The organism is Hyphomonas oceanitis SCH89 (genome assembly GCF_000685295.1).
In the GTDB taxonomy this organism is placed as follows: Bacteria; Pseudomonadota; Alphaproteobacteria; order Caulobacterales; family Hyphomonadaceae; genus Hyphomonas; species Hyphomonas oceanitis.
In genome coordinates this window covers 55,332-109,808 of sequence record NZ_ARYL01000006.1, presented here as the reverse complement: position 1 = coordinate 109,808, position 54,477 = coordinate 55,332, and the positions used below count along the sequence as shown (strand labels likewise).

General features: G+C 61.8%; 63 protein-coding genes (1 of these 63 cut by a window edge). 27 read left to right on the top strand and 36 right to left on the bottom strand.

Annotated features, from left to right (window positions below):
- Positions 1-30 precede the first annotated feature (30 nt).
- The 15 genes from HOC_RS05995 to ftsE all read right to left on the bottom strand — a co-directional run bounded on the left by HOC_RS05995 (position 31) and on the right by ftsE (position 12,821).
- On the bottom strand, positions 31-564 hold the full coding sequence (locus HOC_RS05995) for a CarD family transcriptional regulator (RefSeq protein WP_035536694.1): 534 nt from the start codon (positions 562-564) through the stop codon (positions 31-33).
- A 247-nt stretch (positions 565-811) separates the two neighbouring features.
- On the bottom strand, positions 812-1,153 hold the full coding sequence (gene fdxA, locus HOC_RS05990) for a ferredoxin FdxA (RefSeq protein WP_034736510.1): 342 nt from the start codon (positions 1,151-1,153) through the stop codon (positions 812-814).
- 97 nt (positions 1,154-1,250) lie between these two features.
- Positions 1,251-1,697: a tellurite resistance TerB family protein gene (locus HOC_RS05985; RefSeq protein ID WP_035536692.1), complete on the bottom strand. Its 447-nt coding sequence runs from the start codon at positions 1,695-1,697 to the stop codon at positions 1,251-1,253.
- On the bottom strand, positions 1,694-1,981 hold the full coding sequence (locus tag HOC_RS05980; protein WP_035536691.1) for an RNA-binding S4 domain-containing protein: 288 nt from the start codon (positions 1,979-1,981) through the stop codon (positions 1,694-1,696). Before HOC_RS05980 ends, HOC_RS05985 begins: the two co-directional genes overlap by 4 nt.
- On the bottom strand, positions 1,978-4,689 hold the full coding sequence (locus tag HOC_RS05975) for a helicase-related protein (RefSeq protein WP_035536690.1): 2,712 nt from the start codon (positions 4,687-4,689) through the stop codon (positions 1,978-1,980). The genes HOC_RS05980 and HOC_RS05975 overlap by 4 nt, the downstream gene beginning before the upstream one ends.
- Before the next feature lie 85 nt (positions 4,690-4,774).
- Positions 4,775-5,500: a hypothetical protein gene (locus HOC_RS05970; protein ID WP_035536689.1), complete on the bottom strand. Its 726-nt coding sequence runs from the start codon at positions 5,498-5,500 to the stop codon at positions 4,775-4,777.
- 431 nt (positions 5,501-5,931) lie between these two features.
- Positions 5,932-6,492, bottom strand: coding sequence for a DUF1993 domain-containing protein (locus HOC_RS05965; RefSeq protein WP_035536688.1), 561 nt, complete (start codon positions 6,490-6,492; stop codon positions 5,932-5,934).
- 68 nt (positions 6,493-6,560) lie between these two features.
- Entirely contained in the window at positions 6,561-7,376 is an 816-nt protein-coding gene (locus HOC_RS05960; RefSeq protein ID WP_035536687.1) for a UDP-2,3-diacylglucosamine diphosphatase, read from the bottom strand.
- Positions 7,377-7,450: 74 nt separating this feature from the next.
- Positions 7,451-8,014 (bottom strand): HNH endonuclease, encoded by a 564-nt coding sequence (locus HOC_RS05955; RefSeq protein WP_034736881.1) that lies wholly within the window; start codon positions 8,012-8,014, stop codon positions 7,451-7,453.
- 134 nt (positions 8,015-8,148) lie between these two features.
- Entirely contained in the window at positions 8,149-8,784 is a 636-nt protein-coding gene (locus HOC_RS05950; RefSeq protein ID WP_035536686.1) for a DNA-3-methyladenine glycosylase family protein, read from the bottom strand.
- Entirely contained in the window at positions 8,781-9,827 is a 1,047-nt protein-coding gene (locus HOC_RS05945; protein WP_035536685.1) for a DUF2125 domain-containing protein, read from the bottom strand. The genes HOC_RS05950 and HOC_RS05945 overlap by 4 nt, the downstream gene beginning before the upstream one ends.
- Positions 9,824-10,591 carry a lysophospholipid acyltransferase family protein gene (locus HOC_RS05940; RefSeq protein ID WP_035536684.1) on the bottom strand — a complete coding sequence of 256 codons (768 nt, stop codon included), beginning with the start codon at positions 10,589-10,591 and terminating at the stop codon, positions 9,824-9,826. The genes HOC_RS05945 and HOC_RS05940 overlap by 4 nt, the downstream gene beginning before the upstream one ends.
- A 20-nt stretch (positions 10,592-10,611) precedes the next feature.
- A complete protein-coding gene (locus HOC_RS05935; protein WP_051624569.1) occupies positions 10,612-11,196 on the bottom strand; it encodes a YdcF family protein in 585 nt (194 codons plus the stop codon).
- Positions 11,193-12,068: a cell division protein FtsX gene (locus HOC_RS05930; RefSeq protein ID WP_035536683.1), complete on the bottom strand. Its 876-nt coding sequence runs from the start codon at positions 12,066-12,068 to the stop codon at positions 11,193-11,195. The genes HOC_RS05935 and HOC_RS05930 overlap by 4 nt, the downstream gene beginning before the upstream one ends.
- 3 nt (positions 12,069-12,071) lie before the next feature.
- Positions 12,072-12,821 (bottom strand): cell division ATP-binding protein FtsE, encoded by a 750-nt coding sequence (gene ftsE / locus HOC_RS05925; RefSeq protein WP_034736529.1) that lies wholly within the window; start codon positions 12,819-12,821, stop codon positions 12,072-12,074.
- Positions 12,822-12,885: 64 nt separating this feature from the next.
- On the opposite strand from ftsE, the gene HOC_RS05920 reads away from it, so the two are divergent.
- Both HOC_RS05920 and HOC_RS05915 read left to right on the top strand, forming a co-directional pair.
- Positions 12,886-13,626, top strand: coding sequence for an MJ0042-type zinc finger domain-containing protein (locus HOC_RS05920; protein ID WP_035536682.1), 741 nt, complete (start codon positions 12,886-12,888; stop codon positions 13,624-13,626).
- On the top strand, positions 13,623-14,153 hold the full coding sequence (locus HOC_RS05915; RefSeq protein ID WP_035536681.1) for a phosphoribosyltransferase: 531 nt from the start codon (positions 13,623-13,625) through the stop codon (positions 14,151-14,153). Before HOC_RS05920 ends, HOC_RS05915 begins: the two co-directional genes overlap by 4 nt.
- Here HOC_RS05915 and HOC_RS05910 read toward each other — a convergent pair.
- The gene (locus tag HOC_RS05910; protein ID WP_035536679.1) at positions 14,150-14,542 is read right to left on the bottom strand and encodes an MAPEG family protein; all 393 of its coding nucleotides are present in this window, start codon (positions 14,540-14,542) and stop codon (positions 14,150-14,152) included. The two genes, HOC_RS05915 and HOC_RS05910, sit on opposite strands and share 4 nt — an antisense overlap.
- 106 nt (positions 14,543-14,648) lie before the next feature.
- Here HOC_RS05910 and HOC_RS05905 point away from each other — a divergent pair, with 106 nt between their 5' ends.
- A complete protein-coding gene (locus HOC_RS05905) occupies positions 14,649-15,536 on the top strand; it encodes a hypothetical protein (RefSeq protein ID WP_035536678.1) in 888 nt (295 codons plus the stop codon).
- A gap of 13 nt (positions 15,537-15,549) precedes the next feature.
- Here HOC_RS05905 and HOC_RS05900 read toward each other — a convergent pair whose 3' ends face one another.
- The 3 genes from HOC_RS05900 to HOC_RS05890 are packed head-to-tail and all read right to left on the bottom strand — an operon-like array spanning position 15,550 to position 17,418.
- Entirely contained in the window at positions 15,550-16,017 is a 468-nt protein-coding gene (locus tag HOC_RS05900) for a VOC family protein (RefSeq protein WP_035536742.1), read from the bottom strand.
- A gap of 2 nt (positions 16,018-16,019) precedes the next feature.
- The gene (locus HOC_RS05895; protein ID WP_156950394.1) at positions 16,020-16,478 is read right to left on the bottom strand and encodes a hypothetical protein; all 459 of its coding nucleotides are present in this window, start codon (positions 16,476-16,478) and stop codon (positions 16,020-16,022) included.
- Positions 16,479-16,533: 55 nt separating this feature from the next.
- A complete protein-coding gene (locus HOC_RS05890) occupies positions 16,534-17,418 on the bottom strand; it encodes a bifunctional helix-turn-helix domain-containing protein/methylated-DNA--[protein]-cysteine S-methyltransferase (RefSeq protein WP_035536676.1) in 885 nt (294 codons plus the stop codon).
- A gap of 146 nt (positions 17,419-17,564) precedes the next feature.
- On the opposite strand from HOC_RS05890, the gene HOC_RS05885 reads away from it, so the two are divergent.
- On the top strand, positions 17,565-18,875 hold the full coding sequence (locus tag HOC_RS05885; RefSeq protein ID WP_035536741.1) for an O-acetylhomoserine aminocarboxypropyltransferase: 1,311 nt from the start codon (positions 17,565-17,567) through the stop codon (positions 18,873-18,875).
- Positions 18,876-18,953: 78 nt separating this feature from the next.
- Positions 18,954-19,901, top strand: a complete 948-nt coding sequence (locus HOC_RS05880; RefSeq protein WP_035536674.1) for a glutathione S-transferase — start codon at positions 18,954-18,956, stop codon at positions 19,899-19,901.
- 78 nt (positions 19,902-19,979) lie between these two features.
- Here HOC_RS05880 and HOC_RS05875 read toward each other — a convergent pair whose 3' ends face one another.
- Complete coding sequence (locus HOC_RS05875; protein WP_084146153.1) at positions 19,980-22,547, bottom strand: TonB-dependent receptor plug domain-containing protein; 2,568 nt, start codon at positions 22,545-22,547, stop codon at positions 19,980-19,982.
- A 187-nt stretch (positions 22,548-22,734) separates the two neighbouring features.
- Here HOC_RS05875 and HOC_RS05870 point away from each other — a divergent pair, with 187 nt between their 5' ends.
- The 3 genes from HOC_RS05870 to HOC_RS05860 all read left to right on the top strand — a co-directional run bounded on the left by HOC_RS05870 (position 22,735) and on the right by HOC_RS05860 (position 26,700).
- Positions 22,735-23,547, top strand: coding sequence for an SDR family NAD(P)-dependent oxidoreductase (locus tag HOC_RS05870; RefSeq protein ID WP_035536672.1), 813 nt, complete (start codon positions 22,735-22,737; stop codon positions 23,545-23,547).
- A 95-nt stretch (positions 23,548-23,642) separates the two neighbouring features.
- Positions 23,643-25,343 carry an acyl-CoA dehydrogenase family protein gene (locus tag HOC_RS05865; protein ID WP_035536669.1) on the top strand — a complete coding sequence of 567 codons (1,701 nt, stop codon included), beginning with the start codon at positions 23,643-23,645 and terminating at the stop codon, positions 25,341-25,343.
- 103 nt (positions 25,344-25,446) lie between these two features.
- Complete coding sequence (locus tag HOC_RS05860) at positions 25,447-26,700, top strand: NAD(P)/FAD-dependent oxidoreductase (RefSeq protein WP_035536667.1); 1,254 nt, start codon at positions 25,447-25,449, stop codon at positions 26,698-26,700.
- 4 nt (positions 26,701-26,704) lie between these two features.
- Here the strand turns inward: HOC_RS05860 and HOC_RS05855 are convergent, their stop codons facing one another.
- Positions 26,705-27,601, bottom strand: a complete 897-nt coding sequence (locus tag HOC_RS05855; protein WP_035536666.1) for an N-acyl homoserine lactonase family protein — start codon at positions 27,599-27,601, stop codon at positions 26,705-26,707.
- Between the two features lie 31 nt (positions 27,602-27,632).
- Complete coding sequence (gene hisI / locus HOC_RS05850) at positions 27,633-28,034, bottom strand: phosphoribosyl-AMP cyclohydrolase (RefSeq protein ID WP_035536665.1); 402 nt, start codon at positions 28,032-28,034, stop codon at positions 27,633-27,635.
- A 90-nt stretch (positions 28,035-28,124) separates the two neighbouring features.
- On the opposite strand from hisI, the gene HOC_RS05845 reads away from it, so the two are divergent.
- The 3 genes from HOC_RS05845 (at position 28,125) to HOC_RS05835 (ending at position 30,498) form a co-directional block, all read left to right on the top strand.
- Positions 28,125-28,679 (top strand): DUF421 domain-containing protein, encoded by a 555-nt coding sequence (locus tag HOC_RS05845; protein ID WP_035536664.1) that lies wholly within the window; start codon positions 28,125-28,127, stop codon positions 28,677-28,679.
- A gap of 63 nt (positions 28,680-28,742) precedes the next feature.
- Positions 28,743-29,573: an enoyl-CoA hydratase gene (locus tag HOC_RS05840; protein WP_035536663.1), complete on the top strand. Its 831-nt coding sequence runs from the start codon at positions 28,743-28,745 to the stop codon at positions 29,571-29,573.
- Between the two features lie 13 nt (positions 29,574-29,586).
- Positions 29,587-30,498 (top strand): hydroxymethylglutaryl-CoA lyase, encoded by a 912-nt coding sequence (locus tag HOC_RS05835; RefSeq protein ID WP_035536662.1) that lies wholly within the window; start codon positions 29,587-29,589, stop codon positions 30,496-30,498.
- Between the two features lie 4 nt (positions 30,499-30,502).
- On the opposite strand, the gene HOC_RS05830 is transcribed toward HOC_RS05835, so the two are convergent.
- Positions 30,503-31,261 carry a YebC/PmpR family DNA-binding transcriptional regulator gene (locus tag HOC_RS05830; protein WP_035536660.1) on the bottom strand — a complete coding sequence of 253 codons (759 nt, stop codon included), beginning with the start codon at positions 31,259-31,261 and terminating at the stop codon, positions 30,503-30,505.
- A 141-nt stretch (positions 31,262-31,402) separates the two neighbouring features.
- Between HOC_RS05830 and HOC_RS05825 the strand changes: the two genes are divergently transcribed.
- Entirely contained in the window at positions 31,403-33,415 is a 2,013-nt protein-coding gene (locus HOC_RS05825; protein ID WP_084146152.1) for an alkyl/aryl-sulfatase, read from the top strand.
- Positions 33,416-33,455: 40 nt separating this feature from the next.
- On the opposite strand, the gene HOC_RS22930 is transcribed toward HOC_RS05825, so the two are convergent.
- The gene (locus tag HOC_RS22930; protein ID WP_206741543.1) at positions 33,456-33,575 is read right to left on the bottom strand and encodes a tautomerase family protein; all 120 of its coding nucleotides are present in this window, start codon (positions 33,573-33,575) and stop codon (positions 33,456-33,458) included.
- Between the two features lie 109 nt (positions 33,576-33,684).
- On the opposite strand from HOC_RS22930, the gene HOC_RS05820 reads away from it, so the two are divergent.
- The gene (locus HOC_RS05820) at positions 33,685-34,131 is read left to right on the top strand and encodes a MarR family winged helix-turn-helix transcriptional regulator (protein WP_156950393.1); all 447 of its coding nucleotides are present in this window, start codon (positions 33,685-33,687) and stop codon (positions 34,129-34,131) included.
- Positions 34,132-34,205: 74 nt separating this feature from the next.
- Here HOC_RS05820 and HOC_RS05815 read toward each other — a convergent pair whose 3' ends face one another.
- The 5 genes from HOC_RS05815 to HOC_RS05800 all read right to left on the bottom strand — a co-directional run bounded on the left by HOC_RS05815 (position 34,206) and on the right by HOC_RS05800 (position 38,527).
- Positions 34,206-34,802, bottom strand: a complete 597-nt coding sequence (locus tag HOC_RS05815) for a hypothetical protein (protein ID WP_035536659.1) — start codon at positions 34,800-34,802, stop codon at positions 34,206-34,208.
- A gap of 105 nt (positions 34,803-34,907) precedes the next feature.
- Complete coding sequence (locus tag HOC_RS22925) at positions 34,908-35,015, bottom strand: hypothetical protein (protein ID WP_422120039.1); 108 nt, start codon at positions 35,013-35,015, stop codon at positions 34,908-34,910.
- Between the two features lie 132 nt (positions 35,016-35,147).
- Positions 35,148-35,516 (bottom strand): hypothetical protein, encoded by a 369-nt coding sequence (locus HOC_RS05810; protein ID WP_035536657.1) that lies wholly within the window; start codon positions 35,514-35,516, stop codon positions 35,148-35,150.
- A gap of 449 nt (positions 35,517-35,965) precedes the next feature.
- Positions 35,966-36,787, bottom strand: a complete 822-nt coding sequence (locus HOC_RS05805) for a TIGR00282 family metallophosphoesterase (protein ID WP_035536656.1) — start codon at positions 36,785-36,787, stop codon at positions 35,966-35,968.
- A gap of 90 nt (positions 36,788-36,877) precedes the next feature.
- Positions 36,878-38,527, bottom strand: a complete 1,650-nt coding sequence (locus HOC_RS05800) for a hypothetical protein (protein WP_035536655.1) — start codon at positions 38,525-38,527, stop codon at positions 36,878-36,880.
- Between the two features lie 63 nt (positions 38,528-38,590).
- Between HOC_RS05800 and HOC_RS05795 the strand changes: the two genes are divergently transcribed.
- On the top strand, positions 38,591-39,310 hold the full coding sequence (locus HOC_RS05795) for a M48 family metallopeptidase (RefSeq protein ID WP_035536654.1): 720 nt from the start codon (positions 38,591-38,593) through the stop codon (positions 39,308-39,310).
- 171 nt (positions 39,311-39,481) lie between these two features.
- Here HOC_RS05795 and HOC_RS05790 read toward each other — a convergent pair whose 3' ends face one another.
- The 5 genes from HOC_RS05790 to HOC_RS05770 all read right to left on the bottom strand — a co-directional run bounded on the left by HOC_RS05790 (position 39,482) and on the right by HOC_RS05770 (position 44,457).
- The gene (locus tag HOC_RS05790; protein ID WP_051624566.1) at positions 39,482-41,398 is read right to left on the bottom strand and encodes a cation:proton antiporter; all 1,917 of its coding nucleotides are present in this window, start codon (positions 41,396-41,398) and stop codon (positions 39,482-39,484) included.
- A gap of 43 nt (positions 41,399-41,441) precedes the next feature.
- A complete protein-coding gene (locus HOC_RS05785) occupies positions 41,442-41,966 on the bottom strand; it encodes a hypothetical protein (protein WP_035536653.1) in 525 nt (174 codons plus the stop codon).
- 45 nt (positions 41,967-42,011) lie between these two features.
- A complete protein-coding gene (locus HOC_RS05780) occupies positions 42,012-43,022 on the bottom strand; it encodes an endonuclease/exonuclease/phosphatase family protein (RefSeq protein ID WP_035536652.1) in 1,011 nt (336 codons plus the stop codon).
- A 71-nt stretch (positions 43,023-43,093) separates the two neighbouring features.
- Entirely contained in the window at positions 43,094-43,495 is a 402-nt protein-coding gene (locus tag HOC_RS05775; protein WP_035536651.1) for a hypothetical protein, read from the bottom strand.
- Between the two features lie 80 nt (positions 43,496-43,575).
- The gene (locus HOC_RS05770) at positions 43,576-44,457 is read right to left on the bottom strand and encodes a motility-associated protein (RefSeq protein WP_035536650.1); all 882 of its coding nucleotides are present in this window, start codon (positions 44,455-44,457) and stop codon (positions 43,576-43,578) included.
- A 176-nt stretch (positions 44,458-44,633) separates the two neighbouring features.
- On the opposite strand from HOC_RS05770, the gene HOC_RS05765 reads away from it, so the two are divergent.
- Both HOC_RS05765 and HOC_RS05760 read left to right on the top strand, forming a co-directional pair.
- Positions 44,634-45,116 carry a hypothetical protein gene (locus tag HOC_RS05765; RefSeq protein ID WP_035536649.1) on the top strand — a complete coding sequence of 161 codons (483 nt, stop codon included), beginning with the start codon at positions 44,634-44,636 and terminating at the stop codon, positions 45,114-45,116.
- A gap of 46 nt (positions 45,117-45,162) precedes the next feature.
- On the top strand, positions 45,163-46,428 hold the full coding sequence (locus HOC_RS05760; protein ID WP_035536648.1) for an MFS transporter: 1,266 nt from the start codon (positions 45,163-45,165) through the stop codon (positions 46,426-46,428).
- Here HOC_RS05760 and HOC_RS05755 read toward each other — a convergent pair whose 3' ends face one another.
- Positions 46,429-47,790 carry a lytic murein transglycosylase gene (locus HOC_RS05755; protein WP_051624565.1) on the bottom strand — a complete coding sequence of 454 codons (1,362 nt, stop codon included), beginning with the start codon at positions 47,788-47,790 and terminating at the stop codon, positions 46,429-46,431. It lies immediately after the preceding gene.
- A 112-nt stretch (positions 47,791-47,902) separates the two neighbouring features.
- Between HOC_RS05755 and ykgO the strand changes: the two genes are divergently transcribed.
- The 8 genes from ykgO (at position 47,903) to HOC_RS05715 (ending at position 52,920) form a co-directional block, all read left to right on the top strand.
- Positions 47,903-48,028 carry a type B 50S ribosomal protein L36 gene (gene ykgO, locus HOC_RS05750; RefSeq protein WP_034736570.1) on the top strand — a complete coding sequence of 42 codons (126 nt, stop codon included), beginning with the start codon at positions 47,903-47,905 and terminating at the stop codon, positions 48,026-48,028.
- 31 nt (positions 48,029-48,059) lie between these two features.
- A complete protein-coding gene (locus HOC_RS05745; RefSeq protein WP_035536647.1) occupies positions 48,060-48,668 on the top strand; it encodes an HAD family hydrolase in 609 nt (202 codons plus the stop codon).
- Positions 48,668-49,246 (top strand): tetratricopeptide repeat protein, encoded by a 579-nt coding sequence (locus HOC_RS05740; RefSeq protein WP_241766914.1) that lies wholly within the window; start codon positions 48,668-48,670, stop codon positions 49,244-49,246. The genes HOC_RS05745 and HOC_RS05740 overlap by 1 nt, the downstream gene beginning before the upstream one ends.
- A 5-nt stretch (positions 49,247-49,251) precedes the next feature.
- Positions 49,252-50,196: an alpha/beta fold hydrolase gene (locus HOC_RS05735; protein ID WP_035536646.1), complete on the top strand. Its 945-nt coding sequence runs from the start codon at positions 49,252-49,254 to the stop codon at positions 50,194-50,196.
- Between the two features lie 45 nt (positions 50,197-50,241).
- Positions 50,242-50,502 (top strand): DUF2312 domain-containing protein, encoded by a 261-nt coding sequence (locus HOC_RS05730; RefSeq protein WP_035536645.1) that lies wholly within the window; start codon positions 50,242-50,244, stop codon positions 50,500-50,502.
- A 41-nt stretch (positions 50,503-50,543) separates the two neighbouring features.
- Entirely contained in the window at positions 50,544-51,047 is a 504-nt protein-coding gene (locus tag HOC_RS05725; protein WP_035536644.1) for a hypothetical protein, read from the top strand.
- A 25-nt stretch (positions 51,048-51,072) separates the two neighbouring features.
- Positions 51,073-51,957, top strand: coding sequence for an SDR family oxidoreductase (locus HOC_RS05720; RefSeq protein WP_035536643.1), 885 nt, complete (start codon positions 51,073-51,075; stop codon positions 51,955-51,957).
- A gap of 81 nt (positions 51,958-52,038) precedes the next feature.
- Entirely contained in the window at positions 52,039-52,920 is an 882-nt protein-coding gene (locus HOC_RS05715; protein ID WP_035536642.1) for an SDR family NAD(P)-dependent oxidoreductase, read from the top strand.
- Here HOC_RS05715 and HOC_RS05710 read toward each other — a convergent pair.
- Complete coding sequence (locus tag HOC_RS05710; RefSeq protein WP_035536641.1) at positions 52,911-53,195, bottom strand: hypothetical protein; 285 nt, start codon at positions 53,193-53,195, stop codon at positions 52,911-52,913. The two genes, HOC_RS05715 and HOC_RS05710, sit on opposite strands and share 10 nt — an antisense overlap.
- Between HOC_RS05710 and HOC_RS05705 the strand changes: the two genes are divergently transcribed.
- The 3 genes in view from HOC_RS05705 to HOC_RS05700 are tightly spaced (at most 46 nt apart) and all read left to right on the top strand, a layout consistent with a single transcriptional unit that may run on beyond the window.
- Positions 53,194-54,132, top strand: a complete 939-nt coding sequence (locus HOC_RS05705; RefSeq protein WP_051624564.1) for a DMT family transporter — start codon at positions 53,194-53,196, stop codon at positions 54,130-54,132. The two genes, HOC_RS05710 and HOC_RS05705, sit on opposite strands and share 2 nt — an antisense overlap.
- Positions 54,133-54,178: 46 nt before the next feature.
- Complete coding sequence (locus HOC_RS22805; protein ID WP_277813039.1) at positions 54,179-54,466, top strand: NAD-dependent epimerase/dehydratase family protein; 288 nt, start codon at positions 54,179-54,181, stop codon at positions 54,464-54,466.
- Positions 54,442-54,477, top strand: the beginning of a protein-coding gene (locus tag HOC_RS05700) for an NAD-dependent epimerase/dehydratase family protein (protein ID WP_277813038.1). It continues 723 nt past the right edge of the window; 36 of the gene's 759 nt are visible here — the first part of the coding sequence; the start codon lies at positions 54,442-54,444; its stop codon lies off the right edge, out of view. The genes HOC_RS22805 and HOC_RS05700 overlap by 25 nt, the downstream gene beginning before the upstream one ends.

Here is a 54,477-nt window from a genome sequence, read left to right as displayed (position 1 = left end):
GGGGTTTTTCATTGCTTCAGGTCGGAAAGATCAGGCGGCTGCAGCCACTTTCTTCTTGGCGGCGAGGCCCTTGGCCAGTTTTTCCATGGCGGTTGCCTTGTCGATGCTTTCGACGGCAGCCAGTTCACGGGCCATCCGGTCCAGCGCGCTTTCGTACAGCTGGCGCTCGGAATAGGACTGCTCGGGCTGGTCGTCACCGCGGTGAAGGTCGCGCACGACTTCCGCGATCGAGATCAGGTCGCCGGAATTGATCTTGGCTTCGTATTCCTGGGCGCGGCGCGACCACATGGTGCGCTTGACGCGGGCACGACCGCCAAGGGTTTTCATGGCATCATCAACCAGTTTGGAGCCGGCCAGGGCGCGCATGCCGGAGGCTTCGGCGCGATTGGTTGGCACGCGCAGGATCATCTTGTCCTGATCGAAGGCAACCACGTAAACTTCAAGTTCCATGCCGGCGACGGTTTGTTTTTCGACGCTGGTAATCTTTCCTACACCATGCGCAGGATATACGACGCTCTGACCGACTTCGAATGCAAGTGCTGCGGTGTCTGCTTTTTTAGCCATGAAGTATCGCCCTTTTCTACGCATTCAGAGCCAAACAAGCTTTGCCCAGTCCGTTGTTTACGGTCTGAGGTTAGACTTTTCAGCTCTGGTTCAATTATTGCTCAAGTCGTAAGACTATCACAATCGTGCAAGTTTTACAACAGGGTACGGCATAGTGCCCGGGCAGGTCCGGCCAATAAAATCAAGAACTTCGTTAACCTTTGGGCCTGTCTGCAGTCATTGCAGCAGCGCGGGCGGCAGGACGGGATCAGTCACCCTCGCCCGGTGCGGGGTTGAAATATTTTTCCAGCTTACCGGTTTCCTGCGCAAATTTTTCGCGATCTGCTGGCGGCTCTTTCATGCGGGTAATGTTGGGCCAGGTCTTGGCAAAGTCGCTGTTGAGCTTCAGCCACTTGCCGTCCGGATCGTCTTCCGTGTCGGGCTTGATCGCCTCGACGGGGCATTCCGGCTCGCATACGCCGCAATCGATGCACTCGTCCGGGTGGATGACGAGCATGTTTTCGCCTTCGTAGAAGCAGTCCACCGGGCAGACTTCCACACAATCCATGTATTTGCAGCGGATGCAGGCATCGACGACGATATAGGTCATGAGCGGGAGGGCCTCTTGAACAGGTGTGCAGCGGGCGAAATGGCCTTAGCATGCCCCTCTGTCAATGAGACAAGCTGGCCTGAGTGTTTAGCGAAGGTCAGGCTGCGCCATCTGTGCGCGCTTCTGCGCGTTGGCGGGCGCCGGCGCGGGAGACGTCGTCGACATAGAGGAGCGAGGCGACCTGGCGGATATAGGCCTCTTCGATGGGGCTTTTTTCGCCATCGGACAGCGCGACACGGTAAAGCCCTTCGATGATCGAGACGCGTTCGGCCATGGCGAGCTTCTTCACGTGCCTAGTAAACTGATAAGAATCAACGGCTTCTTCGGCCAGAGCTTCCCCTTCTGCCAGGACGGCATCGGCCTTGTCGGCGTCAAAACCGAAGGCTTCGAGCAGGATTTCGGCGATCATGTCGCTCTCGATATTGACGTAAACACCGTCAATGAGGGCGGCTTCGACCATGAGGGCGGCGGCGGCGACCTGTGGGTCCATGGCCTTGAGGGCGGGTGTCTTGGGGGCGAACATACGCCTTAGAGCCTTGATCATAAATCATTTTCCACAAGTTTGTAGAGCGCCTGCGCCTCTTCTGCCGGACCGCGTCTTTCGCCGAGGGCCAGGATTTCGATGGTTTTTATATGCTCCCCCCGGCCGAAAGTGACAACATCACCGACTGACATGGCAAGGCCCGGCTTGTCGGAACGACGTGTCTGACCCCCACGGGAGATGCGGATACCTTTGCGCTTCACATGATCGGTGGCGAGCCCACGGGTCTTGAAGAAGCGCGCGCGCCAGAGCCAGATATCGAGTCTGACACTGGCGGTCTCGTTCACTGGAAAGGCGTGTAGGCAAAAGCAGGAGACGCAGCAGGCTTTGCGCCCTTCGGCTTGCGTTTCCGCTTGGCCTTGTCCCGTGCTGGGGGGGTAGGCGGCAGCAGCGCAGCGAGGGCCGCAAAGGGACTGTCAGGGTCCATCTTGCGTTCAGGAGGGGCACTTCGCGGACCGTTCCGGGGACTTCCCGGACCATTCCGTGACCGCTCATTGCCCTTTGGCCGTCCGCCGGGCGCCCCCTGGCGGCCCTGAGGGCGTTCGCCGCGTGGTTTTGGAGCAGGCCTATCGTCCGGACGGGCGCGGGCAGCATAGCGCCAGAGGAGGACCGCTTCGGTCTCCTTATCCTTTTCGGCGGGCGCGAGGCCGAAGCCTTTCAGCACGGCGGGCCAGTCATCGGACGGGCAGGAAACGACGGAGGCAAGATCAATCGGGATGGCGAAAGCGTTCTTGTCGGCCTCCTTACGGCGCTTGGCGATTTCCCAGCCGAGACGTTCGGCGAGGTCTGCGCGCACGGCGCGGCGACCGAAGCGGAGATAGCCATTGGCGGCGAGTGCTTCTTCCGGCCATGTGCCATCGAGCGGGAAGGAACCGGCGCCTTCGGGGGCGAGCGGGAAAGGCGAGCCAGCCTGCACGGCGCGCAGAATGGCGATGAGGCGCTGGGCGGCAGGCTTCTGGGCATCCGGCGCATGGGCAGCGACGCGGCCGGCGCGCAGGCCGAGGGCCTTGAGGGCTTCGCGCTGTTCCCCGGTGAGGCGGGCGGAGGGATCGTCCTGGCGCAGGTCCACCGAGGCGCCGCTTTCGAGGATGCGGAAGGCGAGGCCGCGCGCGAGGCCTTCGAGCGCGTCGCCGGCCTTCTCGTGGCGCAGCTTCCAGTGCGTCGGCAGGACGCGGGACATTTCATGCTTCAGCCAGTCAGAGGCGCGCATCAGGGCGGCAGCGCGCTCGCCGGGCTCAACCTCGGAGGCGCCGATCAGTTCGACGCCGGGGCTCATCCAGTCGCCGCCCTTGGTAAGGCGGGCAATGGGGTGGCCACCGAATTCGATATTGCCTTCATCGTTCAGGCTGAACGCGCCGACGGGCGCACCGGCAATCTGGCCGAGGCGTTCGACCAGCATCGGGCGGATGGCCGCGAGGGCCGCGCCGCGAACGGCCTTGCCTTCCAGCGTGCGGGCATCGAGCACGGGCTCGAATGTCAGGCCCTTGAGGCGGCCGACGAGGTGGCCTTCTACGGTCACGTCGCCATCCGGCGTCAGGTCAGTCACGAGGGCATCTTCCTTCTTAAGGCTGGCCAAGAGGGCCGTCGTTCGTCGATCCACAAACCGTGCGGTCAGGGCTGTGTGTAGCGCATCAGACAGGGTGTCTTCAATCTCGCGCGTTCTATCCTGCCATCTGGCTGGGTTTTCCAGCCAGTCAGGCCGGTGCGCCGCATAGGTCCAAGTGCGGATATTGGCAAGCTGTTGCTGCAATTTTGCGATCCCGCCGCTGGTGCCGCTGAGGTCGTCGAGGCGGCGTTCGAGGCCCGCGTCGGAGAGGCGCGCATCAGGATCGGCCAGCGTTTCGGCGAGGCCGAGCACGAGGCGGGCGTGGCCTTCAGGGCCGGCTTTCCTAAAGTCAGGAAGCCGGGCGAGATCCCACAGGCGGCGCACGCGTGCCTGGCCGGAGACGTTGGGGCCGATGGCGCCATCTTCGGCCATACGGCGCAGCACCCATTCATCGAGCGCGTTCGGATTGTGGATCAGGACCGGATTGCCGGAGGGCCGCTCAAGGCTGCGGATGAGGGATTTCAGCGAGGCATAGTCGAGCGCGGAATTGCGCCACTGGATATGGTCGACCGGATCGAAGCGGTGTTGCTCAATCCGCTTCCATGTCTCTTCCTCGAAGGGCGGGCAGTCGCCTGTCTCGCCGAATTCGCCATCGGTGCGGAAGCGCCCTGCCCGGCCTGCGATCTGGCCACACTCGGCAGCGGTCAGCGCGCGGTGGCGGCGGCCGTCAAACTTGGTGCGCGAGGCAAAGACGACGCGGTCGACATCGAGGTTCAGGCCCATGCCGATGGCGTCGGTGGCGACGATGTAATCGACCTCGCCGGACTGGTACATGGCGACCTGCGCATTGCGCGTGCGCGGGCTGAGCGCGCCCATGACCACGGCGGCGCCACCCTTCTGCCGACGGAGCAATTCGGCAATGGCGTAAACCTCCTCGGCGCTGAAGGCGACAATGGCCGTGCGCTTGGGCAGCTTGGTGATCTTGGTCTTGCCTGTGTAGGTGAGTTCCGAGAAACGCTCGCGCGCCTCGGACTCGACGCCGAGGTTCAGCGTGCGCAGCAGGCCGCGCATCGTGTCTGCGCCGAGCAGCAGGGTTTCCGACTGGCCCCGCATGTGGAGGATGCGATCCGTGAAGACATGGCCGCGGTCTTCGTCTTCGGCGAGCTGGATTTCGTCGATGGCGACAAAGTCTGCGCGCGTGTCGGTGGGCATGGATTCCACGGTGCAGATGAAATAGCGCGCGTTCGGCGGGACGATGCGTTCTTCGCCCGTGATGAGGGCGACATGGGCCGCACCCTTGCGCTCGACAACGCGGTCATAGACCTCGCGCGCAAGCAGGCGCAGCGGCAGGCCAATCATGCCCGTGCCGTGGCCCAGCATGCGCTCGATGGCGTAATGCGTCTTGCCGGTATTGGTGGGCCCGAGAATGGCCTTGAGGGAGGAACTCATGGCGCGAGGTGGTGCGGGGGATGCGGGGAGGAGTCAAGCGGGGGAGAAAGTGGACCTGTTATTGACAGTTACCGACGGGGTCCGCTCAATCAGAAAAAAGTGATTCAAATGAGCGAATTATACTCTCAGTGAGCCCGATCATCTCTTCAAGTGAGGGAATGACCTCGCAATTGCCAGCCGGACCGGCTTCCGGAAAGATAAGGCGCATCTTAGGTTTTGTCGCTTCGACGTGCGTGATTACTGCACGGCCATCAATAACTGCGGCCTTGACTTCAGGCGTAGTGATATTTCCCCCCGCTGGTATCAGTGCTCGATGCTTGTCTTGAATGTCCAAGTCGTGAAGCGCTCGGAGAACCGAATTGCCTTCTGGATAGGGTCGCAGTTTCCTCAGCAACTCGATCGCTTCATCGGATGCTCGATTGAAGTGCTTGTCGACGATCATTCTCTCGAAATGGTGCGCACTACTTCCGAAGGGAAAATGAACTCCTTTATCATTTCCGCCACTGAGACGAACTACTAGGCTAGCTAGAATATCGAGACTCGCGCGACAGTTATGAACAGTATCGCCGATTACAGCTCCATACTCGGGGCCCGGCAATTGAACGACAACATCCAATTTTGCTCTGTCGGCCGAGGTAGCCGGGCGAAATTCGAACGCGTACCAGTCGGTGCAGAAATGATCTTCTTCGAGGACGCGCAAGCGGTTCAGGTGTCGCCTAGCCTGCTTGGTCTTCAGTCGCGGCTCATCAAAAGGAACGCGCACTGGGCCGACACCAGCCATCGTGAGTTCGATATCTGCTGAGTACTCCATGCCGTAGTCCCGTTCGGAATTGACTCAGAATGAGTCTGATAGACAAGGATTGTAGACACTTCTTAGGTCGATTGAAGCCTTCCCTCTCCATCACCCTCCCTGTCTCAACGGCATTAAGCCCTACCAAATAAAGCCGCCCCTGCCTGCGCAGGGGACACGGGAATTTGGGTTGGCGGGGTTGGCAGACCCCCACCCCTGCAAGGGGGAGGTTAGGTGGGGGTCTGCTGGCGGTGCAGCAGGGAGATCATTTGAGGTCTGAGAAGCCCCCTCCGTCTGGCCGCTTTGCGGCCAGCCACCTCCCCCGCAGGCGGGGGAGGATAAGGGGGCGGTTTTCCTCCCCTGTTTACGGGGGAGGTGCCCCGAAGGGGTGGAGGGGGCTTTTGAGGCTGCGAGATAAATATTGAAGGTTCGGTTCGGAAGCGGGGGCGTCCTCAGCCCGCCGGGGCTGTGCCGGGGCGGAGGAAGGCGAACATGTGCTGGACGTAGTCGGCCTTGCCGAGGTCGACGCGCTGGTTTCGCAGGATCGCGTAGGCTGTCATCAGGTGGAAGTAGAATTGCGACAGGGCCCAGTCGCGGGCGTAGCCTTCGCCTTCAAGGTCGAACGTGAGACCCATGGGCAGTTCCAGCTCAAGCGGCTGGCCGGCGCCTGCGTCCAGTGCATCGGGCGCGAGCGTGTCCAGGAAGACGAGCGCCTCGTCGACGCGGGCCAGCGCTTCGGCCATCGTGCCGGGATGGTCGCCGGCATTGCGGCCTTCGTCGAGCAGGACGTCGATGGCGGCGGGAAACGGCTCATGCCGGAGGCGGTAGACACCTTCATAGGCCTGGCGGCAGGCAAAGCGGACCTGGGTCGACAGGGGGAACATGTCGGGCGCGAGGCGCGCGGACAGCAGCGCGTCGGAATCTTCGACCTGCGCCTCGGCCTTGCGGAGCCAGAGGGCGAGCGCCTGAAGCATCTGCTTGTAGGTGGGGATCAATAGCGCGGTGGGCGTCATGGGAGTGCCTTGTTCTGGTGGCCGATGGGCGCTGTGCTAGCAACGCAGGCAACGCTCGCCAAGGGGTCTCAGGCCAGTTCCAGCTCGCCGACGGGCGCGGCTTTGACCACGGGCACGGATGTGCGCACCGAGTCCGGGCGGCAGTCGAGCAGTTCCCAGCGGCCGTCATGGTGTTCGACGAGGGCGGTGCAGCTTTCGACCCAGTCGCCATCATTCATGTAGGTGATGCCGTCAATGTCGCGCATCTCGGCGACATGGATGTGGCCGCAGATGGCGCCGTCATAGCCCTTGCGGCGGCAATAGGCGGCGACGTGGTCTTCGAAATTGTGGATATAGTTGAGGGCACGCTTGGTGCGCTTTTTCAGGGCCGCCGACAGCGACCAGTAAGGCAGGCCGAACATGCGGCGCACGCTGTTCAGGTTTGTGTTGACCCAGAGCAGGGCATTATAGGCGTGGTCGCCGAGGTGCATGATCCATTTGCGGTCGGCACGCATCATGCCGTCGAACATGTCGCCATGGACGACGAGATAGCGCTTGCCGTCCTCGCCCTGGTGGACGGCGCGGTTCTTCACGTGGATGTCGCCGAAGTTCAGCCGGAAATGCATGAAGGCGCGCAGGAACTCGTCATGGTTGCCGATGATGTAGGTGACGTCTGTGCCGCGCTTGGCCGCCGTCAGGATACGGCGGATGGCGTTGGTGTGGGCCTGCGGCCAGTACCATTTCTTCTTGAGGCGCCAGCCATCGATGATGTCGCCGACGAGATAGAGATGCTCGCTGGTGTTCAGCTTGAGGAAGGCACAGAGGGCCTCAGCCTGGCTGCCGCGCGAGCCAAGGTGGACATCGGAGATGAAAATCGCGCGGTATTTGGGCGTGGCCTGGGTCATTACAATTTGCCCATACGCTGATTTGAAAAGGCTTTTGTGACGGAAAGGCTGCAGTTTTGTGACGGCGGCAGCGCCTAGCTTTCCAGTTCGACGTCCCAGTAGAGATAGTCCATCCACGTATCATGCAGGTGGTGGGGCGGGAATTTGCGGCCGATTTCCTGCAGCTGGTAATTGTTCGGGCGGAAGGGCTTGTGCTGCAGGTGGACGTCGCAGTCGCGCAGCAGCTTGCCGCCCTTGCGCAAGTTGCACGGGCTGCAGGCGGCGACGATGTTCTCCCATGTCGTGCGGCCACCCTTGGAGCGCGGGACGACGTGATCGAAGGTGAGGTTCTCGTGCGTGCCGCAATAGGCGCAAGCGAAACCGTCGCGCAGGAACACGTTGAAGCGCGTGAAGGCGGGCGGCCTATCCTGTCGCACAAAGTCGCGCAGGGCGATGACGCTAGGCAGGCGGAACTCGGTTGAGGGGCTGCGCACGACATAATCGTATTCGGCAATGATATCGACGCGGTCGAGGAAGACGGCTTTGACCACTTCCTGCCAGGGCCATAGCGATAGCGGGTAATAGGACAGGGGCCTGAAGTCGGCATTCAGAACAAGGGCAGGCCGGCCATGGGGCGGCGCAGAAATGATCTCAGCCATGGTGACCCCCATGCGGCACGAGAAGACTGGTAACCTGTTTGAACCCGCTGAAGGCAGCACTCCTTTGCACGCTCGCCCGTCTGATAGGCGATTCATGTCATGAGATTATGACAGTCAGGGATGATTGCAACCGGTCACGGACGGGCCTGTTTCGCGCGGTGTGCGTGCAGCCAGGCCCAGAGCAGGTGCGCGGCGACGCCGCGATAGGGCCGCCAATCCTCCGCATGGGCCGTGAAGGCCTTGATATCCATGCGGGTTTCATGGGCAGAGAGCAGCTTGTGCGCCTCCATCAGGCCAACATCGCCAACCGGGAAAGCGTCCATCGCGCCAGTGGCATAAAGCAGGAACAATTCCGCCGTCCATGGGCCGATGCCCCGCACAGCGAGGAGTTCGCGGCGTGCTTCGTCCAGGGGCGCGGCGCAGACGCGGGTGAGGTTAAGCTGGCCGGTGACGAGCGATTCGGCAATCGAAGTGAGGTGGGCGACCTTGGGGCGCGACTGGCCGCAGGCGCGCAGGGCTTCCGGATCAGCGGCGAGGACGGCTTCGGCGGTGACGTCGCCGAACAGCGTTTCGGTGCGGGCCCAGATGGCACCCGCTGCGCTGAGCGAGATTTGCTGGTGCGAGATCATGCGGGCGAGCGTCGCATAGGTAGGCGCAGCCTCCCGCCAGACCGGCAGGCCGGTTTCGGCATAGGCGCGCGCGAGGGCGGGGTCGGCGCGCGACAGCGTCTCGCAGGCGGCGGTTAGCCTTGCCTGCGACGGGCCTGTCATGGGGCGGGGACTGGTATCTGGCCGACCACGATTGCGCCAATCTTGACCTGATTGTTCTCGACCGTGAACATCAGGAAGCCGTCATTGGCCGAGGCCGTTTCCAGCGTCGCGACGGTGGCCTGTTCCTGAAGACGCCAGCGATTGGCGGCCTTGAGCGCAGCCTTAAGGCCCTCCGGATCGTCGATACGAATACCGAACGATCCGTTCACCAGCTCATTTTCCACGGTCAGCGTGCCCTTGGCGCCGAAATGCAGCGGACCCCAGTTCAGCAATAACTGCCCCAATTCCACGCCGCCCCCAAGCTCAAGGTACGCATCGTACAGCTTGTCGAGCTTGCCGCCGCTGCTCACCCAGGCCGGATAGAAGTTGTGAATCTCGGCGATGACGCGACTTGCCTGCAGATCGGTGCCGAGCCATGGCGCCTGCACAGGCGCGGCATCAATTGTGAGCGCGTCCCACTGCAGGGCGACCAGAAGATCGTCGGCATTTTCCGGGCGCGGGGCGAGATTCAGCGAGAAGGCCTTGGCCGTGTAGGCGTGACCGTCGATGAGGGCTGACACATCGTTGAGGGACAGCGCCGCGCGGTGCAGGCCGGCCTCTGTCCATGAAAGGCTGGCGGCCGATTTGCCGTCAATGTCGAACGTGTGACGAATGCCGAGCACATCCGTCACCAAATTGCGGCCCGGCGAGCGGGCGATGAGGTGGTGCCAGTCCCAGGGCTGCATGACGACCTGCAACTGCTCACCCTGCCAGCTGGCCATGTTGGGCGGCTGGTAGTGCGGCTTGCTGAATTCAAGCGCGAAGCGGAACGGATAACCGCCAATCTCGCGCGATTCGTAATCAACGATGGCGCCGCGCGCCCGCTCGGCCGCGACCCATTCGTCGACGCCGTGCTCGATTTCGCCGCGCGCATAGACCCAATAGGCCGAATAGGCGCCGATCAGCGCGAAGAGCAGCAGGAAGGGGAAGAACAGCCAGAAGCGCGAGCGGCGGCGTTCTTCGACAGGCTGCACGAGGCCCGGGTCATTCCAGTAATTGCTCATGTGGGCTGCATATCCTCGTCCAGTCGCGTGCGGCCCTGAATGGCGAGCCCCTCGGTCAAAAGTCTATCCGTGGCGGTTTCTATGTCGCTTTCAAGGCGCTTCATCAACGTCTTCCGGTCCAACCCCGCCGGGATGACAGGCAGGAATTCGTAGACGATACGGCCCGGGCGGCGCCGCGTTCCGTGGGCGGGCCAGCAAAGCCCGGCATTGGTGGCCACCGGCAGCACAGGCACGTCCAGCGCCTTGTAGAGCGCAACGACGCCAGCGGCATGATAATGCGGCGGCGCACCGGGCGCGCTGCGTGTGCCTTCCGGGAAGATGACGACCTGACGCCCCTGCCCCGTTGGGACTTTCGCCTTGGCCTGCTTCACCATGGAGCGCAGCGTTTTGGTGCTGCCTGCCCGGTCGATCGGGATCATGTCGCTTTTGAGGGCATACCAGCCGAGGAAGGGATACCAGAGCAGCTCCCGCTTCATGATGATCAGGCTGTCGCGCACCACGATGAAGGGCACGAAGATGTCAAACATGCACTGGTGCTTGCCGGCATACATGAACGGGCCATCGGGGATGTTTTCGAGGCCGCGGAATTCGGTCTCGATACCGCAGATCACTTTCATGCCCCAGCGCAGCGACTGCGCGTAAATCCGGATGCCCCGCATGATGACAACACGCGGCAGGAAGAGCGCGATGATGAACACCGTGCCCATCAGGGCCATCATGCCATAGAGATAGGCGACAAAGAGAAGGGAGCGCAGCTGCATCATGGACGGGGAGGTTTAGACCCTCAGCCGAGTGCCGTCACCCGCCACTTTGCCCATTCTGTCAGTACGCCGCGAAACGACTTGGGATCGCGCAGGACCGCAGACGGATCCACCACGGTCCTGACAGGATATGGCTCCAGCTCGAGATCGGGCATAGCGCGGTGCAGCAGCAGCAGGCTGCGCTGCATATGATAGTCGGATGTTACGATAATCAGGCGCGTATAGCCGTGTTCATAAGCCCAGGCGGCGGTTTCCTCGGCATTGCCGATGGTCGTTTCAGCCTGATAGCCAATATCGACGCAGCAGGCATAGGTTTCAGGCGCGCCGCCGGCCAGCGTGATCAGATCGTCCATGCCGACATCAGGATTGACGCCAGAAATGAGCAGGCGCTCACCGCGACCGGCTGTGACGAGGTCCACGCCCGCTGCGATCCGCATGCCGGACCCGCCCGTGAGGGCGACAACGCCATCTGCTTCATGCGCAATGGCCGGGACCGATTCGGCCGCGCGATTGGCGAAGGCGAAGAAATCGAACGTGATTCCGGCCAGCGCGACAAAGAAGAGGGCGGGCAGGATTCCGAGGGAGCGAGAGGTGGAGCTGCGTTTCACATGACGCCTTTCAGCGCGCGGATCACGGTTATGCGGGCCGCAAGGCGGGCAGCAAAGCCAGCAATGACGGGCGTGATCACGAGAATGACGAGGTCGAAGAAGTCGAGGCTGAGCTCTGGCAGAAGACCGGACCGACCGCCATGCGCCTGTACAGTAAAGATCATCAGCGCGGCCGCACCGAGCGCCATGAGCGCGCCGACTGATCCCGCCCGAAGGCCGAGCACCCAGAAGCGCCGCTCGAACAGGCCTGCAATGAACCGGTCGCGGGCACCTGCAAGGTGGAGCACATCGACGATATCACGCCGCGCCAGAAGCGCCGCGTGGGTGGCAAAGGCAATGACGGCGACAGCTGTGGAGACGAGGAGCGCAACCGCGATCATGGCCGTCATGCGGGCAATGGCCAGCACGCGGCGGACATCGCCGGCCCAGTCGGCATGTTCATCCACGGCGCTGGCAATACCGGCCTCTGTGAGTTTGCGGGCAATCGTGGGGCCCATGTCGGGTGCATTCGGGTCTGCCTTGACGGCGACGAGCTGGGGCAGCGGCAGGCTGTCAGGCAGGCCGCGACTGCCGAAATTGGGCTCCAGCAGGGCGTCGATCTCTTCTTTGGAGAAGACGCGCACTTCCCGCACGCCCTCGATCTCGCGGATGATCTTGGCGGCGTCATCAGCGCCGCGCCTGTCGGCATCCGGCAGGCTGACGGTGAGCTCGCCCTGCACTTCGGCCGTCCAGCTCTTTGCCGCGCCATAGGTCGACTTGGCCGAGAGAGCCGCCAGCGCCGCCAGGAAGCAGAGGGCGCCAACGACAAAGAACAGCGCGGCTTCGCGCACATCCTCGACCGGCAGGAGCGGTGTTTCCTTCACGCGTGGCATGGGTCAGCCTCCCAATCCGGGATCTGTGCGCCGCCGCGCCGCCTGCCCGCCGAACTCGACATCCTGTACGAGAAGGCGATTGGTCAGCCGGTAGACGGGGGCTTCGACCTGGCGAACGAGGCCGAGATCGTGCGTGGCGATGATCACCGTGGTCTGGCGCCGTTTGTTCAGTTCCAGAAAGAGGCGCATCAGGCGCGTGCCCATTTCCGGGTCAACGTTGCCCGTTGGCTCGTCAGCGATGAGGATATCAGGCTGCGTCACGACGGCGCGGGCAATGGCGACGCGCTGCTGTTCGCCGCCCGAAAGTGTCGGCGGCTTGGCGTGGAGACGCTGGCCGAGGCCCACCCAGGCGAGCAATTCCTCAACATCGGCGCGGTAATCTGCCTCGCGGCGGCCCAGCACGCGCAAGGGGAGCGCCACATTCTCATAGGCCGAGAGATGCTCCAGAAGCCGGAATTCCTGGAAAACCACGCCGACCCTGCGGCGCAGGGCCGAGAGCTGGTCGCGCGTGAGATTGCTGGTGGGACGGCCAAACAGGCTGACCTCACCCTTGCTGGGTTTCAGGGCGAGATACAGAAGTTTCAGAAGACTTGTCTTGCCAGCGCCCGAGGCACCCGTCAGGAAGCTGAACGAGCCGGGTTTCAGGACGAGATCAATATCGCTAAGTATGTCTTCGGAAGTGTCATAGCGGAGCGATACCGAATCTAATCGAACGGCGACATCTTCAAAGAGGTCGTGTCGTGGATGGGTCATGGGCTCCTGCCTGTCAGCTCAGGCTATTGGTTTTAATGGGGCGAATTGCGGGAAAGACCAAGTCATGATCCTCACCTGTCCCTCGTGTGAGACCCAGTATTTCGCCGATGACTCAACAATCGGTGAAAGCGGGCGAACCGTAACCTGCGCAACCTGCGGCCATAGCTGGTTCGTGAACCCGCAAGGCTTGCCCGGGCATGAGCCTGCAGCCGCCGCACCGGCAGCGCATGAAGTGTACCGGGAACGGGTGCGCGAGCAACGCCGCCGCAAGAGCCGATTTGCCGCGCTTGTGTCGTGGATCGTAACAGCGGCGGTGTTTTTCACGCTTGGACTGGCCGCCATCATTTTCCGGAATGACGTGGTCAAGGTGTGGCCGGAATCGGCGACGGCCTACAAACGGGTTGGCTTCTCGGTGAACCGTTTCGGGCTGGAATTCAGCGATATCGAGCGCAGCCGGACCTTCAATGACACGATCCCGGTCGTGACCGTATCCGGCAAAGTGATAAATGTGGCGCGCAGCACGGTGGAAACGCCGGCGGTGCGCGTTGGCCTGATGGACGAGCGCGGCAAGGAAGTCGCCCTGAAATATGGTAGCGTGACGCCGGCTGAGCTGAACGCCGGGGCCACTGGCGAATTCAAGATCGTGCTCGAGCAGGCACCGATGGAGAGCTTCGAGATCGAGCTGTCCTTCGTTGACCGCGCCGATGTACCGCCTGAACCCGAGCCCACGCCGGAGACAGCTTCCCCAACCGACGAAACTGCCCCCGATCTGGCAGCGTCCGATGCCGAAAGCCCGACGGAATGACTGAAATGCCCCCGATTGAAGTCCTCGTCACCGAGGATGAGCTGATGGCCCGCATTGAAGAGCTGGCCGATGCGCTTGCGCCCAGCCTGCAGGGCGACTGGTCGGCCGTGTCCATCCTGATCGGGGCAACCCCGTTTACGTCAGACCTGATGAAGGCGCTGGCACGGCGGGACATTCACCCGGTTCTGGATGTGATCTGGCTGGAGAGCTATCGCGATGCCCGCGAAAGCTCGGGCCGTGTCGTCGTGCGCGCCGATCTTGGCCGATCGGTCGAGGGGCGTGGCGTGCTGTTGCTGGATGATGTGTTTGACACGGGCCGCACGCTGGCCTTTGCCAAGGCACACCTGCTGGCCAAGGGCGCACGCCAGGTGATCACGTGCGCACTGACGCAGAAGCCATGGGCCCCCCGCGGCGAGGACGGCGTTGACTTCTGCGCCTTCGATTCCCCGGGGCGTTACCTTGTCGGCTATGGCATGGACGATGCGGGCAAGTATCGCGGCCTGCCCTATATCGGCGCGCTGGACTAGGTCAGCGCGTACCAGATACAGGCACCAGCCGTTACCAGCATGACGATCACGCTGAGCAGCGTACCGACCATACGGCCGAAGCTGCTGCCTGACGAGCCACCGAGACCGATGGCGTGCAAGACGCGGCCGAGCAGGAAAGTGGCGCCGAGTACGTGGATCAGCAGCGTTGGCGCGGCAAGCCCAGCCAGTCCCAGCAGCCCCAACAGGACGACCGGCACATCTTCGACAGCGTTGCCCTGAACCCGGATCGCGCGCTGGAGTGCCTCATTGGCGCCGTCGCCAAAGCCGACTTTCTCGGACGTACGCACGCGCCCGACATTCATCTTCAAAGCAAGCATGAGCAGGCCAAAAAGCCCGATATAGAGTGTTGCAGCGGCAAATGCGGTCATGGATAGTTCTCCCTTTATGAGATGGCTTATCGTCAGTTGCAGGAACTGCGAAACATTCCGTTCGGAAATTAACGACGGCCACAGACCTAAGCGGTAATCTGGGCGCATGAAACGTGTCCTGCTATCGGCCCTCATCCTCAGTCTTTACGGCAGGGCCGCCGCCGATACGTTCTGCAATCATGAAATTGGCATGATCGGCACTAAGGCCATCGGTTACGTGATCCCGTATGGCCCGATGATGTCTGAAGATACCGATCTGTCTGCGGCTTCGCATGACCAAGACATCTGCCGGATAATCAGTTTTGATGGCCCGATCCCCGTCGGGCCCACCCGGCTGGACGACTGCCAGAACTTCCAGCATGTGCGCAGCGACAACGTCATCGAAACCGGACACATTTTCACCGATGAAGAGGCCAAGATCGGCCATCCCGTCTCCGAATACTTCTCGCCGCTCGTCTTTGCTGTTGAAGGCCAGATGGCGGCGCTAGAGCTCAAGACAGGAGAGACCCGATGGGTCCAGTCCGACCATTTGGCGCGTGGCGTTCCGACCTCTTTTGAACCTTCAGTATATGATGGGAAATCAGCGGTCGGTTATGAGGGAGGCATATCGTCCGATGTCCTTTATGCGCAGGCCGCAGCGGGTGCCGAGACTCAGCCGCCATCCAATCGCGGACCTGCTCAGGATGCTTTCCGCGACAAAGTTCTGGCGGGCCACCCGCATGACGAAGCGGCACTGCTTCAGATGGAGGTGCATTCCGGGTTCATATATCGTGTGACGGATGTGGTCACCGTGGCGGACGGAAGTGTCTGGTTCGAACTGGAAGAAAAGGCCGCTCTGTCCTCGTGGAACTGGCCGGCCGAAGTCCTTGCTATCTATGGCAATGATGCGAACAGGCTGACAAGCGACCCGATCCGAACGGTCTACATGCCCTTCAGAAAGCCAGACGGAACCGTGGTGGCGGTGCTTACGTCAGGCTTCGACTGCGGCTGCTGACCCAGCACACATCCTACCAGACGCCGATATTCTCTGCGCTGGCCCACGGCTCCTTGGGCGCCTTGCGTTCGCCCTTCTGTAGCAGCTCGACCGAGATGCCGTCCGGTGACCGGATGAAAGCCATGTGGCCGTCGCGGGGCGGACGGTTGATCGTTACGCCCTGCGCGGCGAGGCGTTCGACGGCTTCATAGATATCATCGACCATATAGGCGAGGTGGCCGAAATTACGGCCGCCCTGATAGGCTTCCGGATCCCAATTATAGGTCAGCTCCACCATCGGGATATTGACCTGCGTGGGGTTGGCATCCGGCGCGATGCCACCGAGGCGTTTCACGTCCGCGGGCGAGGCAAGGAAGACCAGCGTGAAGCGGCCCTGCTCGCTGTCGACACGACGCACCTGTTCGAGGCCGAGGCCGTCGCAGTAGAATTTGAGCGCCGCATCGATATCCGCGACGCGCACCATCGTGTGCAGGTATTCAATGCTCAAGTGAGGCCTCCATTCAGGTCGCGCACGACCTGTTTCAGATTGGGCGGCATCAGGGCGTAATAGCGCCGCATCGCGACCGCGAGCAGCACGATCATGAAGGCCATGATGCCGAGGAAAACGGAAAATGTGTGGATCAGCGTGCCGGTCTCGAAAACGGGCGAGCCGCCGGACGCCTGCCAAAGCAGGCCCCAGACCATGTTGAACGCCGCCACGAAGGGCGCGATCAGGACCGACACGATTGTCGCGCAGACAAAGAAATAGGTCGCCGATCGCGGGCCTTCACTGCGCAAGTAAAGGTCTGTGAATTCGGCGTCAGTGACATCAGCGGGGATTTCGCCGGCTTCCTTGCGGGCCGCGAGCACTTCAGGGGCGAAATCGCGCGCGGATTTCCAGCGCCAAGCAAGGTGAAGCCCCCAAGCAAGAAGCGCGACGAAGAGCAGTGTCATAGGCAACATGGAAAGACTGGCAGGCCCGGGTCATGCGGCATGGCGCCGTCTACCCAATCGCCTGTCAGGCGGCATGGGCGCGTTCATAGGTAAGCATGGCACGTTTGCGCGCCACACCCCAATGATAGTTATGGAGACGGCCGTCAGCTGCAAGGGCCCGGTGACAGGGAATGAACCAGCTGATCGGGTTTGCCCCCACTGCGGCGCCGACAGCGCGGGCGGCTTTCGGGCTGCCCGTCGCGCAGGCGAGCTGGCCATAGGTCTGCGTTGTGCCGGCCGGGATTTCCAGCAGCGCGCGCCAGACCTGACGCCGGAAAGGCGTACCATACAGCGCGACAGGCAGCGGTTCACCGGACTCGAACACACGGCGCGCGAACCTGGCGGCTTCAGCGTCATCACGGCGTATATCGGCGCCGGGATAGCGGGATGTGAGATCGGTGAAGGCCTGTTTTTCGCCGACACCCTGATGTTCAAAGCCTGTGCGTGTGGGCGCGCCTTCGTCGATGAAGCCAAGGGCAACAAGTCCCCGCGCACCGATCAGCCAGGCCCCCTCGCCAAAGGGCGTCGGCGCCCTTCCGATGATGAGATCAGCCCCTGCCCCGCCGGACTTTGCCTCGCCGGGCGTGAGGCCTTCATGGGCGATAAAAAGATCGTGAAGACGTCCCGGTCCCGAGAGGCCCGTCTCGAACGCCGCGTCCAGTACGCTGGCGCCCTCGCGCAACAAGTCGCCCGCCGCGCCATGAGCGAGGGCGGCCTGGAACTGTTTCGGGCTGACGCCCGCCCAGCGGGTGAATTCGCGCTGGAAATGGCTGGGCGAGAGATTCATGGCTGCCGCGACGCTGGCAAGGTCAGGCCAGTCGCGCCAGGTGTCGCCGAGGTGGTCAAGCGCGTGGGCCATCCGCTCATAGGCGATGGCGCGTTCATCAAGGGGGGTGCATGTCGTTGTCATGAGACCAATGTGCCTTGCGCGAACCGGGGCTGCCACCCGTTTCTTGCGCCGGGGGCGGCTGAACCGAGCTTTTAGCTTCTATGCCTGTGCAGACGCCGCCAAAGCGCTACAAGACACGCAAACACTATCCAGACAGGGAGAAACAGATGACCCAGGGCTTTTCAACACGCGCCATCCATGCCGGAGCGGCGCCGGATCCGGTTTCAGGATCGCGCGCGCAGCCGATCCACCAGACAACCAGCTTTGTCTTCCGCGATGCCGAGCACGCCGCGAACCTCTTCGCGCTGCAGGAGTTCGGCAACATCTATACCCGTCTCGGCAATCCGACGACCGGCGCGCTGGAAGCCCGTATCGCCGACCTTGAAGGCGGCACGATGGGCGTGGCGACGGCATCGGGCCACGCGGCCCAGCTGCTGGCCTTCCATGTGCTGATGGAGCCCGGCACGAACATCGTCGCGGCGCGCCAGCTTTATGGCGGCTCGATCAACCAGCTCTCGCATGCGTTCAAGAAGTTCGGCTGGGGCGTGAAGTTCGTCGATATTGACGATGTCGCGGCGTTTGAGGCGGCTATCGACGACAAGACGCGCGTGATTTTCACCGAGAGCCTCGCCAATCCGGGCGGTCTCGTCACCGACATGAAGGCAATTGCCGATATCGCGCAGCGCCATGGTCTGCCCTACATGGTCGATAATACGATGGCCTCGCCTTATCTGTGCCGACCGCTGGAGCATGGCGCCAATATCATCGTGGAGAGCCTGACCAAGTTCATCGGCGGGCATGGCAACTCGATTGGCGGCATGGTGATCGATGGCGGCAATTTCGACTGGCTGGCCCACAAGGACAAGTTCCCGACCATGGCCAGCCCGCAATCCTACTACAATGACATGGTGTTCGGTGAGGCCTTCGGCGCCCTGCCGCTGGGCCCGGATGGCGCCAATGTGAATATTGCCTTTGCCATTGCGGCGCGGGCTTTCTCGCTGCGCGACCTTGGCCCGGCCATGTCACCGATGAATGCCTTCCTGATCATGACGGGCTGCGAAACCCTGCCGCTGCGCATGGAGCGCCATTGCGCCAACGCGCTGAAAGTGGCGACTCATCTGCAAGGCCACGAAAAGGTGAGCTGGGTGCGCTATGCAGGCCTCGCCGGAGACCCGCATAATGACCTCGCCAAAACCTACCTGCCCAAGGGCGCAGGCGCTGTGTTCACCTTCGGCCTGAAGGGCGGACATGCGGCAGGCGTGAAGCTGGTCGAAGGCGTGAAACTGTTCAGCCACCTCGCCAATATCGGCGACACGCGCTCGCTGATCATTCACCCTGCGTCAACCACGCACAGCCAGCTGACCGATGCCCAGAAAACCGCTGCGGGCGCCGCGCCAGACACGGTTCGCCTGTCGGTCGGTATCGAGGATGCTGCCGATATCATTGCAGATCTCGACCAGGCGCTGGCGGCCCTGTAGCGGCCAAGAAAAGCCTTCCCTGTTTGCCTGAACGCCTGCAATGTAGCCGTTTGGTCAAACTGGGAAGGCAACCAGCCCATGGCAGACGCCCGCAGCATTATCCTGCATGAATATCCAACCTCTCCCTTCGCGGAGAAGGTTCGCCTGACGCTGAAACTGAAGAACCTCGCCTATTCGCGCGTGGAGATTCCGGTGATCATGCCGCGGCCCGACCTGATGCCGCTGACGGGTGGCTATCGCCGCACGCCGGTGATGCAGATCGGCGCAGACATTTATTGCGACACGGCGATTATCCTGCGCGAACTGGAGTCGCGGTTCGCGACGGTTTCGCTGCGCACACCGGGCCATGAGGGCCTTGGCCAGATGGTCGCGGGCTGGGCGGATTCGCGCTGGTTCCAGTCATCGGTGGCAATCATCTTTGGCGAGCGGGCAGACACGGTGCCCGAAGCCTTCAAGAAAGACCGCGAAGCGCTGTCAGGCCGACCGTTCGATACTGAAGGCATGAAACAGGTAGCGCCGATGATGCGCGACCAGTGGCGCGCGCGGCTTATGCTGATTGAAGAGCGCCTGCAGGCCGGCAAGGGCGCAGGGGCCGGCATTTACCTGATCGGCGCCAAGCCCGGTTTTGTCGACGTCCATGCCTACATGAATGTCTGGTTCATGATGAATACGGTGCCGGACTTTGCCAATGAATGCCTCGAGAACGCGCCGCTGACACGGGCCTGGTATGACCGGCTTACCGAGACAGAAGGCCAGGAACCGGAAACGATCACGTCGGCTGAAGCGCTGGCCATCGGCAAGGCCGCCGCGCCAAGGCTTGTCTCCGCAACGACGAAGAGTGAGCCTCAGGGCTTTTCACCGGGAGACCCGGTCGCCGTTGCGCCCGACGATTATGGTCAGGTCTGGGTGGAAGGCGAACTCGTCCATGCGGACGCCCAGCGCATCATCTTGCAGCGGACATCACCGGAAGCCGAGACGATCCATGTCCACTTCCCGCGCGCCGGATTCCTCGTGCGCCGGATCTGAGCAATTACAATATAGCGAAAAAGAAAAACGCCGCCCTCTTTCGGGGGCGGCGTTTGATTGTGGACGGATTGTCCGGGACTAGAACTTCACGCCAGCCTTGACGTACACGAAGCGGCCCGAGCTGCCGTATGGAATGTAACCGGAGAACGGCGTGTTGCCGGTGGTGTTGGACGGCGATGGCTGGCCATACTCGTCGAACAGGTTGTCTGCACCGAGCGAGAGCGTGACCCTCTCATTCCAGGTGTAGCGACCCTCAAGATCGACAATGATGGCCGGGTCGATCGTGTAGTCGTCCTCAGCAGAAGAACCCGGCACCAGCACCTCGCCATAACGGACGGCTCTAAACGTCACGCCAAATGCGTCTTTTTCCCAATCAAGCGAACCCGTGAATTTGTCCGAAGGCGTACCTTCCTCAAACGTTTTCACGTTCACGCGTCCAAACAGCGTTGGAGCTGGGCTAAGAGCAGAAAGCGTTGGCACTTCAGGCACGGCTGTAACGTCGGTCGAGTTGAAGTTCGCCCCGAGGGTGGCAGTGAAGCGGCCTACTTCAGTTTCGCCAAAAGCGTAGCTAGACACGATGTCGACACCCGTCGTCTCTGTATCGACCCCGTTCAGGAAGAATCGTCCAGCAGCGCCTGCGAAGCCCTGCGACTGCAGGTAGTCGTTGACAGCGACCGATGCTGCGCTGCCGTCAGTTCCGAGGTTTTCAGACAGGACAATCCGGTCGTTCACATCTATCCGATAGGCGTCAACGGTCAGATTAAACCCGCCCGAGCGGAACACTGCACCAACCGAATAGTTGACGGACTCTTCTGCTTTGAGGTCCTGAGCACCCAATGCGCGTGCGACAGGATCTGTAACCGGGAATGTCGTTACATCGAACGGAATACCCTTGGAGTTGAAGTTGGTCGAAGTGGTCTGGAAATATTGCTGCTGCAGGGAAGGCGCACGGAAGCCGTTCTGCACGGAGCCCCTCAATGCAAATGCATCGTTGAAGTCATAACGCGCCGCAAGTTTTCCGGTCACTGTTTCACCGAAGTCAGAATAGGATTCTACACGCACAGCACCCGAGACAAGCAAGGCATCCGTTACATTTGCTTCGAGATCCACGTAAGCGCCGACGGCGGTGCGGTCTTCATCAACTTCATTCTTGGGTTGGAACCCAGGGAACACCTGGCTGCCTGAAGCTGTTGCGCAACCACCTGCGGCGATTTGCTCAACAGTTGGAGTTCCGCAACCAGAACCATTCAGCGGCAGCAGAACCCCACCATTCCGGTAGCTGTCCGGTTCGCCAGCATTGATCTCGTACATTTCCTGGCGCGCTTCGATACCCCATGCGACGTTCAGATCAGACGCAAGACCATCAACAGCAAAGCCTTTGACGGCCGAGAGGTTGGCTACGACCTGGCTGTATTTGAAGCCGCCAGCGTCAAACGATGTTTTCGATGCTGTGCCGAGCGAACGGTTGAGCGTGTTCTCGATCGTGAACTGCATTTCGTTCGAACCGTAAACAAGGGACGTATCCATGTCCCAGCCAGCCATCTTGAATCGCGCACCACCTGCTACCGAAGCATCGGTCGTTTCAGGTGAAATCAGAGGAAGGAAGCCGTTGGGATAGATCTCGATGACGTTACGCGAGTCCAGCGCCCGACGGTAGAAGCCAGCGGAACTCGTGTCACGGTTTTGATAGCTGGCCCAACCATAGAGCTCCACGCCATTCGTGAGGTCGTAACCTGCATTTGCAAAGACCGTGGCCTGCTCAAGTTCTGGCTCACCCGTCCAGCCATTGAAGCGATTGATAACCGCTTCGCCTGGATTGGGCTGCCCACCGACAGCGGGATACTGCTGGCGAACATCATAACCCGACCGCTCTGTATGCTGCTGATCTTTGACTTCTGCCGAGACGGTAACAAAGCCATCGTCACCGAGATGGAAGCCTTTCCATCCAGAGAGGGTCACGACGTGACCGTCAGAGCGGTCGCGCTGAATCTGGGCTGGCGCAGAAATGACGGGCGTTCCGCCCACAATTTCTGGAGTTCTCACTGGCACACTATATTCGGTTTCGCGCCAGCCATAGCTGACCTCTGCTGCGCCACCTTCGGCTGCTTCGCGCAGGTTGACGTTGATCACGCCGGCGATGGCGTCAGAGCCGTACTGGGCCGATGCACCGTCGCGCAGGACTTCAATACCGGAGACGGCCATGGTCGGGATCGTATTCAGGTCGACTGCCGACGAACCACGACCAATCGAACCGTTGACGTTGACGAGCGAGGCCATGTGGCGGCGCTTGCCGTTAAGGAGAACCAAGGTCTGGTCAGGGCCAAGGCCACGAAGGGAGGCGGGGCGGACAGAGTCCGTACCGTCTGTGAGGGCAGGGCGCGGAAAGTTGAAAGAGGGGAGCTGGACCGACAGGGCCTGGTTCAGTTCGCCGATACCGATTTTCTCGAGCGTGGCAGACGACACGATGTCGACAGCAACGGCTGTATCAAGAGCGGAACGGTTGGCAACGCGTGTGCCCAGCGTAACGACAGTCTCGAGCTGGCGGTCAGCCTCGGGCGCCGTTTCTTCCTGGGCGATCGCAGGTGCGGTTATGGATGCGATGACAGCAGCGGCTGCAGCCGTACGCAGAACAGTTTTGAACTGCACGATAGTAGTCCTCCTTGACGAACGTGGTTCCCGGCATTGGGAGACCACTTGAAGCTGACCCGGCTTTGGGCTTTGAATCTAAACAGAGAGTGGATATGCCCGTAAAAATCACAAGTGGACGGAACCTTTTCCGCCCGGCATGTTGTAATTATGACACTCATGTAACACTGACACGAAAGAACTACGGATGGCACGAAGACTCTGTCTGATCACCGGCGCGTCCGCAGGCATAGGCGCCGAGTTTGCCCGTCAGTATGCCGCGTTTGGATGGGACCTCGCGCTGACAGCCCGCCGAACCGAGCGGCTTGAGGCGCTGGCGCAGGAGCTGGAAAGCGCCCACGGGATATCTGCGATCACGATTGCCGAAGATCTCGCCAAGCCAGAGGCGGTGGATGCGATCCTCGCCGCACTGGAAGCGAAGGGGCGCCATGTGGACGCGCTTGTGAACAATGCGGGCTACGGCCTGCCCGGCACATTCTTCAACACGTCATGGGAGGAGCAGGCTGATTTCATACGCGTGCTCTACACGGCGCCGGTTGAGCTGGCCCACAAGGTGCTGCCCGGGATGGCAGAGCGTGGCTATGGTCGCATCATCAATGTCGCCTCGCTGGCCGGCTATGCCGCTGGCAGCGCGGGGCATACGCTTTACGGAAGCGTCAAGGCCGCGATGATCAAGTTCACGGAGAGCCTGAATGCCGAATGCGCCGCCACCGGCCAGACGGACATCCACTGCACGGCGCTCTGCCCCGGCTTCACCTGGAGCGAGTTCCACGATGTGAACGGCACGCGCGAGGACACGAACAAGATGCCGAAATGGATGTGGATGGAGGCGGCCCCCGTCGTGAAGGCCGGGATCGACGCGGTCAATCGCGGCCAGCCGGTTGTCGTGCCCGGCAGCGCAAACAAGGCGCTGGCCACGCTCACACGCATCCTGCCCGAATCGCTGGGACGGGCCATGGTCAGCGCCCAGTCTAAACGCTATCGGCGAATGGACACTTAAAGCTGGCCTGCGTTGTTGCACCGCACAATCTGGCCATGACTCTTGCCTGTATCGCACTATACTAAGCAAAACGACCAGAGATCGTGGAGGATATTATGGACGGCGCTGCAGGCGACACACTTGAACAATCCCCAGTCATGACAGGGCTTTTGCCCGCCATGGCCGATGCCGTCATGGCGCTTGAAGCCTATGTCGATGCCGCCACACTGGCCGCCGGCAAGCAGCTGAAAACGGCCGATGGCAAGCCTGACCGCAAGGCGCTGGAGCGCCAGCAGCACATGGCGCACGGCCTGGCATGGCTCGCAACCTATCTCGAAACCCTCCGCCAGACATCCGAATGGGCCTCACGCATCGACGCTGAAGGCAAGTTCGGTGAGGTCGAAGCGCTCCTCTCGCAAATCCTGTTCAGCGAATACCTCGCGCAGATCGTCAGCGGAATCCCGATGAACCAGGGCGAGACGATCCGTCCGCACGAATTGGGCACGCTCAAAGAAGCTGACGCGCTGTTCGAAACGGCCGTCATCAAGCGCCTTGTGCTTGAGGGCAAGACAACCGCCTCGATGTCCGCCGCAGCAAAATTGCTGCCGGATGCGCTCAGCCGCAACACGGTGGAAGAGACCGGCCTCGACGAGACCATGAGCATGGTGCGCGAACAATTCGCGAAATTCGCCAGCGACAAGATCAAGCCACACGCCCATGGCTGGCATATCCGCAATGACTATATTCCGATGGATGTTGTCAGCGAGATGGCCGAGCTTGGCGTGTTCGGCCTGACCATCCCGGAAGAATTCGGCGGCTTTGGCATGGGCAAGATCGCCATGTGTGTCGTCTCTGAAGAGCTTTCGCGTGGCTATATCGGCACCGGCTCGCTCGGCACACGCAGCGAGATTGCAGCCGAGCTGATTCTGATTGGCGGCACGGACGACCAGAAAACCCAATGGCTGCCCAAGATTGCCAGCGGCGAAATCCTGCCGACCGCCGTGTTCACCGAACCGAACACGGGCTCAGACCTTGGCAGCCTGCGCACACGCGCCGTAAAAACCGAGGACGGCAGCGAATACGCCATCACCGGCAACAAGACATGGATCACCCACCCGGTCCGCGCCGATGTGATGACAGTGCTGGCCCGTACCGATCCGGCTACGAACAATTTCTCGGGCCTGTCCATGTTCCTGGCTGAAAAGCCGCGCGGCGACGATGCCAACCCCTTCCCTGCCACCGGCATGACCGGCGGCGAGATCGAGGTGATCGGTTATCGCGGCATGAAGGAATACGAGATCGGCTTTGACGATTTCCGTGTGAAATCGGAAAACCTGCTCGGCGGTGTCGAGGGTCAGGGCTTCCGCCAGCTGATGGCAACATTCGAAAGCGCCCGCATCCAGACGGCTGCACGCGGCATTGGCGTGGCACAGAACGCGTTCGAGATCGGCCTCAAATATGCGCTGGACCGTAACCAGTTCGGACACCCGATCTTCTCGTTCCCGCGCGTCTCGAACAAGCTGGTCATGATGGCCGCCGAACTCATTGGCGTGCGCCAGCTGACCTATTTCTCGGCGCGCCAGAAGGATGCCGACAAGCGCTGCGACCTTGAAGCCGGCATGGCAAAACTGCTCGCCGCCCGCGTTGCCTGGGCCGCTGCCGATAATGCGCTGCAGATCCATGGCGGCAATGGCTTCGCGGTCGAATACCCGATCAGCCGCGTGCTGGCCGATGCGCGCATCCTCAACATCTTCGAGGGTGCCGGCGAGGTGCAGGCCATGGTCATTACCCGCCGCCTTCTTGAAAGCGGCAACTGACCTGATCTGAAAATAATTGCGGGCAGGACGTGAACCCGTTTGCGTTCTGCCCGTTGCTCTCGTTCGCGCGCAGCTTCCCGACCCCCGCGCGAAGGGAGGCCTTATGGCGCAAACAGATTCGACGACAGAAACCGAAAAACGTGACCTTCGCACCGGCGAGCCCTTCTGGCTCGCAGATGGCGCACCCAATCTTGCCGTTCGCAAGACACCCAAGCATTCGACCTATGACGTCATCATCGCCGGATCAGGCATCAGCGGCGCGCTGACGGCCTGGCATCTGTGCGACGGGAAGCGTCGTGTTCTGTTGATCGACCGCCGACCCCCGGTGACAGGCTCCACCCCGGCCAGCACGGCAATGATCCAGTACGAGATCGACACGCCTCTGTTCAAACTGTCGGAGATGATCGGACAGGACAAGGCGCGCCGGGCCTGGAAACGCTCGGCAAAGGCGGTTCAGCGGCTCGGCGAGATTGTCAGGCTGGAAAACATTCCTTGCGGCTACACAGAAAAGCCTGCGCTCTACCTCGCCGGGGACGAATTCGGTTTCCGCGCCCTCCAAACGGAACAGGCCGCTCGCGAGGCGGCCGGGCTGACATCCCGCTTCATTCCCGCACAGGAATTGCGGGAGACCTATGGCATGGACCGTACCGGCGCGCTGCTCAGCGAACCGTCGGCTTCGGCGGACCCGGCGCAGCTAACGGCCGGCCTGCTCCGCCGGGCGATGGATTCAGGGCTCGAAATCGTTTCACCAATGGAAGTATGCGATTTCGTGGCGACAGGCGCTCAGGCGGCGCTCACCCTGTCAAACGACCAGATCCTGACGTGCGGCCATGCCGTGTTCTGCACGGGCTATGAGTTCCTGAAATCGCTTGAGAGCCGCGAGCACCGGATCATATCGACCTGGGCGATCGCGGCCCGGCCGCGCGGCAAACTGCCCGTCTGGCTGGACGATCATATCGTCTGGGAAGGGTCTGACCCCTACCTCTATTTCCGCACGCATACGGATGGGCATGTCGTTATCGGAGGGGAGGATGAGCCGTTCGAGACGGGTCACATGAACGCGGCCAAGCTGCAACGCAAGACCGCAACGCTGGTCGAAAAGTTCGAAAAACTCACGGGCGTTTCGCTCTATCCGCCAGCCCATCGCTGGGCGGCAGCGTTTGGCGAATCCACCACAGGCCTTCCCTTCCTTGGCCCCGTTCCGGGACACTCCCATGTCCACGCCCTGATGGGATTTGGGGGCAATGGCATCACGTTCAGCGTGATAGGAGCGGAAATCGTTGCCGCAGCGATTGCAGGCAAGCCAGACCCGGACGCGTCGATCTTCGCCTTTCCAAGCGATACCGACGCGCCCTGAAGTCCTAGCGGATCTCGCCGTTTAGCGGTTCGATATCATCCGGCTCGTGCTGGATGATGACCTTGGCGCCGAGACGTTCGGCGCGCGCTTCGAATGCATCCATTGAGACCAGCGTTTCAGCTTCATCAAAGTTGAAGCGCGGCACGCGTTTCAGTTCGCGGCTTTCCTTGCGGTGATAGAGGTCACCCGTCAGCAGGACAGCGCCGCTTTCCGGCATCATCAGCTGCAGCGAAGAATGCCCCGGCGTATGGCCGGGCGTCTGGAAGATCACGACCGTGCCGTCGCCGAACACGTCATACTCATCATCAATCAGCTGCTGTTCCATCGGGCTGAACATGGCGAAAGTCGGCGCGAGGCTCGGGTCATAAGGCGCGGACCCATCGGGCGGGAACATGGCGTCCTTTTCCTTCTGGTTCACCAGCCAGGTCGAGCCCTGAATCTGATCAACCTGACCGGTATGATCGAAATGGCTATGCGAGATGGCGACATAGTCGATTTCAGACGGCACGACGTTCAGCGCGGCCAGCTTCTCCGTCAGTGACGTGTCGAGCGATACGGTGAAAACGCCCTGCGTGCTTTCGCCATTACCGACCAGCATGCCAGGTAGGCCGAGATCCCAAAGCAGGATGCCATTGGGGTGGCGGATCAGGAAGCAGCTGTCCGTCAGCGTATCGGAGACGCCGGCATAATCACCTGCCGACGAGAAAATATCGAGATCGGATACTTTGATCGTGCCGCAATCGAGCACGTCGACATGGAGCGGCGCTTCAGCCTCTACTGTTTCGACAGTGGCTTCCGCTTCGGGCGCAGCGGCTTCTGCTTCTGGCGCAGGCGCTTTCGGCGCACAGGCCGCCAGCACGGCCGCAGTCGACGCGGCAATCATCAAATGTGTCAGGCGCATTTTAGTCCCCTTCAGGTGAGTCGGGCAGAAACTAGGTGTTTTTGGCGTCGAGCGATAGCGTCTGCCCGTCCGGGGCGATCACCCGATAGAAACAGCTGTCGCGGCCGGTATGGCAGGCGCCGCCTGTCTGATTGACGCGCAGCAGGACAGCGTCCTGGTCGCAATCCACGCGAACCTCGACCACTTCTTGAATATGGCCTGACGTATCGCCCTTTACCCATAGCTCGCCGCGCGAACGCGACCAGTAGGTCGCCCGCCCGGTCGACACTGTCGCGGCAAGGGCTTCGGCATTCATCCAGGCCAGCATGAGCACTTCGCCGCTGGTGGCGTCCTGCGCGATGGCCGCGATCAGGCCGTCGGCATTGAATTTGGGGCGAAGCTCGCGCGTCTCATCCTGCGCGCTACCCGAGAGGGGGGGAGAATAATCGGTCATATACGCCTCCATAGTTCAGGACCGCCAAAGGCGCCAGCGGAACCCGCGCCGCTATGGCACGCTATGTGAGGAGAAAAAGGGGAATGCAAAATGGAATGGTTTGTTTCAAGCCCGCGATCGCTAATGCTCATCGCTGCGTCGGCAGCAGCGATGTATCTGGCGCTGATCATCCTCACGCGCCTGGCCGGCGTGCGCAGTTTCTCAAAAATGAGTGGATTTGATTTTGCCGTCACGGTGTCGATCGGCTCCGTATTGGCATCTGTTATCCTGACAAAGGATCCCCCCGTGGCGCAGGGCATTGCAGCGCTTGCGGCGCTGTTTGCGCTGCAGATGGGTGTCGCCGCCTTGCGGGTCTATTCAGATAAGTTTGAAGGTAGCACCAACAACAAGCCCCGCCTCATCATGGCGAATGGCGAGATGCTGCGCGACCAGATGAACAAGGCGAAGATCACCGAGAGCGACCTCCTGGGCAAGTTGCGTGAGGCAAACGTGCTCGACTTCTCACAGGTCGATGCGGCGGTCGCGGAAACGACGGGCGATATTTCTGTCCTTCACCGTGCGCGCGGCGACACGCCACTCGCGGCAAACCTGCTCGAAGGCGTGATTGGCGCCGAGCATTACAGGCCCGAGCCGATCCGGACATAATCGCGCGCTGCCCTTTTGCCGGAATGCGGTCTAGAGTGGCAAAAAATAACGGAGGAAACCGGCATGGCCGCCTATACGCAAATCCTGGAAAACCTGAACGAGGGCGTTCTGACGCTGACCCTGAACCGGCCGGATCGGCTGAATGCCTGGACGCCGGTCATGCAGGCCGAACTGGAAACCGCCATCCGCGCGGCCGGCGATAATCAGGATGTGCGTTGCATTATCGTTACCGGTGCGGGTCGCGGCTTCTGCGCGGGCGCTGACATGAACCACTTGCAGGATATTCAGGGCGACACCGATGCGGGCGCCAAATCGGCGACGGCGCGTGTCGAGCGCGGCGCCCCAGAAGGGCTCGAGAAAATCTATGACGGCCGCTTCGGCTATCTCTATGCCTGCCCCAAGCCCATCATCGCGGCCATCAATGGCCCCTGCGCGGGCATCGGGCTGATCTTTGCGCTCTTTGCCGACATGCGCTTTGCCGCCGAGGACGCCAAGTTCACGACCGCTTTCGCCCAGCGCGGCCTGATTGCCGAGCATGGGATTGGCTGGCTGTTGCCCCGACTCGTGGGTGAAGCGAACGCACTCGACCTCCTGTTCACCGCCCGCGTCTTCAAGGGCGACGAAGCCGCCGATCTCGGGCTCGTCAACAAGGCCCTGCCCTCCAATGAATTGATGCCGCATGTGATGGATCTCGCGCGCCATCTTTCGAAAATGGTCTCGCCGCGCTCCGTCGCCGTGATGAAACGCCAGGTGCGCGCGTCCTATTTCCAGTCCTATTCGGAGAGCCTCGCAGAGGCAGATATTGCAATGGCGGACAGCTTCACGACATTCGACTTCAAGGAAGGCGTTGCGAGTTTTGTCGAGCGCCGCGAACCGGCCTTCCAGGGCAAATAGACAGGAATAGAAAATGGCACGCCGCATAGATATCGTTGAAGTCGGCCCGCGCGACGGATTGCAGAACGATCCCGCCGACCTCACCGTATCGCAAAAGCTGGAATTCATTTCCCGGCTGGAAGAGGCCGGCGTTCGGCGCATGGAATCGGGCAGCTTCGTCAATCCGAAAGCCGTGCCGAAAATGGCGGATTCAGCGGCCGTTTTTGCGGGTGTGGATCGGTCCAAAGCGACGCGCCACATCGCGCTGGCCCTGAACGAGAAGGGTGTGCGCCGGGCGATTGATGCCGGCGCCGATGAGATCAATTTCGTGCTTGTGGCCAGCGAGACGTTCGGCCGCCGCAATCAGGGCATGAGCCCGCAGGAGAGCGCCGACATGCTCGCCCAGTGTGCCCCGCTGATCCTTGAAGCCGGTATTCCCCTGTCAGCGACCATCTCCGTTGCCTTTGGCGATCCGTTCGATGGCGACGTGGATATTGCGGTTGTCGGCAATCTCGCTGCGCAGGCCCAGCGGGCGGGCGTCAATGAACTCGCATTGGGCGACACGATCGGCGTCGCTACGCCATGGGAGGTACGCGCGGCCATCGAGCGGGTGCGGATGGAGGCGCCGGATGTTTACCTGCGCATGCATTTCCATGACACGCGCGGCGCAGGCCTCGCCAATGTCGCGGCAGCTGTCGAAGCGGGCGTCGATGTGATTGATGCCAGCTGCGGCGGCATTGGCGGCTGCCCGTTTGCGCCAGCCGCAACGGGCAACGTGGCCACCGAAGACGTGGTCTACATGCTGGAACGGGCCGGATTCGAGACAGGTCTCGACCTCGGCAAGCTGATCGAGACGGCACACTGGCTGGAGACGGTGCTCCAGCATCCCGTCTCCTCGTCGCTCAGCCGCGCAGGCGCGTTCCCAACCAAAAAAGTGCCAGCCTGATCAGCTATTCGGCTGACAGGCGCGCGGCTTCCTCGTCCGACAGCTCGGAATTGTCGTAGACGTTTTGCACGTCGTCGAGTTCGTCCAGCACATCGAGCAGCTTCATCAGCGTGTCGGCAGAATCGCCGTCGACCGGGATATTGTTCTGCGGTTTCCAGATGAGTTTCGTGGATTTCGCTTCGACATCTGCGCCGAAATGCTCGGCCAAGGCATCGGCCACAGTCTGCAGGTCTTCACGCACCGTATAGATCCAGTGGGATTCCTCATCCGTTTCCACGTCCGAGGCGCCCGCAAGGATTGCGGCTTCCATGACTTCGTCCTCGGTGCCAACCGAGAGCGGATATTCGATCTCGCCAACCTGGTCGAAGCTGAAGGAGACAGAGCCCGTTTCACCGAGATTACCGCCATTCTTGGAGAATGCCGAGCGCACATCGGTCGCGGTGCGGTTCTTGTTGTCGGTCGAGGCCTCGACAATGATGCCGACGCCGCCCGGGCCGAAGCCTTCATAACGGATATCAACATAATCATCGCCGCCGCCGCCCTGGCCCTTATCGATGGCGCGCTGGATATTGTCCTTCGGGACCGACTGGCCCTTGGCGTTCTGGATCGCGAGACGCAGGCGCGGGTTACCGTCCGGGTCAGGTCCGCCCATTTTTGACGCGATCGTGATCTCTTTCGACAGGCGCGCAAATTTGACGGCGCGCTTCTTGTCCTGCGCGCCTTTACGGTGCTGGATATTTGCCCATTTACTATGGCCGGCCATGAAAACCTCTTCGGGGGGTCAGAAACGTGAAGCGTGCGCTTTAGCGCAGGATGGCCAAAGCGCCAAGCTCCCCGGCGACAGCCCTTGCAGAGCGCTGGCAAATCCTGAAAGCTGCAAAAAAATCCGGGAGAGGAAACCAGTATGCGTCACTGCATGATTTCGCTATGCGCCATTGCCCTGTCAGCCTGCGCCAGCCAGGCAACTGCCCCTGAGGCGCTTGCGCCCGAAACGCCCGCAGCTCCTGCTATTCCCGCGCCGCCCGAAGCCGGTATTGCAACTGAGGCGACGCGCGAAGCCAATGCCGCGCTGGCCGCGCGCCTCCCGCTGGACGAGCAGAGCGATGTGGAAGATGCCGCCCGCGGCCGGATCGCCTATATTGATGCGCCCGCCATTCTCGCCGAGGACGGCCATGTGGTCTGGGCCATCCCGCAATTCGACTTCCTTAAGGGCGATGCGCCGGACACGGTGAACCCGTCGCTGTGGCGCCAGTCGCGTCTTGCAGCGGAACACGGCCTGTTCGAGGTCGGCGACGGCATATGGCAGGTGCGGGGCTATGATCTCTCCGTGATGAGCGTGATCGAGGGCAAGACCGGCTGGATCATCGTCGATCCGCTGACCAGCACGGAGACCGCCAGCGCGGCACTGAAACTGGTCAATGACACGCTGGGCGAGCGCCCGGTCACCGGGCTTCTCTACACACACAGCCATGCGGACCATTTCGGCGGGGCGCGCGGCGTGTTGAGCCAGGAAGACGCTGCTGAGCGCAATGTACCGATCCTCGCGCCGGTTGGCTTTCTTGAGCATGCCGTCAGCGAGAACCTGATCGCGGGCAACCAGATGAGCCGCCGCTCGACCTTCATGTTCGGCAACACGATTCCGCGCAGCCCGACGGCGCATGTCGGTTCAGGCCTCGGCCCCGGCCTGCCACAAGGCACGATCAGCCTGATCGCGCCGACCGAAGAGATTTCGGGGCGCGGCACACAGCGCGTGATTGATGGCGTGACGTTCGAGTTCATTGATGCGGCGGGCACCGAAGCCCCTGCGGAATTCATGTTCTACCTGCCGGAAAAGCGCGCGCTCTGCACGGCTGAAGTCGTCACTGCCACGTTCCACAACCTGCTGACGCCGCGCGGCGCAAAGGTGCGCGATGCGCTCGGCTGGAGCCGGGCCATCGACTATGTGCTGGAAACCTATGGCGACAAGGCGGACGTTGTCTTCGCCTCCCACCACTGGCCGACCTGGGGCGAAGAGAATGTCGATACGTTGCTGGAAGGCCAGCGCGACATCTATCGCTATGTTCATGACCAGACCCTGCGCGCAGCGAATGCGGGCGCGACAATGACGGAAGCCGCTGAAGCCGTGACCGAACCGGCCTTCGAGAGCGCGGCGGATGCCTTCAACACGCGCGGCTATTACGGCACGCTGAATCACAATGCCAAGGCTGTGTACCAGTATTATTTCGGCTGGTGGGGCGGTGTCCCGGCCGAGTATTACGAGCTGCCACATGTCGTCACGGCGGCGCGTTATGTCGAAGCCATGGGCGGGCTGGACGCGACGCTGGCCGTTGGCGCGAAGGCGTTCGAGGCGGGCGATTATCGCTGGGCGGCGGAAGTGTTCAACCATGCCGTCTTTGCCGAGCCGGAAAGCGAGACCGCCCGCAACTGGCTGGCCGCGACCTATGAACAGCTTGGCTTCCAGGCCGAGAGCGGCGCGTGGCGCAGCTATTTCCTGGTTGGCGCCAGCGAGCTGCGCAATGGCATTCCGAGCCTCGGCAATCCGCAGCTCGGCAATCCGGAATTTCTGCGCGCGGTCAAATCGATCGACCTGATGGACTCGCTCGCGGCCCGGTACAATCCGGCGAAAATGACGGCGGAGCCCTTTGCCGTGAACCTCATCTTCCCGGACCGGGATGAGGCGATGACGCTGCACCTTGGCAAGTCTGTCCTCGTGCCGCGTGAGGGAAGCGTCGAGGATGCCGCCGTGACGCTGACGCTCGACCGCTCCGTGCTCGACCTTGTGCTCCTTGGCAAGACGACGCTGCCGGAACAGCTCCAGTCAGGTGCCGCGACCGTCAGCGGCAATCCGGCCATGCTGCAGGCCTTCTTCGGCACGCTGGACCGGCCCGACTTCTGGTTCCCGGTGGTAACGCCTTAGGCCGTCTTGCCCCCTTCTCCCTCGCGAGAAGGGTTGCAGATCAAGCGTGTGTGCGGGGCGATGGCTTGTTTTCGGCGATCCATCTTTTCTCGTCCTCGGTACCTTCGCGCGGCGGGTAAAAGCCCTGGATCGACCATAGATCGAATGGCGTCTCGTCGATGTGGAATCCTGGCCATAAAGTGCATGCACACTATATAGAGGGGCTATCAAGGCGTCAGGCCGGTATTTGTTGGCTTGGGTAAGCCCCACTCGTCGTGTATATTCACATCATGACCAAGATGGACGATCTTTTCGATGATGTGGCGGGACGTTGCGCAGCAGTGCGAACACTTGGCACGGCGCGCGTGATAACGCGGCACTTTGACGATGCGCTGAGGCCAGTGGGCCTGACCATTACGCAATTCACGCTGCTGATCACGATTGGCCGCATGAAGCCTGAATCGATCAGCGAGATTGGCCAGTGGCTGAACATTGACCGCACCAGCCTGACCCGGAATCTGAAGCCGCTTGAAGACGCCGGCTATGTGATACGCGGCAAGGAAGGCCCGGCCCGGAAACGGAAAATCGACCTGACGACCGCTGGCGCGCAAATCCTCGAAAAAGCCTATCCCCTTTGGCAAAGGGCTCAGGGACAGGTCGAGGCCAGGTTCCCGGGAGACGCCTATGAAGAGGCCAAACTGGCGCTGATATCACTCCGCAGCATTGGATCGGACTGAGCCTGTTTGAGGGTTGCGCGGGCGACCGGACCATCCTGCGATGCCCGGCAAACTGGTCTGATTGACTGTCGGATTCAGCCCGAGCTTTCCCAGCTTTTGAACGCCGCACGCAGCAGTTCCGGCAGGGCCGTGGCGATGGCGCCAAGCTCCGTCGGCATGCGGTGGGTGCGGGTCATGGGAAGCGCCATGGGCGCGGGTTCGCCGGCCTTGCGCTGGCGCTCCAGTGTGCGGGCGAGGCGTTTGGCGTGAGCTTCAGGGGCGGCGAGCAGTTCCTGCAGCGCTGCGAGGCGCGCGAGGATCGGGGCGGCCTGAACGGGTCCGCAGGACCGTGCCGCAGTCGCAAGCCCGTCCCTGTCCATGTCTGGCCCCATAATGCGGGGCGACAGGCCGGTGGGGCGGCTCGAGGCTTTCGTCTCGACGCGCTCGGTATCCGAATGATGCCCGGACGATGCCCGAACAGGGACCGGCGGCAGCACGAGACCGAGGGCCATGAGCACGAGCAGGCGCCGGATAATAATTTCGAGCCGGGCAAGTTCGGCGCGGGCGCGCTGCGCGAGGGTGCGTTTCAGGGTGGAGGGGTTGAGGTGCGCGTTCGTGATAACGGCGACGTTCGCCAGCGCGCGTTGCGCCTGGGCGATGCCGTGACTGACGAAGGCGGACGGATTGATCATGGCGGCCAGTATAGGCCGGGCGGGATTCAGGTTGGATAAGGTGGGGGAGAGGGAGGGTGCGTGATGGTGGTGGGTATCGCGATGCTCAACCCACCCTACGCTCGCTCAATCATATACCGATCCACCAAATTGTAGTTCCGTAACATGATGTATCTCGAACGTCGTCCGACCGCCAACTCTTTCAGCTGGCACCGGCCACGGAGCGCGTAGCACGCCTGTAAGAGCCCATAGGTGATGAAGTCGCGGCTGCCAGTCATGCGGGACAGTATGGCATGGGCGGGAATCGGGTTGGATAAGGTGGGCATAGGTCTGTGCGTAATGGAAAGAGTGCGCGCATTGGCCCCCCTACGATTCCTGGGGAGACTTCGCTTCTTCTTGCTCCTCTCGCTCCAAACTTTTTAAAATCGCTTGGGCGGAATAGATTTTAGCTACCGTGGCGTTTTGGTCTGCGAGCGTTTCCTTCATTAGCTGCTTGATCCGCTCTCGAACTGATTCACGACCGCCTGAATTCCAAAGTGCCTGCCTCAAAAGAGCCTCATCAACGATCTCCGACGCGTTTCGGTCTTTATCGCCATAATAAATAATATCACTGAGATCAGAATTCGGTGCCATGTGCTCCAACGAGGCCAAAGCAAAGTCGGCCTCTTCTTCGGACAATTCGGCTTCCTGAGCCAGATACTCTTCTAGTTTAAGCAGAAATTCCGCTCTGTTCATTGTTTTTTGCCATGATGAATCATAAAATGCTCCTTCGGGGTAACAATACTCATATTACTCATATCATAGCGAGCGTAGGGTGCATTAAGCGTAGCGCAATGCACCATTCTGCACCCGCCGCAAAGACGGTGCATTGCGGCCTCTGGCCTTAATGCACCCTACGGGACTGTGCGCCGGCTTCTTCATTTCGTCGCATGGGGCGCGTGTTTCGATCCCCGCCTTCGCGAGGACAGGCTTCGCTCAGGACGAGCCCCTTTGGGGGACTTGCTCTCAGCCGGGGATACCTGCGTAGGCAGGTATCCATGGACGGAACTTTCCTTAAAGCACTGTTTGGAGAGGGCGGGTCATGGACCCCTGCCTGCGCAGGGGTCTTCGGGGGTAGGGTGAAGTTCTTTAATTGCATGAGGTCCCGGCTTTCGCCGGGAATGTGGTATTTGGGGGGCGTTTGGCTAGGCCGGAACCTGCTCGCTTAAGCGGCCGCCCATGCGGATGGGTTCTATGCGGAGGGCTAATCCGGTCTTGTCGTCGGTTTCGACATAGGTGCCGCACATCGTGCCGTCGCCGAGGGCGGGCTGGTAGCGTTCGCCGGGGAGCTGGGTGATGAAGCGGGTGAGGGAGTTCTGCTTCTGCATGCCGATAACGCTGTCATAGTCGCCGCACATGCCGGCATCGGTCTGGTAGGCGGTGCCGTTTTCGAGGATCATTGTGTCGGCTGTGGGCACATGGGTGTGCGTGCCGACGACGAGGCTGGCGCGGCCATCGCAATGGTGGCCCATGGCCATTTTCTCGGAGGTTGCCTCGCAATGCATGTCGACGATGATGGCATCGGCCACTGCGCCCAGCGGCATGGAATCGAGCGCGGCATCAACGGCCTCGAACGGATTGACCAGTGTCTGGCGCATGAAGACGTTGCCCTGCGCCTGAATGACGCCGACGCGGCGCCCGTCTGGCAGGGCATAGAGATGGGCGCCCTTGCCCGGCGCATTGGCGGCAAGCGGATAGTTCAGCGGGCGCAGCAGGCGCGGCTCGCGCTGGATATAGGTGAGGGCCTCGCGCTGGTCCCAGGCATGGTCGCCAAGCGTGAGGCAATCGGCACCGGCACCGAAGAAATCATTGGCGATGGATTCGGTGAGGCCGAAACCGCCCGCCGAATTCTCGGCATTCACGACAACGAAATCGAGCCGCAGGCGCGCCTTCAGGCCCGGCAGGTGCTCCAGCACGGCGGCCCGGCCGGGCTTGCCAACGACGTCTCCGAAAAATGCAATCTTCATGGAAACAAGCCTATGCCCTGAGCGGCGGATAAAGAAAAGCGCGCGTCTCCAGCGGGAAACGCGCGCGATTCAGAGGGATAAGGCCGGGGCCTATTCGTTCTTGGCGGAAAAGCCGAGCGCGGTCTTGGTCAGCGCCGAGGGGTCTTCCATCTCGGCGAAGTCAGCCAGACGCACCGGCTTGGCGGGCGCCAGCGTGAGCGTCAGTGTCTTCGGATCGGTGACGAAGGAAGACAGCGCGGTGGCCGCTTCCGTGACCAGTTCCGGGTCGACGCCAGACTGCGCCGCCATCATCGGGGCCATCGCCATCATGCCGGCAACCTGGCTGCGCAGCTGTTGCGGATCCTGACCGGACTGGGCCGCATAGGCATTAAAGCCGCGTGCGAGGAAACCGTCATCATCGATGGCGAGCTGGAAGTTATGGATCAGCATCTTGTCCAGCGCGTCCTGCATCATGGCGCCGGGATCGACCGGCGTTTCGGCTGCGGTGGCCTTGGCCTGGGCAGCGGCCATGGCGCTGGCGCCTTCATACTGGCCGGAGAAATCAATCCGGAAACCGTCATCCAGTTTCCAGAAATTCTTGCCTTTGGCGATGGTGACCATGTCCTTGTCAGGATCATAGGTCTGTTCGCCCTGGCCGCTGAGCTCCAGCTTTTCATAGCCGAGCAGGGCCAGCTGGGCGCCGAGTTTCTCGCCGAGTTCGCCTTCGCTGGTGCCGAGCGTCATCTTGAACGGATCGGTGACGACTTTGACGGCGCGGCCCTTCTTGTCGCGCGAGACCTTGGAGGCCAGCTTCGGCATGTCGAAATCAGCGCCGGAGACAGCGACTTTCAGGTCGTCGATGAGGACCGAGTCATAGCCCGGATTGGCCGGATCGTTCTGGAAGACTTCCAGCATGCTGGCGACGGCGCCGCTGCCGGCTTCGTCTGCGCTCATGCCTTTCAGCACGGCGAGGTTCACACCGCGCAGATCAACACCGCCGAGGCTGGCTTTCAGATCTGTATCGTCGGTGGGGTCGATCATGTTGAGCTTCAGGCCCTTGAGGCCCATCTGCGCCGCTTTCTCGTCCTTCATGCCGAGCACGTCGACCGAGGAAATGACGAAATCGCCCTTCTGGCCTTCTTCCTCGTCGATCTTGAAGTTCACGTCCTTCATCGACCAGAGGTCAAAGGCGAGCGCCTTGCCTTCGGGCATGTCCATAGCTTCGCCCTTGCCGAACAGGCTGGCGATCCAGGCGGCGGTTTCCGGCGACGGGTTGACCAGTTCCATCGACTTGATCTTGCTGGAGCCGTGGTTCTCTTCCGGGTCTTTCGGGACGAAGCTGACATCCGAGAGGACAATCTTGGAGAAGTTCGGCTTGCCGTTCAGCATGCCGAGGCCTTCGAAGCTCATTTCTGCGGCTTTGAGGTCTGAGCCCTTGAGGTTGAGTTCGCCATCATCGGCGACGCCTTCGGCATCGGTGACCTCTTCGGCGGAAACGAGCGTGACGTTCTTGAAGACGGCCTTGGCGCCTTTGACCTCACTGCCGGTAAAGCTGACGCGGCCCTTGCCCGAGTGGTCGAGCGAAAATGCACTCAGCACTGCGGGAGCCGTGGCTGGGTCTCCTTTACGGAGTTTGACCCCTGGCAGCTTGCTGTCGGAAAGTTCGATTCCGGCCGGGCTGGCGCCATCCTTGTCCTTGTTTTTGTCGCCGCATGCCGTAAGCAAAGCTATGGCGGCAACACCTGTCAGCAGATATTTCATCTTTAGTCCCTTTATTGAATACTGCGAGCAGGTGTCCCCGACGCGTCTCTTGAGAGTTTAAACATGGCATACAACAATGGCCAGACAATGACACTGAAGGCGCCAAATGGTGCCCGCGTTGTTGTACGATTTGAAGTCAATTCCAAGGCGCGCAGGCTCATTCTTCGTCTTGATGAGCGGCGCCGCGAAGCCGTTGCCGTAGCGCCTAGCAACCGCCAGATCAAGGATGCTGCAGCATTTGCTGCAGAACGCGTCGAATGGATCTCCACGCGCCTGCAGCACCTGCCCGAGACCGTAAAGTTCGAGGAAGCTGAATTCATTCAATTTCGGGGAGAACCCTGCCAGCTGACCGCGAATGGCGAGGGACGCCTGCCCAAGATGTGGCCGGGCGAGCCCAGATTGCTAAGCGCGCCGGGCGATCCGGAAGGCCTGGCCATGCGCGTGACGCGCTATCTGAAGAAACAGGCCAAGGCGGATCTCACGCGGGCCGTTATCCGGCATTGCGAGACGTTAGGCGTTGAATACAAAGCGATTTCCGTGAAGGATACCCGCTCGCGCTGGGGCTCATGCACATCGGACGGCCAGCTCTCCTTCTCGTGGCGCCTGATCATGGCCCCGCCGAAGGTGCTGGACTATGTGGCCGCCCATGAATGCGCCCACTTGCTGGAGATGAATCACTCGCCCAAATTCTGGGCGCATGTGGCCAAATGCACCCCGGACTGGAAGCGCCAACGCGCCTGGTTGCGTACACATGGCGCAGGACTTCAATCGGCTGGGGAATAATCCGCCCGCTGAAGACTGACCGGATTCAGCCCAGCTGCGATCAATCCTTGTTCTGACAAAAAATTTATCTTTCCGTACGGCTCTTTCTTGTCGGCAAATTTTTAGTTTCAAAAAAGAACTCAGCTATTGGCGTGACAGCTGAGTTCGCTTTTCAGACCACAAAGGCCAGACTTATCCGGCCTGCGCTGAGGCCAATTCCTTCTCGGATTCCGATGGTTTGGCCGGGCCAAAGCTGATCAGCGTGACGCCTTCGCCGCCTTTTGGCTCGCGGTTGGGCCCCAGGAACATGATCGTCCCATCGAGCCGCAGTTCCGCGACGATATCCGACTTTGGACGGTCTTCGCGGAAGTCCTTGAGGTCGTACTCGTCGGTGAGCTTCGTCTTGCCGAACGTCCAGCCGCGATAATGATCACGGATAAGGCTGTCATAGCCGCGCCCGCGCTTGATGAGCGTGCGCCCGCGCGTGCCCATGCCGATGGCGCGTGGGTCTTCATCCTCGGTATCCTGTGCCGATAGCTGGTAGACCTTGTGGCGGCCAAGCTCTGGCGCGAAATGTCCGGAGACAAGCGCATTATAGGGCTCGTTCGCCGACAGGCCGACCACCTGGTCAAAGGCCGAATGGTCGAGGCGCACTTCAGCGTCCTCCGACAGGACTTCGCCGAAGAATGTATTGAGCCCGGCCTCGCGGGCTGGCCGCAGGCGGCGCCAGTTATTGTCGGCAAGGATCGGCTCGATGCCGACATCGCGCAGCACTTTGGCCAGATCGATGCTCCACGGGTTCACACCCACCAGCAGCACGCCCGGCTTTTCCTTGCGGGCGAGGCCAAGACGCCGCGCCAGCGGGCCAATGGTGAAGCCGTGCAGCACAACGGTGACGAACACCATGGCAAAGGCGAGCGGTGTGATCTGCTCTGCGCCCGAGAAGTAGAACTTGCTGTCGCCGCGCCGGCCAAGATCCTCCAGCAGGGTGGCAAACAGGCTGGAGACGGCCACGGCCACGATCCCGCGTGGCGCGATCCAGCCGAGCAGCAGGGCCTCGTTGCGCTTCAGCGTGCCGAAGGTGGCGATCCAGACCGATAGCGGCCGCACGATGAACAGCATGCACAACAGGAAGGCCAATGTGCGCCAGGTCAACGCGTCCTTGATGACATCGGGCCTGAGGTTGGCCGTCAGGATAACGAACACGCCTGAAACGAGGAGGACGGCGATATCTTCCTTGAACTTGCGTAGCTCCGCGATGCCTGCGAGGCGCGAATTGGCCAGCGTCATGCCATAGGCCGTCACGGCGACGAGGCCGATTTCCTTTTCGATCTGCTCGGCCAGCGCATAGCAGAGGATGATCGAGGCAAAGATGATTGGGGCTTTGAGGTATTCCGGCGTCCAGCCAGCGCGGAAAGCCCGCACCATGGCCCAGCCAAAGGCAATGCCGAGCGCAACGCCCATGCCGGCTGCCAGCACGATCATCGCGCCCTTGCCCAGAATGGATTCGCCCGTTGCCGCCACGCGGATGATCTCGAACGAGGCCACCGCGAACAGCGCGCCGACAGGATCGTTGACGATGCCTTCCCATTTCAGGAACTGGCCCGTGCGTCCGCCCAGCTTTGACTGGCGCAGCAGAGGCATGATCACGGTCGGCCCGGTGACCACCATGACGCCCGCAAAGACGATGGAGCTGGACCAGTCGAGCCCGGCCGCATAGCGCGCCGCCAGCGTGCCGAAGAACCAGGCCAGCGGCCCGCCAATGAACACCATGCGCCGCACGGCCGCGCCCGCATCGCGCAGGTTCTCGAATTTCAGGACGAGGCCGCCCTCGAAGAGGATGACGGCGACCGCCAGTGACACGATGGGGCGGAGCAGGTCGTTACCGCCGCCATTGAACACGCGCTCGGGATCGAGCAGCGGGGCGCCAAAGATCACAGCCCAAAGCGGGCCAGCTGCGAGGCCTGCCAGCGCCATGAGCACGATGGCCGGGGCCTGCAGGCGCCAGGCCAGCCATTGCGCACCAATGCCGAGCGCGCCGATCAGCGCGCAAGCGAAGATCAGCTCGCCCGATCCGGCACCTGCGAGTGCAAAGTCCATATGGTTCATGTGCGCCCTATCAGCTCAGGAGCCGTTTTCCCCCCGGCCCGCACTATGCGGACTGGGCCTTGATGTCATCTGCAAAGTCGAACCCGATTTCCCGGGTGCCATAGTCGCCGACCTTGTAACGCTCGATATTCTCCGCAAACCAGTTCAGTACATGTGAATAGACATGGTCATAGAAGGGTTCAGGGTCCTTGTCCTTAAGCGGCAGGCGAAATTCATACTCTGCCCCATCTTCGATATGAATGATGAAGACGTCACCCACCTTGCGGCATTCCATGGTAACGCGCATCCAGTCGGCCTGTTTCGAGACGCGCACGGCGAGCCCGAAAGCAATAGGCGCAAGCGGACGAAAGCCCCGCGGCGGCATGGAAAAGGCCTGATCCCCATGCGCCTTGGGCTCGAATGCCCCCTGTGGCGGCACCAGATGTACGCAGATGCCGTCCGGCGCACCGATATAGTTGCACAGGCCAGCGCGCATCTCCTCGGCCAGCGAGCGGATGCGGTTATAGTTTTCTGCGGCGAGCGCCTCATAGGTCTCGACCGTGGCAATCAGTTCTTCAAAACGCGACAATAGGCATAGCCTCCGGGCCTGGGCAGGTCAGATATGTACGAAAGACTAGGCCGGTAAGGCCCGGCCATCAAACTTTAAGGTTGCCACCATGGGGCAATGATCGGACGCCTTGGGGGTGGACCACCCGATTCCGGGGAATCTCGGGCCCTTGTAGCGCTCCGCGCGATAGGGCGTTCCGGCCCGCACGATGCGTATATCTGGCGCCGGATTCAGCGCTGCGAGACGCGGCGACAGGAACATGTGGTCGAGGGCGCCATAGACATCGTCTTCAGCAAAATGGTGGGTCCAGCGGTCCAGCGCATCGGGAATCGCGCGTGAGGCGAGGTCCACGGCAAAACCCTCATCCGTGAGGGGACCCAGGCCGCTGTCATTGAGCGCCACGCCGTCGACTTCGCGATAATCGTTGAAATCCCCGAGGATGACCCATTCCTCAGCCGCAGGATCGGCAAAACGCTCCGCGACGATGCGGCGAACGGCCTGCGCTTCGGCGAGACGGATCTCGCGGGTCCGCAACCGGCCGCCATGCATGGATTTGAAATGACAGACAAAAAGCGTGAGCGCGTGGCCATCCACGGCAATGTCGACCTCGAGACAGTCGCGCCGGAAGGCGAGGTCGTTGACCGTCAGCGCGCCGGGCGGCGCCACATCCAGCGATCCATAAGTGCGCCGGGCATGGCTGCGCTGGAACACGACCGGCACGCGCGAAAGCAGGCCGACATCGATCCCGCGTGTGTCATTGCCTTCGTGGAGCACCCGCCCGCCAAAGGCCTCGCCGGCCCAGCGGGCCACGTAGCGCGTATCGAAAGCCGTGAGGGTCACGAGGTTCTCGACCTCCTGAAGGGCGCAGACATCGGCCTCGGTAGCCGCCAGCGCCTGCGCGGTAAGCGTACGATCATCTTCGGAGAGGACGTTGAACACTGCGTCAACCTGCGCGGCCACGGCGGCCGTGTCGACATCGGTGAGACGCTGGCGGGCATTGAGTATACCGGCCCTGCGAAAGTCGCAGCGCATCATCAGGTTTTCACAATTGAAGGTCGCAAGGCGTATTTGAGGCATCAGGCGAACATTCGCCCGTGCCCGCTGGCAAGGTCAATGCGCGAAAAGCCGGGGAAGGACCCGGCTGCCGCCTATTTGCCTGTTTTGTTTTCGTTGACGCGGTAGCAGTAGAGCTGGAGGCCACAATACGCGAGCACGATGCCCATGTTGGCCGAGGCCAGCGTACCGTAGGACTCCCCGCGCACAGGCGCGAGGATCAGCTCGATGAAGGTTGCCATGCCGAGCACGATGATCGCCGCAGCGCCGGAGCGGCGCAGGCCGATGGTCAGCGCGACCCATACTGTCAGCGATGCGAAGGCCACGGTGCGGAAGATGTGGTCATCAAGGCCAACCACGTCGCCGGCACTGTAGGCCGTAGCCTTCAGCGCCACGAATATGGCAATGATCCCGGTCAGTCCGGTTGCAACCGTTTTGAGGTTGCCAGATATCCAGTAATCGCGCCGTGGCGCCATTTCTACAGTTTGGTCGACCATTGATTCACCTCGTCCCAAGAGAACTGAGGCTGAATATGACAGAGGTCGATTGCGCACGTCTTAAATAATACTGAGGAATTTCAGGCCGCTGTTCGTGATTTGGCAACGAATCGGGACGCGCTGAGGGCCTGCTCCAGCGTGGCCGTATCGGGCTGAAGCGCCGGCGGAATCGCGGCGCGTCCCATTTCGAGGGCAATGCCCGGTGCCAGACCCTCACTATACGCCCCGAGCGTTGACCGTATCACATCAAGGAAGCGTGCATCCTCGTCGACAATCTGCCCGAACCGGGCCGCTACCGGGCCCACAAGCCCGTAAGCGAGGAAAACCCCGAGGAATGTGCCCAAAAGCGCCGACCCGATCATGGTGCCGAGAACCGCCGGGGATTGATCAATCGAGCCCATTGTACGGATAATGCCGAGGACAGCGGCCACGATGCCAAGAGCCGGCAGGGCATCGGCCAGCGTGTTGAGCGCGCCGACCGCTTTCATCCGCTGGTCGAGATAAGCGGCAATGGACTGGTCCATCCGCTGTTCGGCGCGTGCCGGGTCTGACAGGTCGAGCGCCATCAGGCGGAAGGCGTCGCAGATCATGCCGCGGGCGGCTTCATCGTCCCGGATACGAGGCGCAGCTTCAAAAGCGGCGGAGTCTCCCGGCGCCTCGATATCGCCTTCGATGGACACAAATCCGCCCTGACGTGCCTTGCGCATCAGCGTGCCGAGCAGCACCAGCAGGTCCTGATAGTCGTCCCGCCGCCATTTCGCGCCGCCAAAGGCCTTGGCAAACCCGCCGAGCGCCTCGCGCGCCACACTCAGGGAATTGCCGATCAGGACCGTGCCCACAGCCGCGCCGCCGATCAGCGCCATTTCGAAGGGCAGGGCATGCATTGCGCCGCTGCCGCCCGTCAGGAAGAGGCCGCCGAAAACGAGGACAAAGACAAGTATGAGGCCGGCAAGCTGCGCCAAGGAAGGGCCTTTCGAGGCAGGAACGATACCTACCTACGCAGAAGGGTCTTAACCCTGCGTTTCATTTCGTGTGGAGGCCCCTTGCGTGCTTGCGGCGGTTGATCGGGCCCGCCGCTCCGCTTATCACAGTCAGGAAGGCCCATCGGGGGGTGGCGCCGCGGAGTTCTGGTTCCACCATGCGCATCATGCTTGCTGCCCTTGCCCTCGCCTCTGGCCCCCTGACCGCGACCGCGCAGCAGGCCATTCCGAGCAATGGTTACCGCGTCTGCGCACCCGAACAGACCATGCAGGGCCGCACCATTGTGCGGGAGGCCTGCGGCGACCTTGTCCAGCCGGACTTTGCCGAGGGCGGGTTCGCGTCCCTTTCGGAACTCGAGGCAGCCGGCGAAGCGCGCGAAACATTCCTCGCGGAGATCACCGCCTATGCGGCTTGCGTGTCGGGCTTCATCGATGCCGCGCGCCAGCCGGGCATGCCGGCTGACAGCCTTGCGCCTGACCAGGCGGCGTGCGCCCATTCCTGGGCCGAGGAACAGGCCACACAGGCCGTGCGCGACTATGGCCGCGCCTGCATCGCGTATTCCAACCGCTCCATGATGGATGCAAACCTGACGCCGTGGTCTGGCGCCTGCTACCCTACGGCAACAGGTAATAATGGCTAAGACGCTATATGGACTTTTCGGCAGCACCGCCTGATTAGTCATCGTCATGACCCACACAGATGATTCCCCTGAAGGCGTTTCGCGGCCCGATCGCCGGGGTGCTTTCTTTCTCCTGTTCTTCTCGCTGATGGCGATTGGCGCGGGCAACACGATGCTGATTGCCGCCGTGCTGCCGCCGATGACACGCGAGCTGAACCTGCCGGACTGGATGGCGGGCTCAATCTTCGCGCTGTCGGCTTTCTGGTGGTCGGTCACCTCGCCCTTTTGGGGCAAGCGTTCCAACCGCTGGGGCCGCCGCCCGGTCGCCGCGCTGGGCCTTGCCGGGTATGGCCTGTCGATGACGCTGCTGCTGATCTTCGGCTGGCTGAGCCTCAACCATTACATCACGGGCACGCTCCTCGTCTTTTCCTGCCTTGCCCTCTCACGCACCATGTTCGGGCTGCTCGGGTCCGGCACGAACCCGGCGGCGCAGGCCTATGTCGCGGACCGGACCAGCCCGGCCGAGCGTCAGTCGGAAATCGCTTTCATCACGTCTGGCTTCAGCGTCGGCACCGTTGTCGGCCCGGCTTTCGCTGCTGCACTCGTTGCCACGGCAGGCCTGCTCAGCCCGCTCGCCGTGACCGCCGTGATTGCCTTCACCATGTCGGCCCTGATCTGGTTCCGCCTGCCGGAACAGCGCGAACCGGTGACGGACGCGACCCAGTTCGATGACGAGACCGGAGCACGCGGCCTATGGCGTTCTGGCTCGGTCCTGCCCTTCCTGATCTTCGCTGTCTGCCTGTCGCTGACGACCGGCATCCTCACGCAGGTGTTCGTGTTCACCGTGATGGACCGGATGGGCGTGAGCGGCCGTGAAGCGGCCCAGTTCACCGGCCCGGCCTTCACGGTCGGCGCGCTGGCCGTGCTGCTCGCTCAGCTTGTGCTGATCCCGCGTATCAAGATGCGCAACAAAACACTGATGATGGTCGGCTGCGTGCCGCTCTTCGTGGGCGCGATCATTCTCGTCTTCGCGCGGGACTATGCCAGCCTGATCCTCGCGCAATTCTGTATCGGCCTCGGCCAGGGCCTTGCCCGACCGGGCTTTTCCAGCGGGGCATCACTGGCCGTGTCGCCCCAGCTTCAGGGCAATGTGGCCGGGCTGGTCATTTCCGCCAACGGGATGGGCTTTATCATCACGCCATTCTTTGGCCTGTTCATCTACGAGTATGTGAACCCGCAGCTGCCGTTCGTGTTCTGCGCAGGCCTACTGGCCTTCATGGTTCTGTTCGCCCGGTTCGGCCTCAAGGATGGCGTGGGCGAGTATACCGAATAGTCAGCTTGGCCCGTCGGCCGACGAGACACCTACAGTGCCGCCACCGGAACTTGTTCCCGTTACCAGATCCAGCATCTCCTTCGTCGGATAGCCGTCCGCCACGACGCCGCGTGACTTCTGGAAGCCCATCAGCGCCAGCTTGGTCTGACGGCCGGGAATGCCGTCAACCGGCCCCGCATTGTAGCCCTGCGCCGTGAGGCCCGCCTGCAGCGCCTTGATGTCGGCAACGGACAGCGGCTTCAGATAGGTCGGCCACGGCGTCACCGGACCGGTCTGGCCGACAATCGCATTGCCCGCCATGCCGACAGCAAAGGCATAGGAGTCGGCATTGTTATAGGCCTTGAACACCTTGAAATTCGGGAAGAGCAGGTATTTCGGCCCCGCTGCCCCCGCTGGCAGCCAGAGCTGCGCCGCGTTGGCGCCGCCAGTCTCGAAAGCGCCGCCCGTAATCGGGGTCAGGCCTGCAGCCCGCCATGTGTCCATGTTGCGCTCGGTCCCATCAGCGAGGCTGTAGTCGAAGCTGAACGGCACGGCGACTTCAATGCCCCAGGGCTGGCCCATCATGTAGCCGGATTTCTTCAGGTAGTTGGCAGCCGAACCGAGCGCGTCGCCTTCATTTTTCCAGACATCCTTGCGACCGTCGCCGTCAAAGTCTTCGGCATAGGCGACATAGGTCGATGGCATGAACTGGGTCTGGCCCATTGCGCCAGCCCAGCCTGCAATCAGATCGGAGCGTTCGGCATCGCCGCGCTCAACCATGGTCATCACGGCATAGAGTTCCTTCTCGGCGAAACTCTTGCGGCGCCCTTCGACCGCCATGTTGGCCAGCACATTGCCTGCATCGAAATTGCCGATGACGGCGCCATAGCTTGTTTCCATGCCCCAGATTGCGACCACGACCTGGCGGTCGACGCCATAACGCGCCTCGATCTGGTCAAACAAAGCGGGCGCCGCGGCGAGGCGCTCCTTGCCATTGGTGATGCGACTGTCGCCGAGGGGGACTTTCAGATAGTCCCAGATCGGCTTGGAAAATTCGGCCTGGTCGCTGATGCCTGTGCCGGCGACCTGGAAATCGGTTCCGAGCCAGAGCGCAATCGGCTCGAGGCCCGTCAGCAGGGACTTGACCAGTTCCCGGTCATGCCCGGCGGCAAGGGCGCGATTGGAAAAATCATTGCGCCAGACATCCATGGCCGCATGACCGGATGAGGCATATTTGATCGGGCCCGTTTCGGGCGCCTCGACCGGCGTGCTGCCCGTGACGGGCGGCTTGGTAGGCTGGGGCCCTGCCGCGCAGGAGGCCAGCAGACCCGTTAACGCTGCAGCCGCCAATAATTGCGTCCGCGCAAGGCCTTTCTGTATCATTGTGGCTCTCCGACTGTTATGACGCGCATCACAGTGTGCGTCCTTGACTCTGCTACCCGGATTCATTACTCGCACCGCTTTCCTAATTCCTTATGATCGTCAGGCCAGACCCATGAAAGTCCGCTCGTCTCTGAAGTCCCTCAAGGCACGTCACCGTGATTGCAAGATCGTGCGCCGCAAGGGCCGCGTTTACGTGATCAACAAGACCAACCCGCGCTTTAAAGCCAAACAGGCCTGAGCCGAAGATGAACAGGCAATGAGGCGGGAAAATGACCGTTTCGATTGCCCTGTTCGATCTCGGCCATGTTGTGCTCGATTGGGAGCCATCGCGCCTCTACACCAAAATTTTCGATGACGACGCCGCCCGGGATCACTTCCTGGGCGAAATTTGTACAATGGACTGGCATACGCGCCACGATGCCGGGGCGAGCTTCGCCGAGAATGCTGCCGCCCTCATCGCCGAACACCCCCAATATGAAGCCGAAATCCGCGCGTGGGGCACGCGCTGGATGGAAATGTTCGACGGCTATATCGACGGTACGGCCGAGCTGATCGAACGGCTCGATGCCTGCGGCGTCCCGCTTTATGCCCTGTCCAATATGCCATCTGACCCATGGGAGGAAATGCTCGCCCATTTCGAGGTGCTGCAGCGCTTCCGCCATGTCGTCATCTCCGGGGACCTGAAGATGGTGAAACCCGATCCGGCGATTTACCTCCACGCGCTTGAAGCCATTGGCCGCCCTGCGCCGGAAACCGTCCTCTTCATTGATGACCGCGAGACCAATATCGCCGCTGCCGATGCGCTCGGATTCGCGACGCATCACTTCACCGGCGCGGCAGGGCTGGAAGCCGCGCTGGAGGCCCACGGCCTGCTTTGATGCAAACACCTGTTGCCGCCGCGCGCTTCCCGTCCATATTGGGTTTCATGTTCAGGCCGCTCATCCTTGCTGCGTTTCTCCTTGCCGGGCAGGCCTCTGCCGCCCCGTCGGACGAAATGTTCCAAAAACTGCACGACGCGCCGAGCGAGAGCGAAGCCAATGACGCCGCGCAGGACATCTGGGCCGCCTGGATGGAATCGGGCTCGCCCACCGTCGACATGATCATGGAGCGCGCCGTCGATGCACAGACGGTCGGCGAATATGACACCGCCCGCGCCCTCTACGATCGCGCCATCATGATCGAGCCGGACTATGCCGAGGCCTGGAGCCGCCGCGCGAGCCTGTTCCTGAATGACGAAAACTTTCCCGAAGCCCTGCGCGACCTGAACGAGGCCTTGCGACTGGAGCCGCGCCATTTCGGCGCCTGGGCCGGGCTCGGCATCATGATGGAAACCATGGGGGCAGAGAAGGAAGCGCTCGCCGCCTACCGTCAGGCGCTCGACATCTATCCTTTCATGACCCAGGCCCTGCAGGCCGAGAAGCGTCTCGCCAAGCAGGCCGAAGGCCAGGGACTTTGAAACGCATGATCAGCCTCGCCTTGATTGCCCTTACGGCTGTTGGCGCCGGCGCCTGCGTGTCCAGCGCGGCCTATACGTCGAAGATAGAAGCCGCCAATCCAGAGTCTGAAGGCCGGATGCTGACCGTCAACGGCCATGGCGTAAACGTGCTGACAGCCGGCAAATCGGGCCCGCCAATCCTGATGATCCATGGCGCCAGCGCCAATGCGCGCGAATTCACATGGACACTCGCCCCGCGCCTTTCGGCAGATCACCGCATCTTCATGGCCGACAGGCCGGGCCATGGCTATTCCGAACGCTTTGACGGCGCCGAGCATCTCGGCGAACAGGCCGCCCAGATGGCTGGCGTGCTTGACCAGCTTGCGCCGGGCGAAAAGGCCGTCATCGTCGGCCACTCCTTTGGCGGCGGCGTGGCGCTGCGCCTCGCGCTCGACCGGCCAGACCTTGTGCAGGGCCTCGTCCTGATTGCACCCGTGACCCATGACTGGGGCGGCGGCGGACAGGCCTGGTACAATGGCATCTCTGCAACACCGCTCGTTGGGCCCGTCTTCACCCAGCTCGTGCCCACCGTTGGCCCGGCTCAGGTCAAGGCAGGCATTGATGGCGTTTTCAAACCGGCACCCGTGCCGGAAGGCTATTTCGAGAAATCGGCCATCGGCCTTCTCTTCCGCCCGCCGAACTTCCGCGCCAATGCGCAGGATGTGCAGGCGCTGCAGCAAGAACTCGGCGCCCAGTCTCCGCGCTATCCCGAACTCAAGGTGCCAATCGTGGTCTTCTCCGGCAGCCAGGACACGGTGATCAAGCCGAACCTGCATGTCGGCAAGCTGAAGAAACAGGTGGAAGTCGACCTCGTCATCCTGCCCGATGAAGGCCACATGCCGCATCATGCGCACGGCGCAGATGTAGCTGATGCCATACGGCGTCTGGCCATTAACGATAAGTCTCGCTAAGAGGCTCGGCCTGCCCCCCGCCATATCGATTCGAGGACCATCTTCATGGAAGACGCTGCCGCCACGCACCTGACCGAGACCACCAAGGAAAAGCTTCGCCAGACTGTCGGCAAGATCGAGCGTCTCGAAGAAGAAAAGAAAGAGGTCGCCGAGCAGATCAAGGAAGTTTACGCCGAGGCCAAGGCTTTCGGCTTTGACGTGAAAGCGCTCCGCCAGGTCATCCGCCTGCGCAAGGTCGACAAGGCCGACCGCGAAGAGCAGGAAATGATGCTGGAACTCTACCTTCTGGCTACAGGCGACGCCTGATCCCATTGGCCTTCGACCCGGAATGACCTAAGTCTCATTCCATGTCCCGCGACGTCGACGAACGCAAGAAACGTGCAGCCCTGCGCAAACTGCGCAAGGCCGCTGCGCTTGCGGAACAGGGTCTCGGTCCGGAACTCTCCGATTGGGAACGCCAGTTCCTGGAAGAGGTCGAGCAACGCATCGAGACCTATGGCTCTGCGTTTGCCGACCCCGAGAAAGGTGCCGAGGGTGACGCTCTTTCGGCCCTTCAGCGCATCAAGCTGAAAGAGATCGACAAGAAGGCGCGCGGCAAGGGCGGCTCAAGCTTCAAGTCGAAATCTCGCCCGGCCTATGAGCCGCGTGTACGCAATGTCGACACCGAAGCGGAAGAGGCGGAGGCCGAGGATCCGGCACCGCCACCGCCTCCTACCCCGTCAAAACCCCGCCTTGTCTCTGCAGCGCCCCCGGCGCCGCCCCACGAACGGTCCGGGAATACCCCGCCAACGCCCCCTGCGCGCCCCAGCTTCCGCGTGATCGAGGGCGGCAAGGCGAACACATCCGACTAGACCTCTCACTCCGTAAAGGCCTCTCATGACCCAGGATACGACCCCGAATTCCCCCCGAACCGTCGTAGTAACGGGCGCCTCGACCGGCATCGGCGCGGCGACCGCCCGCCATCTCGCCCAGCATGGCTGGCGCGTTTTCGCCGGCGTGCGCAAGGAGTCTGACGGTGAGGCGCTGAAGGCCGGATCGACCGGCGACCTACGCCCGCTGATCATTGACGTAACCAAACCGGAGAGCGTGGATGCCGCCGTCAAGACGGTATCGGATTCTCTGGGCGGCACGCGGTTGGGCGGCCTCGTCAACAATGCCGGCATCGCCAAGATCGGCCCGTTGGCGCTACAGCCCATGGACGAATTCGAAGCGCATTTCGAGGTCAATGTCTTCGGCCTGATGCGCACCTCGCAGGCCTTCATCCCCCTGCTGGGGTCTGACCCGGACCGCAAAGGCCGGCCCGGCCGCATCGTCAACATCACCAGCGTTGGCGGCCGCCTCGCTGCGCCTTTCCTCGGCGCCTATGCGGCCACCAAGCACGCCGTCGAAGCGCTCACCGACAGCCTGCGCCGCGAGCTGATGATCTATGGCATCGACGCCATCGCGATCGGCCCCGGCTCGGTCAAGACGCCGATCTGGGACAAGGCGGAGGAAGCCAATACGGACCAGCCCTATGCCAACAGCGACTGGGCCGGGCCTCTGAAAAAGTTCGAGGAGGTCATGCTCGGCGGTGGGCGCACCGGCCTCGAGCCTGTCGAGATCGGCCAGATCGTGCAGACGGCGCTGGAAGATTCCAGCCCGAAGGCCCGCTACGCCCCGGTCCCGAACAAGCTGACCAACTGGACCATCCCTACCCGCCTGCCCAAGCGCATGCTGGACGGGATCTTCGCCAAGCGCTTCGGCATCAGCAAACCGGACTGAGCCCGCAAAACTTTTTCCATGCACCTTGACGTCCCGTGCGGAAGCCGCGCCCATGCTGCGCAAAACGGGAGGATAAAAGCCATGACGGATCTCAAGGGCAAGGTTGCCATCATCACAGGCGCGGCCAGCGGTATCGGGCTTGCGGGCGTTGAAACGTTCGTTGCGGCCGGGGCGCAGGTGATCGCCGGGGACGTTCAGGACGAGAAGGGAAAGGCACTGGAAACGCGCTTCGGGCCTGACAAGGTTCGCTTCACGCATTGCGACGTGACCGACATGGGCCAGCTTGAAGCGCTGATGCAATCAGCCGTGGATGCGTTTGGCGGCCTCGACATTCTCTGGAACAATGCGGGCCATGGCGGCACGCCAACCAGCGTCGAGGAACTTGATCTCGACGGCTTTGACGCAACCATGAATCTGCTCCTGAAGCAGGTCTTCGCGGGCACAAAGTTTGCCATTCCGCATATGAAGGCGCGCGGCAAGGGATCGGTCATCAACACGTCGTCGATCAGCGCCGTCTGCGCGGGCTATGCGCCAATCACCTATTCGGTCGCCAAGAAGGGTGTCGCGCATTTCTCCAAGCTGGCAGCGGCCGAACTCGCGAAATACCAGATTCGCGTCAATGCCATCCTCCCGGGCTTCATCGCGACATCCATCTTCGGCGCGTCGCTGGGGCTCTCGCGTGAAGTGGCCGATCAGATGGCCGAAATGGTCTCGCAGGCGGGTGGCAGCATGCAGCCCATCGGGCGCGTCGGGCGCGGCAGCGACATTGCCGAAATGGCTGCTTTCCTCGCCTCGGATGCTGCCAGCTTCATTACCGGCGGCGAATTCCTCGTCGATGGCGGCATGACGGTCGGACCTCCACATAGCTGGAACGAGCAGGTCGCTAGTCCGCTGCTGGATGCGATGGGCATTTCGCCCGAACAGGCCGAGCAGATGCGGCTTGCGATGGCCGCTCAGTCCTGAACCGTATCGGCCAGCCCCGGGATGGCCTCGACGGCCTGCAACAGGTCTTCGAGCGTTGCGGAGCGGAACATCCGGCGGCCCTTCTCGTCGGCAAGAACATAGCCCTTGGCGCTCTTGGTCAGCGGGAAACGGCGCCAGTGCGCGCGGGTGCGAAATATCCAGACCTGTTCGGGCGCCTCGCCTGCTGTTGCCCAGCCGGTCCACATGTGTTCGATCGGCAATTGGCGCCACAGGCGATCAATCTCGTCGATCTCGGAAGCGGTAAAAGGGTTCATGGCAAATAGCCCACATGTGTCTGACGCGGCTGAAGATAACCGTCCGCAAGGCGCGCGCAATCTGGAAGGTGCGCTCTGGATGGCCGCGTCAGGCGCCGTATTCACAGCCTTCCTGACGCTGTCGAAGATACAGTCCGCTGATTATGACCCCGGTTTTCTGGCCTTCTGGCGTACCGCAGTAGCGCTCCTCATTACTCTGCCTGTCATCTTCCGATACGGGCTAGGCATCATGCGCGTGCAGCAACCGGGCATGGTTTTCCTGCGCAGCGTGTTTGGCACGATGGGCTTCATTCTCAGTTTTTATGCCGTGTCCGATGCCGTAGGTTTACCGCTGTCGGAATTCAATGCGATCAGTTTCTCGCGGGCCATGTTCATCACGGTCATCGCTGCTCTGTTCTTGCGTGAAACGGTCGGCTGGCACCGATGGGGCGCCACGCTTGCCGGCTTTGTCGGCGTACTTGTCATGACGCATCCACAAACGGGGGTCAGCCTCGGCACGGGCCTGGCCCTTGGCGCCGCCTTCTGCATGGCGGGCGCCATCGCCTTGGTGAAGTCGCTGTCACGCCTGCATAGGCCCATGACACTGCTGATCTGGGCCAACCTCCTGTCGTCCATACTCCTTCTGCCGCTCGCGATCTGGAAATGGCCCGCAGTGGCACCGTCGCTGCTCGACTGGAGCATGATCGGCCTGATGGGCCTCTGCGGCGCACTTGGCCAGTATCTCTATATTCGCGGCATGAGCATTGGCGACGCATCCTTCCTGTCACCCATCGACTATCTCCGCCTGCCCATGGCGGCCATGGTCGACTGGCTGCTCTTCCATCTCCTGCCGGGGCCATGGACGTGGGTCGGCACCGCGATCATCATTTCCGCCACGTTTTACATTACCTACAGGGAACACAGGCTATCAGGCCGCGCGGCAACGCCGCCCTTGTGAATTTTGGTGATCGCGTTCATCGTTCACGCACATCAGGGAGGTTCGCATGGCCAAGGTTCTCGTCACGGGCGCAACAGGCTTCATCGCCGGACACGTCATTCTCCAGCTGCTTGAAGCGGGCCACGAGGTGCGGGGCACCGCCCGGTCTGCCTCCAGCGCGCCGAAACTCAACGCGGCGCTCAGCAAATATGCCGGCAAGCCGGTCAATATCGAGCTCTACGCAGCCAATCTCGAGAAAGACGCCGGCTGGGCCGACGCCGTCGCAGGCATGGACTATGCCAGCATGTTGCGTCGCCCTTCCCTGCTGGCGTGCCGAAAGATCCTGAAGACCTGATCCGCCCTGCG

Bases quoted from the DNA above. Each gene is read 5' to 3' on its own strand.
- HOC_RS05995 (WP_035536694.1), bottom strand. From the start codon at position 564: ATGGCTAAAAAAGCAGACACCGCAGCACTTGCATTCGAAGTCGGTCAG.
- fdxA (WP_034736510.1), bottom strand. From the start codon at position 1,153: ATGACCTATATCGTCGTCGATGCCTGCATCCGCTGCAAATACATGGAT.
- HOC_RS05985 (WP_035536692.1), bottom strand. From the start codon at position 1,697: ATGATCAAGGCTCTAAGGCGTATGTTCGCCCCCAAGACACCCGCCCTC.
- HOC_RS05975 (WP_035536690.1), bottom strand. From the start codon at position 4,689: ATGAGTTCCTCCCTCAAGGCCATTCTCGGGCCCACCAATACCGGCAAG.
- HOC_RS05970 (WP_035536689.1), bottom strand. From the start codon at position 5,500: ATGGAGTACTCAGCAGATATCGAACTCACGATGGCTGGTGTCGGCCCA.
- HOC_RS05965 (WP_035536688.1), bottom strand. From the start codon at position 6,492: ATGACGCCCACCGCGCTATTGATCCCCACCTACAAGCAGATGCTTCAG.
- HOC_RS05960 (WP_035536687.1), bottom strand. From the start codon at position 7,376: ATGACCCAGGCCACGCCCAAATACCGCGCGATTTTCATCTCCGATGTC.
- HOC_RS05955 (WP_034736881.1), bottom strand. From the start codon at position 8,014: ATGGCTGAGATCATTTCTGCGCCGCCCCATGGCCGGCCTGCCCTTGTT.
- HOC_RS05950 (WP_035536686.1), bottom strand. From the start codon at position 8,784: ATGACAGGCCCGTCGCAGGCAAGGCTAACCGCCGCCTGCGAGACGCTG.
- HOC_RS05945 (WP_035536685.1), bottom strand. From the start codon at position 9,827: ATGAGCAATTACTGGAATGACCCGGGCCTCGTGCAGCCTGTCGAAGAA.
- HOC_RS05940 (WP_035536684.1), bottom strand. From the start codon at position 10,591: ATGATGCAGCTGCGCTCCCTTCTCTTTGTCGCCTATCTCTATGGCATG.
- HOC_RS05930 (WP_035536683.1), bottom strand. From the start codon at position 12,068: ATGCCACGCGTGAAGGAAACACCGCTCCTGCCGGTCGAGGATGTGCGC.
- ftsE (WP_034736529.1), bottom strand. From the start codon at position 12,821: ATGACCCATCCACGACACGACCTCTTTGAAGATGTCGCCGTTCGATTA.
- HOC_RS05920 (WP_035536682.1), top strand. From the start codon at position 12,886: ATGATCCTCACCTGTCCCTCGTGTGAGACCCAGTATTTCGCCGATGAC.
- HOC_RS05915 (WP_035536681.1), top strand. From the start codon at position 13,623: ATGACTGAAATGCCCCCGATTGAAGTCCTCGTCACCGAGGATGAGCTG.
- HOC_RS05910 (WP_035536679.1), bottom strand. From the start codon at position 14,542: ATGACCGCATTTGCCGCTGCAACACTCTATATCGGGCTTTTTGGCCTG.
- HOC_RS05905 (WP_035536678.1), top strand. From the start codon at position 14,649: ATGAAACGTGTCCTGCTATCGGCCCTCATCCTCAGTCTTTACGGCAGG.
- HOC_RS05895 (WP_156950394.1), bottom strand. From the start codon at position 16,478: ATGTTGCCTATGACACTGCTCTTCGTCGCGCTTCTTGCTTGGGGGCTT.
- HOC_RS05890 (WP_035536676.1), bottom strand. From the start codon at position 17,418: ATGACAACGACATGCACCCCCCTTGATGAACGCGCCATCGCCTATGAG.
- HOC_RS05885 (WP_035536741.1), top strand. From the start codon at position 17,565: ATGACCCAGGGCTTTTCAACACGCGCCATCCATGCCGGAGCGGCGCCG.
- HOC_RS05880 (WP_035536674.1), top strand. From the start codon at position 18,954: ATGGCAGACGCCCGCAGCATTATCCTGCATGAATATCCAACCTCTCCC.
- HOC_RS05870 (WP_035536672.1), top strand. From the start codon at position 22,735: ATGGCACGAAGACTCTGTCTGATCACCGGCGCGTCCGCAGGCATAGGC.
- HOC_RS05865 (WP_035536669.1), top strand. From the start codon at position 23,643: ATGGACGGCGCTGCAGGCGACACACTTGAACAATCCCCAGTCATGACA.
- HOC_RS05860 (WP_035536667.1), top strand. From the start codon at position 25,447: ATGGCGCAAACAGATTCGACGACAGAAACCGAAAAACGTGACCTTCGC.
- HOC_RS05855 (WP_035536666.1), bottom strand. From the start codon at position 27,601: ATGCGCCTGACACATTTGATGATTGCCGCGTCGACTGCGGCCGTGCTG.
- hisI (WP_035536665.1), bottom strand. From the start codon at position 28,034: ATGACCGATTATTCTCCCCCCCTCTCGGGTAGCGCGCAGGATGAGACG.
- HOC_RS05845 (WP_035536664.1), top strand. From the start codon at position 28,125: ATGGAATGGTTTGTTTCAAGCCCGCGATCGCTAATGCTCATCGCTGCG.
- HOC_RS05840 (WP_035536663.1), top strand. From the start codon at position 28,743: ATGGCCGCCTATACGCAAATCCTGGAAAACCTGAACGAGGGCGTTCTG.
- HOC_RS05835 (WP_035536662.1), top strand. From the start codon at position 29,587: ATGGCACGCCGCATAGATATCGTTGAAGTCGGCCCGCGCGACGGATTG.
- HOC_RS05830 (WP_035536660.1), bottom strand. From the start codon at position 31,261: ATGGCCGGCCATAGTAAATGGGCAAATATCCAGCACCGTAAAGGCGCG.
- HOC_RS05825 (WP_084146152.1), top strand. From the start codon at position 31,403: ATGCGTCACTGCATGATTTCGCTATGCGCCATTGCCCTGTCAGCCTGC.
- HOC_RS05820 (WP_156950393.1), top strand. From the start codon at position 33,685: ATGACCAAGATGGACGATCTTTTCGATGATGTGGCGGGACGTTGCGCA.
- HOC_RS05815 (WP_035536659.1), bottom strand. From the start codon at position 34,802: ATGATCAATCCGTCCGCCTTCGTCAGTCACGGCATCGCCCAGGCGCAA.
- HOC_RS05810 (WP_035536657.1), bottom strand. From the start codon at position 35,516: ATGAACAGAGCGGAATTTCTGCTTAAACTAGAAGAGTATCTGGCTCAG.
- HOC_RS05805 (WP_035536656.1), bottom strand. From the start codon at position 36,787: ATGAAGATTGCATTTTTCGGAGACGTCGTTGGCAAGCCCGGCCGGGCC.
- HOC_RS05800 (WP_035536655.1), bottom strand. From the start codon at position 38,527: ATGAAATATCTGCTGACAGGTGTTGCCGCCATAGCTTTGCTTACGGCA.
- HOC_RS05795 (WP_035536654.1), top strand. From the start codon at position 38,591: ATGGCATACAACAATGGCCAGACAATGACACTGAAGGCGCCAAATGGT.
- HOC_RS05790 (WP_051624566.1), bottom strand. From the start codon at position 41,398: ATGAACCATATGGACTTTGCACTCGCAGGTGCCGGATCGGGCGAGCTG.
- HOC_RS05780 (WP_035536652.1), bottom strand. From the start codon at position 43,022: ATGCCTCAAATACGCCTTGCGACCTTCAATTGTGAAAACCTGATGATG.
- HOC_RS05775 (WP_035536651.1), bottom strand. From the start codon at position 43,495: ATGGTCGACCAAACTGTAGAAATGGCGCCACGGCGCGATTACTGGATA.
- HOC_RS05765 (WP_035536649.1), top strand. From the start codon at position 44,634: ATGCGCATCATGCTTGCTGCCCTTGCCCTCGCCTCTGGCCCCCTGACC.
- HOC_RS05760 (WP_035536648.1), top strand. From the start codon at position 45,163: ATGACCCACACAGATGATTCCCCTGAAGGCGTTTCGCGGCCCGATCGC.
- HOC_RS05755 (WP_051624565.1), bottom strand. From the start codon at position 47,790: ATGATACAGAAAGGCCTTGCGCGGACGCAATTATTGGCGGCTGCAGCG.
- ykgO (WP_034736570.1), top strand. From the start codon at position 47,903: ATGAAAGTCCGCTCGTCTCTGAAGTCCCTCAAGGCACGTCACCGTGAT.
- HOC_RS05745 (WP_035536647.1), top strand. From the start codon at position 48,060: ATGACCGTTTCGATTGCCCTGTTCGATCTCGGCCATGTTGTGCTCGAT.
- HOC_RS05740 (WP_241766914.1), top strand. From the start codon at position 48,668: ATGCAAACACCTGTTGCCGCCGCGCGCTTCCCGTCCATATTGGGTTTC.
- HOC_RS05735 (WP_035536646.1), top strand. From the start codon at position 49,252: ATGATCAGCCTCGCCTTGATTGCCCTTACGGCTGTTGGCGCCGGCGCC.
- HOC_RS05730 (WP_035536645.1), top strand. From the start codon at position 50,242: ATGGAAGACGCTGCCGCCACGCACCTGACCGAGACCACCAAGGAAAAG.
- HOC_RS05725 (WP_035536644.1), top strand. From the start codon at position 50,544: ATGTCCCGCGACGTCGACGAACGCAAGAAACGTGCAGCCCTGCGCAAA.
- HOC_RS05720 (WP_035536643.1), top strand. From the start codon at position 51,073: ATGACCCAGGATACGACCCCGAATTCCCCCCGAACCGTCGTAGTAACG.
- HOC_RS05715 (WP_035536642.1), top strand. From the start codon at position 52,039: ATGACGGATCTCAAGGGCAAGGTTGCCATCATCACAGGCGCGGCCAGC.
- HOC_RS05705 (WP_051624564.1), top strand. From the start codon at position 53,194: ATGGCAAATAGCCCACATGTGTCTGACGCGGCTGAAGATAACCGTCCG.
- HOC_RS05710 (WP_035536641.1), bottom strand. From the start codon at position 53,195: ATGAACCCTTTTACCGCTTCCGAGATCGACGAGATTGATCGCCTGTGG.
- HOC_RS22805 (WP_277813039.1), top strand. From the start codon at position 54,179: ATGGCCAAGGTTCTCGTCACGGGCGCAACAGGCTTCATCGCCGGACAC.